Raw genomic sequence first — 57671 nt, 5'->3', positions numbered from 1 at the left:
GAGATCGACGTCCATCACACCGTCGAGGACACCGCGATCGTCATCGGGCAGGTCCTGCGGGAGGCCCTCGGCGACAAGGCGGGCATCCGTCGCTACGGCGATGCGCTCGTCCCGCTCGACGAGGCGCTCGCGCAGTGCGTCGTCGACGTCTCCGGTCGCCCCTACTTCGTCCACACCGGTGAGCCGGAGGGACAGCAGTACCACCTCATCGGCGGCCACTTCACCGGGTCCATGGTGTCCCACGCGCTCGAATCGCTCGCGATCAACGCCGGTTTCACCGTCCATCTCGCCCTCGTCGCCGGCCGCGACCCGCACCACATCGCAGAAGCCCAGTTCAAGGCCTTCGCGCGGGCGCTCCGCCAGGCGGTCGAGGCCGACCCGCGCGTCACCGGCATCCCGAGCACCAAGGGAGCACTGTGAGCCGCACCGTTATCGTCACGCCCTTCGGGCGCGCCGATCAGCTCGCTGCCGCTTGTGTCCTCTCCGACATCCCCGGCGAGGTCGTGCCGATCGGCGACTTCTCCGCGATCGTGCTCTCGGGCACCGACATCGCGGAGGGCAATGCCGCGGCCGCCCAGATCTCGAAGCTCGCCGGGCGTCACGAGGTGCTGCTCCTCGTGCGCAACGACGAGCAGATCGACGCCGCGCACTACCGCCGGGGCGAGCGCGAGGCCGACGTGCCCGCCGGCCTCGCCCTGACGAACCTCCCCGGCGAGCTCGAGCAGCTCCTGCTCGAGACCGTGGACCCCCGCGACATCGAGGGCTGGATCGACCCGTCCTCGATGACCAAGCTGCAGGCGAGCGCCGCGACGATGACACCGGCCCGGGCGGCGCTCGCCCGTATCGCCCTGCTGTGGGCCGTCGTCGCCCTGCTCGCCCTCGCCGCACTCGTCATCGGCGTCATCGCCGCGCTCGCGGGCGAGCCGATCGCCTGGGCCGGCGCGGGCCTCGGGCTCGTGGTCCTCGTCGTCGCCGCCGTGCGGGTGCGCGGCCTGCTCGCGGGGAACCGCGCATGAGCCCGACCGTCGTCGTCCTCGACTACGGCTCGGGGAACATCCGCTCCGCCGTCCGCGCCGTCGAGCGCACCGGTGCGACCGTCGAGCTCACCACGGACCTCCGGGCGGCGGAGTCCGCCGCCGGTCTCGTCGTCCCCGGCGTCGGCGCGTTCGCCTCGGTCATGGCCGGCCTGCGCGACACCGGCGCGGTCGATGTCATCCGGGCCCGCCACGCGGCCTCGCGTCCGGTGCTCGGGATCTGCGTCGGGCTCCAGGTGCTGTTCGCCCGGGGCTCCGAGCACGGCGTCACCACCGACGGCATCGGGCTGTGGCCCGGCGATGTCCGACGCCTCCACGCGCCGGTGATCCCGCACATGGGCTGGGACACCGTCGAGGCTCCCGCCGGGAGCGCGATGTTCGCGGGCATCGAGGACGAACGCTTCTACTTCGTCCACTCCTACGCCGCGCACACCCCGCCGGCCGGCACCCGCACCGCGATCACCACCCACGGCGAGCCGTTCGTCGCCGCCGTGGAGGACGGCACCACGTGGGCCACCCAGTTCCACCCGGAGAAGTCCGGCGATGCCGGAGCCCGGCTGCTCGCCAACTGGGTGACGACCCTCGACTGAGAGAAGATGGAGAACATGACCGAACTCGTGACGGAACCCGCGCTCACCCTGCTCCCGGCCGTCGACGTCGCCGACGGCAAGGCCGTCCGCCTGGTCCAGGGCGAGGCCGGTTCGGAGACCGACTACGGCTCGCCGGTCGAGGCCGCGCAGCAGTTCGAGGACGCCGGTGCGGAGTGGATCCACCTCGTCGACCTCGACGCCGCCTTCGGCCGCGGATCGAACTACGACCTCCTCACGCAGGTCACCAAGGCGCTCTCGATCAAGGTGGAGATCTCCGGCGGCATCCGCGACACCGAGAGCCTCGAGCGCGCGCTCGACACCGGTGCGGAGCGCGTGAACATCGGCACCGCGGCGCTCGAGAACCCCGCGTGGACCGCGGAGGTCATCCGCGACTACGGCGACCGGATCGCGATCGGCCTCGACGTGCGCGGCACGACGCTCGCCGCCCGCGGCTGGACCGAGGACGGGGGAGACCTGTTCGAGGTCCTCGCCCAGCTCGAATCCGCCGGGTGCGCGCGCTACGTCGTCACCGACGTGCGGAAGGACGGCACCCTGCAGGGGCCGAACCTCGAGCTGCTCCGCACCCTGTGCACCCGCACCGACCGTCCGATCGTCGCCTCCGGCGGCGTGTCGAGCCTCGACGACATCGCCGCGCTGCGCACCCTCGTGCCCGAGGGCGTCGACTCCGCGATCGTCGGCAAGGCCCTGTACGCCGGCCGCTTCACCCTCGCCGAGGCGCTCGACGTCGCGGGCCGCTGAGCCCGCTGTGCACGCCGACGTCCCCGCCGGACCCCCGCGCGTCCCGGAACCCTCCGAACCGCCGGCGCTGCCCGAGCACCTCGCGGGCATGACCGCCGGGCCCGCGTGCCCGGGTGGCACGCCGGCGGCCAACGGCGCGCAGAACCGGGCCGACTCCGCCGGCGTCCCGTGGGCCGGGCGCGATCTTAAGCCGAACCCCTTCGCCGGCGACACCGGACTCGCGGTGCCCGCGCTCACCGCCGCCCTCGACGCGGTCACGGCCGCCCCCCTCGACCCCGCCGCCCATCGCGGCGTGCTCGAGGCGCTGCGCGGCGCCCGGGTCTACGCTCCGATCCTGCCCACCGCGATCGAGCACACCACGGACGCGCGCGGACTCGTCCACGACAACTCCTCGGAGATGGCGATGGTGCGCCTCGCCGCCGACGACGGGCGCGAGTGCACGCCGTGCTTCTCCGACATCTCCGCCCTCACCGCCTGGGGGACGACGGCGCGCCCGGTGCCGATCGAATCCGAGCGGCTGTGCGTCGCCGCGATCGAGGAGGGCGCGCAGCTCGTCGTCGTCGATCCCGGCTCCGCGCACCCGTTCCTGCTCCGGCGCACCGCTCTGTGGGCCTTCGTCCAGGGCCTGCCGTGGACCCCGGCCTGGGCGGACGGCGCCGTCGCGGAGGCCGTCGGCCGGATCGTCGACGGCCTCGGGTGGATCGCCGCGATCGGGATCGCCCCAGGGAGCCGGGCGGTGCACGTCTCCGGTCCCGAGCTCGCCCTCGTCCTCACCGTCGAGCGCACGCCGACCCCCGAGGAGCTCGCGGATCTCCGCCGCCGCCTCGGCGCCGACGAGGACTTCGTCTCCCGCGTCGACTCCATGGTCATCACCGTCGACCGGGGCCGCGCAGGGGTCTGAGGCGCGCCGGATCGCGCGGGAGTCCCACGGACGCGAACGGGCCCGGACCTCGATGAGGTCCGGGCCCGTCGTCCCGCTCGAGCGCCGCGCACGGTGCTCAGCCGGAGCGGAGCATCATCAGCTCGGCTTGTTCTCCGTGGCCGCGGTGCCGGCACCCTGCTTCTGGGCGCCGCGCACGACGTTCTCGACGCGGGCGCCGAGATCGGCGTCGACGTTCTTCCAGTAGTCGAACGCCTTGACGAGGATCGGCTCGGACACGCCGTTGAGGAGGTGCCCGGAGATGTTGCCGACCATCCGGTCGCGGGCGGCGTCGTCGAGCACGTTGCGCACGAGGTCACCGGCCTGGTTGAAGTCGCCGTCGTGCTTGCGCAGGGTCGGTGCCGAGCGCAGCACGTCGCCCTCGACGGACACGAGGTTGCCCTCGGTCGTGCGCGCGGGGTTCGCGTGCGGTCCGCCGTAGCTGTTCGGCGCGTAGACCGGCTGGTCCTTCGGGTAGTTCTCGTAGGACATCGGGCCGGCGACCGAGTAGCTGTTCTTCACCGCGTTCTTCGGACGGTTGACCGGGAGCTGCGCGTAGTTCGGGCCGATCCGGTAGCGGTGGGTGTCGGCGTAGGAGAAGATGCGTCCCATGAGCATCTTGTCCGGCGACAGCCCGGTCCCGGGCACGAGGTTCGACGGGGCGAACGCCGCCTGCTCGATCTCGGAGTGGAAGTCCTCCGGGTTGCGGTTGAGCTCCATCACGCCGACCTCGTGGAGCGGGTAGTCGCCGTGCGGCCAGACCTTCGTCACGTCGAAGGGGTTGATGCGGTAGTCCTTGGCCTCCTCGTAGGGCATGATCTGCACCTTGAGGGTCCAGGACGGGAAGTTGCCCGCCTCGATCGAGTCGAACAGGTCGCGACGGTGGAAGTCCGCGTCGATGCCGGCCATCTCGTCGGCCTCGTCGGCGGAGAAGCCCTCGTGGCCGTGCTTCTCGATGAACTCCTGCTTCTGGTTCGAGATCCAGTGGTACTTGACCCAGTAGCGCTCACCGGCGGCGTTGACCCACTGGAAGGTGTGCGAGCCGTAGCCGTTCTGCTCGCGCCACGACCGCGGGATGCCGCGGTCACCCATGAGGTACGTGACCTGGTGGGCCGAGGCGGGGACCTGGGTCCAGAAGTCCCACTGCATGTTGTGGTCGCGCAGGCCGGAGTCGCTGCGGCGCTTCTGCGAGTGGATGAAGTCCGAGAACTGGATGGTGTCGCGGATGAAGAAGACCGGGGTGTTGTTGCCCACGATGTCGAGGTTGCCCTCGGTCGTGTACATCTTCACCGCGAAGCCGCGCGGATCGCGCCAGGTGTCGGGCGAGCCCTGCTCACCGGCGACGGTCGAGAACCGGGTGAGGACCTCGGTCTCGGTCTTGGGCTGGAAGACCGCGGCGCGGGTGTACTTCGACACGTCCTGCGTCACGCGGAAGGTGCCGAAGGCGCCGCCGCCCTTCGCGTGGACGACGCGCTCGGGGACGCGCTCGCGGTTGAAGTGCGCCATCTTCTCGATGAGGTAGTGGTCCTGGAGCAGGATCGGACCGTTCGGGCCGACGGTGAGCGAGTGCTCATCGCTGCCGACCGGGATGCCGAAGTCGTTCGTCGTGTAGTTCTCGGCCATAGTTCCTCCTTAAAGGGAGACCGTTGGGGATACGGGATCCTCGTGGCTGTCGCGACACCGGACGCACTGTCCCCAGTACACGACCTCCGCGAGCTCGACGGCGAAGCCGTGATCCTCGGGAGGGTGCATGCACGGCACATCGTCCCCGCTGCACGGCACATCGACGATCTCCCGGCAGGACCGGCAGATCAGATGATGGTGGTTGTCGTGCCGTTGGAACTCGTAGCGCACCGCTGCGGATCCGGTGGGGTCGATGCATCGGACAAGGTCGGCGCTCTCGAACGCGGCGAGCACGTCGTACACGGTCTGATGCGAGACCCGGCCGATCCGCAGGCGCACTACGGCGGTGATCTCCTCCACGTCGGGGTGCCCGGCGGAGGAGCGGAGCACGTCGAGCACGGCCCGCCGAGGTGCGGTCACCCGCAGGCCGGCGGCCCTGATCAGCTCTGGTGTGCTCGGTGTCGTCACGCTCCCCATCCTAGTGGCCTTTTTGGAACCGTTCAAGAAACGGGGCGGTCCCGGCCCCGGCCGATAGGCTGGTGGGCATGCGTGATCCCGCCCAGCCCACCCAGCCCAGCACGCGCTATCTCGAGGCGATGCGCGCCGACACCGAGGAGCGCGCGCGGCTCGCCGGTCCGCCGCACTCGGTGCACTCCGGCGCCCCCGATGCGGTGCTGCGCCGTCTGCGCGCGGCCGTCGAGGAGCGGCGCCCCCGGATCATCGAGCTGTCCCGCGCGATCCACGCGAGCGCCGAGCTCGCCTTCGAGGAGTACCGCTCCGCCGCGCTCGTCGCCGAGGTGCTCAACGGCGCGGGCATCGGTGCGCGGGTCGGCGCCTACGGCCTCGACACCGCGGTCGAGGCGAGCTGGGGGGATGCGGAGAGCGGCCGGACCGCGGCGGTCCTCGCCGAGTACGACGCGCTGCCCGGGATCGGGCACGCGTGCGGGCACAACGTCATCGCCGCCGCCGGCGTCGGGGCGTTCCTCGCGGCCGTCGACGTCATGCGCACCATCGATCCCGCGCGCCCGCTCCCGGGGCGGATCGTGCTCCTCGGCACCCCGGCCGAGGAGGGCCGGACGGGCAAGGAGATCATGGCCCGCAACGGCGCGTTCGACGGCGTCGACGCCGCCCTCATGCTCCATCCCTCCGGCGACGACGCCGCGGAGCAGCTGTGGCTCGGCCGCCGGACGCTCGACGTCGACTTCCGCGGCATCGCCGCCCACGCCTCGGCGCAGCCCTTCATGGGACGCAATGCGCTCGACGCCGCCTCGCTCATGTACCAGGGGATCGGCCTGCTGAGGCAGCAGATGCTCCCGGTCGATCGCGTGCACGCCTCGATCCCCGCCGGCGGGGACCGGCCCTCGATCATCACCGAATCGAGCCGCGTGAGCGTCTACGTCCGCTCCGCCTATCCGGAGACGCTCAAGGAGCTCTCGGCCCGGGTCGAGGACATCGCGCGCGGAGCCGCGCTCATGACCGGCTGCGGCGTCGAGGTCGCCTGGGACGCGAATCCTCCGAGCCTGCCGGTGCGCGCGAACCGGGAGCTCGCCGCCCGGTGGTCGGTGCACTCGCAGGCGCGCGGCCGCTCGCCGATGCCGGCCGGGGTCGTGTCGGACTCCCTCGCCGCCTCGACGGATTTCGGCAACGTCAGCTGGCGCCTGCCCGGCATCCATCCGACCATCGCGATCGCCGGCCCCGAGGTCGCCTGGCACACCCGCGAGTTCGCGGCCGCCGCGGAATCGCCCGCGGCCGACGACGCCGCGGTCGACGGTGCCTACGCTCTCGCCGCCACCGCGCTCGACTACCTGTGCGACGATGCCCTCGCCGCGGCCGTCGAGCAGGAGTTCACCGCGGGCGGGGGAGCGATCGACGTCCCCGCCTACTTCGACTGAGCGGTTCGCTCCGCGCAGGCGGATCGGTGTCAGCGGACGGGGCCGGTGTACTTCTCGCCGGGACCCTGACCGGGGGCGTCGGGGATCGAGGAGGCCTCGCGGAAGGCGAGCTGGAGGCTGCGGAGCCCGTCGCGCAGCGGCCGGGCGTGGTGGTCGCCGATCTCCGTGGCGCCGGCGGTGATGAGACCGGCGAGGGCGGTGATGAGCTTGCGGGCCTCGTCGAGATCGGTGAGGTCGGCCGCGCGCTCGGTGTCGGTGTCCTCGGCGAGGCCGCACTTGACCGCGGCGGCGCTCATGAGGTGGACGGCGGCGGAGGAGATGATCTCGACGGCGGGCACCTCGGCGATGTCGCGGACGGCCTGGGTCTCGGCGGACGCGGGTGCGGTCGGATCGGGGGTGGGGTTCGATGCGGAGTCGGTCATGCCCCCAGCATCCCATACGACTCGCCCCCGCCGGTGTCCGATCCGCCGGGCGGAGGATCGCGGATCGGGCCGCGTCGGCCGGTCGATTCGCAGTCGCCGCCGCACCGTAGTACGATGGTCGGGTGCAAAGAGGAGCCTGGCTCCCACCTGGATCGCCACAGGCGATCGGGTCATCGGAAACGGTCCCGCTGTCCACCGCGGATGAACGGGATCGTGCGGACGCGGCGCGTCCGCGTCTTCCGTACCGGGCTCCCTTCGCATGTGCCGAAGGGGGCCTTTCTCTTTCGGCTCACCTCATCGTCGAAGAAGGAGCGAGCACATCAGCGAGCCGCGCATCAATGATCGGATTCGGGTACCGGAAGTCCGCCTGGTCGGCCCCAACGGGGAGCAGGTCGGAATCGTCGCCATGCGCAAGGCACTCGACCTCGCCCGCGAAGCCGACCTCGACCTCGTCGAGGTGGCGCCGCAGGCCAAGCCGCCCGTCGCCAAGCTCATGGACTACGGCAAGTTCAAGTACGAATCCGCTCAGAAGGCCCGCGAAGCCCGGAAGAACCAGGCCAACATGGCCCTCAAGGAGATCCGGTTCCGGCTGAAGATCGACGAGCACGACTACGAGACCAAGAAGGGCCACGTCTCCCGGTTCCTCTCCGGCGGCGACAAGGTCAAGGTCATGATCATGTTCCGCGGTCGCGAGCAGTCCCGTCCCGAGATGGGGATCAAGCTGCTCAACCGGCTGGCCGAGGACGTGTCCGAGCTCGGGTCCGTCGAGTCCGCGCCCCGCGTGGACGGCCGCAACATGGTCATGGTCGTGGCGCCCTTCCGGTCCAAGGCCGACGCCAAGGCGGAGTCCCGCCGGGCGAGCCGTGATGCCAAGGGTGCGAGCGCCGAGGTCAAGTCCCGGCGCGAGCGGGCCGCGCAGGCCAAGGCGGACGGCTCGACCGCCGACGACGAGGCGTGATTTTCCGCGCCCGCGTCCCCCATCCGGGACGGACGCAGGCGCACTGAGTACGCACAACGACGACCGACCTCGCCGGATCGCTCCGGCGCGTCGGCACGAGAAGGAGAACGGCACCATGCCGAAGCAGAAGACCCACAGCGGCGCCAAGAAGCGCCTGCGCCTTTCCGGCAGCGGCAAGGTCATGCGCGAGCGCGTGAACAAGCGCCACCTCGCCGAGCACAAGTCCTCGCGCCGCAAGCGTCGGCTCTCGATGGACCAGACGCTGACCAAGGGTGACGCCGCCAAGGCCCTCAAGCTGCTGGGCAAGCGCTGATCACCTCATTCCCCGGGGCCGTGCAGGCCCGCGCCGCCGCTGGGCGGCACCCCGATTCTTTCTAAGGAGTACACGTGGCACGTGTGAAAAGGGCGCTCAACGCCAAGAAGAAGCGCCGGGTCATCCTCGACCGGGCGAGCGGCTACCGCGGACAGCGGTCGCGCCTCTACCGCAAGGCCAAAGAGCAGGTCATCCACTCGCTGGTCTACAGCTACCGCGACCGGCGCGCCCGGAAGGGTGACTTCCGCCGCCTCTGGATCCAGCGGATCAACGCCGGCGCCCGCGCCAACGGCATGACCTACAACCGCTTCATCCAGGGCCTCAAGGGCGCCGGGGTCGAGGTCGACCGCCGCATGCTCGCCGAGCTCGCAGTCAACGACGCCGCGACCTTCGCCGCGCTCGTCAAGATCGCCAAGGACGCCCTGCCGGCCGACGTCAACGCCGCCAAGTCCTCCGCAGCCTGATCCCGGCCGAGCGGCCCTCCCCGGGCCGCCGCCGCAGGTCGCATCCGGAATGCACCGCACCCGCGCACGGATCCGTGCGCAGGTGCGGTGCATTCCGGCGTTCGGCGGCCCACTGCGCCGGGTGCTCCCCGGCGGTCTAGGCTGGGGTCCATGAGCCCGGAACCGCAGACCGCGAACGACCGCATCACCTCCCCGCGCTCCGCCCGCATCCGGGCGGCGGCGAAGCTCACCCGCCGCAGCTGGAGGGCGAAGGAGGGCCGATTCCTCGCCGAGGGGCCGCAGTCCGTGCGCGAGGCCCTCGTCGCCGCCGCGGAGCGCGCCGGCCGCGTACGGGTCCGCGTGTTCGAGGTCTTCGTCACCGACGAGGCGCGCGAGCGCCATCCCGATCTGCTCGATCTCGCCGCTCGCGCGCGGGTCCGCGTGCACACGATCGCCGCCGAGCTCGTCCCCGAGATCTCCGACACCGTCGCCTCCCAGGGCGTCATCGCGGTGTGCGCGACCCTCGACGTCCCGCTCACCGAGGTCGTCACCGGCGACTCCCGGCTCGTCGTCGTGCTCTCGCAGGTGCGCGACCCCGGCAATGCGGGGACCGTTCTCCGGGTCGCCGACGCCGCCGGTGCCGATGCCGTCGTCCTCACGTCCTCGAGCGTCGACGCCTACAATCCCAAGACGGTGCGGTCGACCGCGGGTTCGCTCTTCCACGTGCCCGTCGTCACCGGGGTCGGCCTGTCGGAGGTCGCCGAGCTCGGCCGCGCCCGCGGGCTCCAGGTCCTCGCCGCCGACGCCCATCCGCCGGCGCACGACCTCCACCGGCCGCGGGACACCGGACTCGACCTGGCGCGCCCGACGATGTGGGCGTTCGGCAACGAGGCCTGGGGGCTGCCGGAGAAGGACCGCGCGGAGTGCGACGGGGCGGTCGCGATCCCGATCTACGGCCGCGCCGAGAGCCTCAACCTCGGGACCGCGGCCGCCGTCTGCATCTACGAGAGCGCGCGCACCGCGCAGCTCTGAGCATCCGCCGCCGGTCTGAGAACACCCGTCCCGAACCGCGTTCCCGGGGTATCGCCGCGTCGCCGGGCACCGTAGCCTGGACGTGCGGGACGAGTCCCTCCTCCCCGCCGCCCGCACACCGAGGTGCGGCCGGGCGACCCGTTCCCGCCGAGTGACAAGGAGCAGCAGATGACCGACATCCGAGAACTCGTCCTCACCGCGGACCGGGAACTCTTCACCGAGCACGACCTCTCCACGCTCGACCGGAACTTCGCCGCGGACTACGTCGAGCACTCGCCGCTCGTGGCGAACGGCAAGGACGGCCTCCGCGAACTCGTGACCGGGGCGGGGGACAGGCTGCGCCATGACGTCGCCCGCGTCCTCGTCGACGAGGAGAAGGGCCTCGTGGCGCTCCACGGCGCGTACCCCGGTCTCGACCCCGACACCGTCTACGTCGGCTTCGACATCTACCGGGTCGCCGACGGGAAGATCGTCGAGCACTGGGACGGGCTCGTCGAGCAGACGCCGCCGAACGCCTCGGGCCGCACCCAGCTCGACGGGCCCACCGATGTCGACGGGACCGTCGACTCCGAGGCGAGCCGCGCGTTCGTCGAGAAGGCGTGGAGCCGCTTCCTCCAGGGCCAGGACTACGCCGCCGCGGGGGAGTTCACCCGAGCCGACGACCGGTTCGCCCAGCACTCCGGCGACATCGCCGACGGAGTGCAGAACATGGTCGACTTCCTCGAGCAGCTCAAGGCCGACGGCTCGGCGCTGACCTACGACACGCTGCACCGGTCCGTCGCCGACGGGAACTTCGTCCTCACCTACTCCGAGGGCTCGATCGCCGGCGAGCGGCACTTCTTCTGCGAGCTGTGGCGGATCGAGGACGGCGCCTGGGTGGAGCTGTGGGATGCGATCGGCCCGGTCGCGCCCGATGACGAGCTCGCCCATCCGCACGGGGCGTTCGCCTCGACCGCGGACGCCTCCTGATCCGAGAGGCCGTCCGCCCCGCGCCCCGCGTCACCCGTCCGGTGCGCGGGGCGCGCGCGTGGCGAGCACGAGGACCCCGCCGACGAGGGTGGCCCCGGCCATCGCCGCGACGAGCGTCGACCACTCCGCGGGATCGAGCGCATCGCCGACGATGAGCGCCATGATCACCGTCGCGACGACCGCGCCGAAGTACCGGGCGAGCTGGAACAGCCCCGCGGCGACCCCGGCCGCACCGGCGCGGGCGGCTGCGAACATCGCCTGATTGAGCCCGAGCGGGATGAGGCCGTAGGGGAGTCCGAGGACGACGAGCACGAGCGTGCTCGCCCACCATGGCGCTGCGGTGCCGATCGGCCACAGCACGACGACCGCCCCGAGCAGGAGCACCGCTCCGACCCCGAGGAAGGTGCGCAGGCCCCACCGGCCGAGGAGCGGCATGCCCGGCCCGACGACCGCGGCGGACACCACCGCGAGAGCCGCCATGCACAGGCCGACCTGCGCCACCGGGAGCCCGATCACGACCTCGAGGAACGGCGGGAAGGCGAAGAGGACGAGGTAGAACACGACGTTGAACGTCGCGAACTGCACGAGCACGAGGAGGAGCGCGGGGTTCGCGGCGAGCGCGCGGAGGTCGAGGACCGGCACGGGTGCCCGCAGCTCCCAGACGGCGAACGCTGCTCCGGTGACGAGCGCGATGACGACGAGGAGCACGCGCATCCCCGGGACCGAGTCGAGGAGCGCGAGGATGAGCGCCGACATCGCCACGCTGAACCCGACGACGCCGGGGACGTCGGCGGTGAAGAAGATCCGGGCGAGACCGCGGCCGACCGACCGGTCCCGTCCCCGGGGAGCGGCCTCGGCGGGAACCGGCCGCTCCCGCCCCGCGATACCCGGTGCCGAGTCCGGGGGCGCGGTGAGCGCGACGATGATCCCGGCGGTGAGCGCGAGCGGGATGGTGAGCCAGAACTGGGCCGCCCAGCCGAAGGCGGCGAGCACGAGGCCGCCGAGCGCGGGCCCGAGCGCCATGCCGAGGAGATTGACGATCTGGATCCGCCCGAGCGCGCGCACCGAGTCCGGTCCGGGTTCGATCCAGCGGCCGAGCAGGGTGACCGCCGAGGGGTACGCGCACGCGGTGCCGAGCGCGAGCAGTCCGCGCGCCGCGCTGAGCTCGACGACCCCGCCGGCGAGCGATCCCCAGATCGCGGCGGCGAGGACGACGCCCATCCCGGCGACGAAGATCCGCTTGGGCCCGTAGCGGTCGGCGAACCGGCCGAGCACCGGCTGGGCGGTGCACGAGACGAGATAGAACACCGTGATCACCCAGCTCACCTCGACGAAGGAGGCATCGAACGCGGCAGCGATCGCGACGAGGGAGACGGTGATGATCGTCGAATTCAGCGGGTTGAGCATCGTGCCCAGCGACAGCCCGGTGACGACGAGGCGCGGGTGCGGCAGGGCGGACATGATCCCGAGCATAACGATGACCGGTGCTTCGTTAGACTGATGGACGGTCGATCACCCTGAGAGAAAGAAGGCCGATGACAGCGCACCTCGATCCGCGCGACGAGACCGCGGTCGCCGCAGCCGTCGACGCGGCGCTCGCCGCATTCGCCGCCGCCGACTCCCTCGACGCGCTCAAGACCGTCAAGATCGACCACATGGGCGATCGCTCCCCGCTCGCGCTGGCGAACCGGGAGATCGGGAAGCTCGACAAGTCCGAGAAGGCGCAGGCGGGCAAGCTCGTCGGCCAGTCCCGCGGCCGCATCAAGCAGGCGCACGACGCCCGGCTGGCCGAGCTCGAGGAGCAGCGCGAGGCCGAGGTCCTCGTCGCCGAGACCATCGACGTCACCCTGCCCTCGGCGCGCCGCGCCGCCGGCGCCCGCCACCCGCTCCAGCTCCTCCAGGAGCGCGTCGCCGACCACTTCGTCGCGCACGGCTGGGAGGTCGCCGAAGGCCCCGAGGTCGAGGCCGAGTGGCTCAACTTCGACTCCCTCAACTTCGGTCCCGACCACCCCGCGCGGCAGATGCAGGACACGTTCTTCGTCGACCCGGAGGCCGCCGCGCTCGTGCTGCGCACGCACACCTCGCCGGTCCAGTCGCGCTCGCTCCTCGAGCGCGGGGTGCCGCTCTACGTCGTGTGCCCGGGCAAGGTCTTCCGCACCGATGAGCTCGACGCGACCCACACCCCGGTCTTCCATCAGATCGAGGGCATCGCGATCGACCGCGGGCTCACCATGGCCCACCTCAAGGGCACGCTCGACGAGTTCGCCCGCGCGATGTTCGGCCCCGAGTCCCATACCCGGCTGCGCCCGAGCTTCTTCCCGTTCACCGAGCCGAGCGCGGAGATGGACTTCTGGTTCCCCAACAAGGTCGGGGGACCGGGCTGGATCGAGTGGGGCGGTTGCGGCATGGTGCACCCCAATGTGCTCCGCGCCGCCGGGATCGACCCCGACGAGTACCGGGGATTCGCGTTCGGCATGGGCATCGAGCGCACGCTCATGCTCCAGGAAGGGATCAACGACATGCACGACATGGTCGAGGGCGACCTCCGCTTCTCCGCACGGTTCGGGGTGAACGCCTGATGCGCGTCCCGCTCGAATGGCTCTCCGACTATGTCGACACCTCCGTCGTCGACGATCCGCACGTCCTCGCCGCGGACCTCGCCGGCATCGGGCTCGAGGAGGAGGACTTCTTCGGCCCCGCAGTGACCGGGCCGCTCGTCGTCGCCCGGGTGCTCGAGCTGACGAAGGAGGAGCACTCCAACGGCAAGACGATCAACTGGTGCCAGGTCGACACCGGTGAGGGCGAGCCCCGCGGAATCGTGTGCGGCGCCCACAACTTCGCTGCCGGCGACCTCGTCGTCGCGGCGCTGCCCGGGGCGGTGCTGCCCGGCGATTTCCGGATCGCCGCCCGGAAGACGTACGGCCACGTGTCCGACGGCATGATCTGCTCGCAGCGCGAGCTCGGCCTCGGCGACGACCACGACGGCATCATCGTGCTCACCGACCTCGGCCTCGACGGCGAACCGGGCGACGACGCGATCGCCCTGCTCGGACTCGACCGGGTGACCCTCGACGTCAACGTCACCCCCGACCGCGGCTACCAGCTCTCGATGCGCGGCATCGCCCGGGAGTACGCGATGCTCAAGGGCCAGACCTTCGAGGATCCGGCCCGGATCGCCACCGCGGCGCCCACCGCGGACGGCTTCGAGGTCGTGCTCGCCGACGACGGCCCGATCCACGGGATGCCGGGCTGCTCGCGCTTCACCGCGCTCATCGTCCGCGATCTCGACCCCACGCGGCCCACCCCGTTCTGGATGCGCCGCCGGCTCCTGGAGGCCGGGATGCGCCCGATCTCGCTCGCCGTCGACGTGACGAACTACGTCATGCTCGAGCTCGGGCAGCCGATCCATGCCTACGACCTCGACCTGCTCGGGCAGCGCATCGTCGTGCGCCGGGCACGGGCGGGGGAGACGCTCACGACGCTCGACGACGTCACCCGGAAGCTCGACGCCGAGGACCTCCTCATCACCGACGAGACCGACGGGACGAGCCGGATCATCGGCCTCGCCGGCGTCATGGGCGGTGCGGAGCTCGAGGTCACCGACGCGACCCGGGCCGTGCTCATCGAGGCCGCCCACTTCGATCAGGTGTCGATCGCGCGCACCGCGCGGCGCCACCGGCTCCCGAGCGAGGCCGCCCGCCGCTTCGAGCGCGGCGTCGACCCCGCCCTCGGCCCTGCGGCCGCCCGCCGCGTCGCCGACCTCCTCGTCGAGCTCGGCGGCGGTACCCTCGACCCGGCGACGACCGTCGTCGGCGAGGAGCCCGCACCCCGGGTCCTCGAGCTCCCTCTCGACCTCGCCGAGCGCACCGTCGGCGTCGCGTACTCCGCGGCGGAGACCGCCGGGCTGCTCGAGGCGATCGGCGCCGCGGTCGAGGTCTCCGGCGACACCGCCCGCGTCACCGTGCCGACGTGGCGCGGCGACCTCACGTCTCCCATCGACCTCGTCGAGGAGATCGCGCGGGCCGGCAGCTACGACCGCATCCCCTCGGTGCTGCCGCAGGCGCCCGGCGGGCGCGGCCTCAGCGCGGCGCAGCGCGCCCGGCGGCGGATCTCGAACCTGCTCGCCGGGCTCGGCTACACCGAGGTGCTCACCTATCCGTTCACCTCGGAGAAGCGCAGCGACGAGCTGCTCCTGCCGGAGGACGACGAGCGGCGCGGAGGCGTGCGGCTCGTCAACCCGATGGCCGACGACCAGCCGCTCATGCGCACCCATCTGCTCGCCACGCTCGTCGACGCGGTGTCGCGCAACCTCGGCCGCGGGTTCAAGGACGTCGCGGTGTTCGAGGCCGGCCTCGTCACCCTGCCGACCGGCGGATCCGCGACCGGTCTGCGGTTCGACCCCGGGTACCACCCGAGCGCCGACGAGCTCGCCGCGATCCGCGAGTCCGTCCCGCAGCAGCCGTACCACTACGCCGGGGTCGTCGCCGGTCGCGCCGAGCTCGCGGGCACGTGGGGTGCGGGGCGCCCGGTCGAAGCCGCCGACGTCATCGACACCGTGCGCCGGATCCTCGCCGCCCTCGGACTCGACGCCGCGGTGCGCGCCGCCCGCCGGGCGCCGTTCCATCCGGGACGGTGCGCGGAGTTCGTCCTCGCCGACGGATCCGTGCTCGGCCACGCCGGCGAGCTCCACCCCAAGGTCCTCGAGAACCTCGGGCTGCCGCGCCGCTCCGTCGCCTTCGAGATCGACCTCGACGCCCTGCTCCGCCAGGAGGACGAGCGCGCGTGGACCGGTGTGCTGTCCTCGTACCCGGTGTCCCGGCAGGACGTCGCGCTCGTCGTCGACGACGCGATCCCGGCCGCCGAGGTCGCCGCGGCCCTGCGCGCCGGCGCCGGCGCGGAGCTCGAGACACTCGAGGTGTTCGACGTCTACTCCGGCGACCAGGTGCCCGAGGGGCGGAAGTCGATCGCGTTCCGGATGACCTTCCGCGCCGCGGATCGCACGCTCACCGCGGACGAGGCCTCCGCCCTGCGCGAGGCGGCGACCGCCGTCGCGGCCGAGCGCACGGGCGCGGAGGTGAGGAGCTGAGATGACGGAGACCCCGCTCGTCCTCGTCACCGGCGGCAGCCGCGGCATCGGCCGGCACCTCGCGGAGGGCTTCGCCGCGGCGGGCCACCCGGTGCTCCTCACCGCGACCGACCGAGCGCGCGCGGAGTCCGCGGCCGCGGAGATCGCGGCCGGAACCGGCGGCCGGGTCGCCGGCGCGCCGCTCGACGTCGCCGACCCCGACTCCGTCGCCGCGCTGCTCGACCGGGTGACCGCGCTCGAGGCCGAGAGCGGCCGGCGCCTCAGGGTGCTCGTCAACAACGCCGGCGTCATCGAGTCGAGCGAGGGCCCCCTGTGGGAGGCCGATCCGGCCGACCTCGTGCGCGTGATCGAGACGAACACCATCGGTCCGCTGCTCGTCCTCCACCGCTTCGTCCCGCACCTGCTCGAGGTCGCCCGCGCAACCGGCGAGCCGGTGCGGATCATCGACCTCAACTCCGGGTCCGGCGCCGCCGGCACCCCGGCCTATGCCGCGTACTCCGCGTCGAAGGCCGCGCTGTTCCGGATCGCCGACTCCGTCGACCACTACGGGCGGGACGCAGGCCTGCGGATCTTCGAGATGTCGCCCGGCGTCATCGAGTCGGACATGACCCACGGCATGCCGATTCACGCGGCGCGGACCGGCGACGACTGGACCTCCCCGGCGGAGCTCGTCGACCTCGCCCTCGCGCTCGCCGCGGGCGGCCTCGACGCGTGGTCGGGCCGGTACGTGCGCGCCGGCGTCGACACCCCGGACGCGCTCGCCGCCCGCGCGGACGCGCTGGGGGAGCACACCCGCCGACTCCACCTCGACCCCCGCGACGCCTGAGGCGGACGGCTAAGCTGGGTCCGAACCGACCCGCCCGCCCGCGAACAGCCCGATTACGACAGGTGGTCCTGTGAACATCCTCTGGTCGATCCTGCTCGGTCTGCTCAACGCCGTCGTCGTCGGCGTGCTCGTCCGGCGCACGATCTCGGTGGGCACCGGGGCGCTCCGCAACACCGTCGTCTCCGTCGTCATCGGCATGTCCCTGTGGCCGATCACCCTCCAGGCCTACGAGATGTTCGGCATCTCGCAGGGCGGGGACATCCCGTGGATCGAGATGAGCTTCCCCGCCGTCATGGTGTTCCTCCTCGTGTTCGCCTGGCTCATCGTCGTCCAGATGGCGATCCTCCTCGCGATCGAGCTCGTCCTCCCCAGCGGCTCTTTCACCCACCTCCTCCGCTCCGCCACGCGCGTCCCGGTCTGGTACCGCCGGGTGAGCCGGCTTTCCCAGATCCAGCGGATCCTCCTCCGGTACGGGCTCGCACGGTACATGCGTCCGCGGATCCCGACGCTGCGCGTGTCCACCCGCGAGATCGCGAAGACCACCGCGGAGGCGTTCGCCGCCGCCGGGGTGACCTTCGTCAAGCTCGGGCAGTTCGTCGCCACCCGCGCCGACATGGTGCCGCCGGAGTTCGTCGAGGAGTTCTCGAAGCTCCAGTCCGACGTCCCCGCCGTGCCCTTCGAGGACATCCGCGTCGAGCTCGAATCCGCGTGGGGGCGCCCCGTCCACGAGGTGTTCGCCGAGTTCGACACCGTGCCGCTCGCCGCCGCCTCGGTCGCCCAGGTTTACCGCGCGGTCGCCTTCGACGGCACCGAGGTCGTCGTCAAAGTCCAGCGCCCCAAGCTGCGCCGGCAGGTGCGAGCGGACTCCGACATCGTCATGACGCTCGCCGAACGGCTCGAGCGCACCGCCGGCTGGGCGCGCTCGATCGGGGTCACCGCGATCGCCCGCGGCTTCCTCGAGACCCTGGCCGAGGAGCTCGACTACCGCGGCGAGCTGCGGCAGACCATCGCCCTGCGGAACGCGACGTCTCACCTCGAGGACTCGGTCGTGCGGATCCCGCAGGTCTATCCCGAGCTCAGCGGTGAGCGGGTCATCGTCCTCGAACGGATCCGCGGGGTCCCGCTGGCCAAGGCCGGCCCCGTGCTCGAGGGCCTGTCGGACATCGCGCGGGCAGACATCGCCCGCGACCTCTTCCTCATGGTCGCCCGCCAGGTGCTCATCAAGGGGATCTTCCACGCCGACCTGCACGCCGGCAACATCATGATCGACACCTCGGGCCGGGCCGGGCTCATCGACTTCGGCAGCGTCGGCCGGATCGATCGCCGCGACCGGCGCGACATCACCCTGCTCCTCCTCGCCTTCGAGCACCAGAACTCCGAGGCCGCGATGAACGCCGTGCTGGACATCTTCGGCACTCCCGTGGGCATCGACCTGCGGTCGATGCAGCGCGACATCGGCCAGATCATGCTCCAGTTCGAGGGCGGCATGCCCGCCGGCTCCTCGGCGCTGTTCGGGGAGCTCCTCGAGTTCGTCATGGCGCAGGGCTTCGAGATGCCGTCCGCCGTCGCGAACGCCTTCCGCGCCATCAGCACCCTCGAGGGCAGCCTGCGGATCCTCGACCCGTCCATCGATCTCCTCGACATGGTCCGCGAGCACGCGGACGAGCTCATGCGCGAATCCCGCGACCTCGCGGAGTCGGCGGAGAACCTCACCCTCTACGTCGGGTCGACGCTGCCGGTGCTCGCCAGCCTGCCGGTCGAGCTCAGCCGGGTGGTCAAGCACCTCCAGGACGGCACGCTCGACATCGGCACGAGCGGTCTCAACATCGACCTCATCAAGAACCTCGTGCGCTCGACGGTCGACCAGTTCATCCAGGTCATCATCGCCACCGCCTTCATCCTCGGCGGCGTGATGATGATGACGGCGGACTTCGGGCCGCCGCTCGCCCCGGACCTGCGCCTGTTCACGTACTTCGGCGCGTGGGTGCTCCTCGTCGGATTCGTGCTCTCCGCGGTCGTCCTCGCCCCGGCGCTGCGCGAGCGCAGATTCAGATAGCCGTCCCCTGCGGGCCCCGAGCGGCGAGGTCCTCCGCGTAGGCCCGGGCGACCCGGCCGATCTCCCGGCGGAGGAATACGACGTGGGGCAGGGCCGACATCGTCTGGCGGACGTGGAGAACGATCCGGCGCACGGGTGTGGGATCGAGGAGCGGGCGCACGACGAGCCCTGCGGGCAGGTCGAGCGTCGCGAGCAGCGGCAGCACGGTGACCCCCATTCCCGCCGCGACCATCGCGAGCACCCCGTGGTGGTCGTCGGCGCCGGCCGCATAGCGGAGGTCGAGCCCGGCCGCGCGGGCCGCCTCGTCGATGACCTCGCCGGACGGACTGCCCTGCACATGGAGGTCGACGAGCGCGTGCTCGGCGAGCTCGGCCATCCGCACCTCCGGGGCCTGCGCGAGCGGGTGGTCGGCCTCGGTGACGACGACGTACGCGTCGTCGAGGAGCTCGTCGCGATCGTGGCCGCGCATCCGCACCGGATCTGCGAGACCGGACTCCGCGCGCACCTCGATGTCGGCGAAGGCGCGCTCGCCGGGCGGTGCGGGCTCGTTGGCGAGGATCTCCATGTGGAGACCGGGGAAGCGGAGCTGGGCGGCGCGGAGGACATCGGGCAGCCACACCGTCGTCGCCGAGGAGAAGCTGCCGAGGGTGAGCCGCGTCGCCGGCCCCGCCGCGAGCCGGTCGACGAACGTCTGCAGGTCGGCCGCCCCGGCGAGGAGGGCCTCGGAGCGGGCGGCGAGCGCGTGCCCCGCCTCGGTGACGGCGATGCCGCGGCCGTCCCGGCGGTAGAGGGGGGCTGCGACCTCGCGCTGGAGCGCGATGATGTGCTGGCTCACCGTCGCGGGGGAGTTCCCGAGATTGCGCGCGGCCTGCTGCACGGAGCCGCTCGCGACGACCGCGCGCCACACCCGGAGGCGGTGGAGATTCTGCATGGAACGATCATAAGTCAGAACCGAACGATCATCAGGAACAGTCGGGTGGACGCGTATGGTCGCGGCGGTGCATCCTGGACCGGGCGCCCGCCGGACCGTGCGGGCGCTCTCCCATGACGAAAGGGCCCACAGCCATGCACGCAGGACGCACGGACGCATGACCGGCGCGGAGTTCATCGCCTTCCTCGGAGCGGCACTCATCCTCGCGGTGACGCCGGGGCCCGACACCTTCCTCACCATCCGCTACGGCGCGCAGTCGTTCCGCCGGGGGATCGTCTACGCCTCCGCGGCCGCGTGCGGCATCACCGTGTGGGCGATCCTCGCGCTGTCCGGGATCGCCGCCCTGCTCCAGAGCCATCCGACGGCGCGCACCGTCCTCGCGGTGTGCGGCGGCATCTACCTGACGTTCCTCGGCGTGCGCACCCTGTGGGGCGTCTGGACCGCGGAGCGCGCCCTCCGCTCCCGCACCGCCTCCGTCCGCGCGGTGCTCGTCGCAGCGGGCGGCGCCGGTGCCCAGGAGACCGCGGCGGCCTCGGGCGCCCCCGCTTCCGCTCCGGCCCTCGTGCCCGTGACGACGAGCGGTGAGGTCCATGCCGGGATCGCTGCTCCCGACGGCGAGGTCATCCTCGACCCCACCGACCCGTCCGTCGAGACCGCGACGAGCGGCCGCGGCGTCGACCGCCGCCGCTCGCCGTTCCCGGTCGGACTGCTCAGCAGCCTGACGAACCCGAAGACCGGGATGTTCTTCCTCGCGCTGTTCCCCGCGTTCCTCCCGAGCGAGCAGGGGGTCGGTCTCATCGCCGTCCTCGTCCTCACCATCGTCGCGGTGTTCGCGCTCTACTCCCTCCTCCTCGTCGCCACCGCCGCCGGGCTCGGCCGCCGGCTCGAGGGCAGGCGCGGCGCGCTCGCCATGGACCTCGTGTCCGGCGGGGTGCTCGTCCTCCTCGGACTCTCGATCCCGTTCCTCTGACGCGCCCGCGCGCGGAACGCGGAGAGGCCGGTCGGTGCACCTGCACCGATCGGCCTCTCGTCGCGTCCGCTCCCGGACCCCGGTGGATTCGGGACTGGCTCAGGGCAGGAGGACGACCTTGCCGGTGGTCTTGCGCCCCTCGAGTGCGCGGTGGGCCTCGGCGGCCTCGGCGAGCGGGAAGGTCGACCCGACCCGGAAGTCGAGCCAGCCGTTCTCCAGGCCGTCGAAGAGCATCGCCGAGCGCTCGGCGAGCTCCTCGGGGTTCGTGACGAACCACTGGAGCGACGGCCGGGACAGGAAGATCCCGCCGGAGGAGTTGAGCCGCTGGATGTCGAAGGGCGGCACGGCACCGGAGGCCGCACCGAACAGCACCATCGAGCCGCGCACTTTCAGGGAGGCGAGCGAGGCGTCGAAGGTGTCCTTCCCGACGCCGTCGTAGGCGACGTCGACGCCGGCGCCGTCGGTGAGCTCGCGGACCCGTGCGGCGATGTCGACGCCCTCGCCGTAGAGGAACACCTCGTCGGCCCCGGCGGCCCGGGCGAGCTCCGCCTTCTCCTCGGTGCCCACCGTGCCGATGACCCGACCGCCGAGGTGCCCGATGATCTGGGTGAGGAGCAGGCCCACCCCGCCGGCGGCGGCGTGGACGAGCGCGGTCTGGCCGGGCTCGATCCGGTGCGAGCCCGTCGCGAGGTACTGCGCGGTGAGTCCCTGGAGCGGGATCGCGGCCGCGGCCTCGGCGGACACTCCGTCCGGCACCCGCATGACCATGTCCGCGCGGACGGCGACCTTCTCCGCATAGGAGCCGGGCGCATCGTGCCAGGCGACCCGGTCGCCGGGGGAGAACCCGGGGACGCCCTCGCCGACGGCCTCGACCGTCCCGGCGCCCTCGACGCCGACGATGTGCGGGAACTCCATCGGGTACATCCCCGAGCGGCGGTAGGTGTCGATGAAGTTGATGCCGGCGGCCTCGACGGCGACGAGCAGCTCACCGGGACCCGCGGTGGGGTCCGGCAGCTCGACGTATTCGAGGACCTCGGGTCCGCCCTTGCGGGTGGCGTGGACAGCGTGCATGGGAGTGCCTCCTCTCCCGCGACCGCGGCGGCCGCAGGCAACGGCATGAATAAATACCGTATGCAATGTATCGTTATGCATATGTCGGGTTTCACTGTCGCCGTCTCAGGGGCCACCGGGTACGCCGGGGGCGAGGTCCTGCGCCTCCTGAGCGGGCATCCAGACCTTCACGTTACAACCGTGTGCGGCCATTCGACAGCGGGATCGCGGCTCGGCGAGCACCAGCCGCACCTCGTCGCCTATGCCGACATGACCGTGGAGGAATCGACCGCCGAGGTCCTCGCCGGACACGACGTCGTCGTCCTCGCCCTGCCGCACGGTGCCTCCGGCGCGATCGCCGCCGCGCTCGCCGAGTCCTCGCCGGACACCCTCATCGTCGATCTCGCCGCCGACCACCGCCTCGAATCCGCGGCCGCCTGGGAGCAGTTCTACGGCTCCGCGCACCCGGGCACGTGGACGTACGGGCTGCCCGAGCTCCTTCGCGCCGGCGGCGGGCGACAGCGCGAGCTCCTCCGCGACACCCGCCGCATCGCGGTCCCTGGCTGCAACGTCACCGCCGTGACGCTCGGCCTCCAGCCGCTGCTCGCCGCCGGCCTCATCGACCCCGGGCGGCTCACCGCAGTGCTCGCCAACGGGGTGTCCGGCGCGGGCAAGGCGCTCAAGCCCCACCTGCTCGCCGCCGAGGTGCTCGGCGACGCGTCCCCGTACGGCACCGCCGGCACCCACCGGCACGTCCCGGAGATCGAGCAGAACCTCGCCGGGGTGCTCGGCCAGCCGGCCGTCGGCTCCGACGTCCGGATCTCCTTCACCCCGACCCTCGTCCCGATGTCCCGCGGGATCCTCGCGACCCTGAGCGCGCCGCTCACCGCGGAGGCGAGCACCGAGGACGTCCGCGCGGTCATCGCGGAGACCTACGCCGCGGAGCGTTTCGTCCGCCTCCTCCCGGAGGGACAGTGGCCGCACACCGCGGCGACGACCGGGGCGAACACCGCGCACCTCCAGACGGCCGTCGACTCCCGCGCCGGCACCGTGCTCGTGTCCGTCGCGCTCGACAACCTCGTGCGCGGCACCGCCGGCCAGGCGCTCCAGTCCGCCCACCTCGCTCTCGGACTCGAGGAGTCCACCGCACTGCCCACCGAAGGAGTCGCCCCATGAGCGTGACGTACCCCCGCGGTTTCGCCGCCGCCGGTTCGACCGCCGGGCTCAAGCCCAGCGGCAAGCCCGACCTCTCCCTCGTCCACAACACCGGGGAGCACGACGCCGTCGCCGCCGTCTACACCTCCAACCGGTGCCGGGCGAACCCGGTCCTGTGGTCCCAGCAGGCCTCCGCCGACGGGCGCGCCCGCGCCGTCGTCCTCAACTCCGGGGGAGCGAACTGCTACACCGGCTCCTTCGGCTTCGAGACCACCCACGCCACCGCGGAGCGCACCGCCGAGCTCCTCGGCATCGACCCGCTCGACGTGCTCGTGTGCTCGACCGGTCTCATCGGCGTGGGCGGACAGGACTTCCGCGACCGGATCCTCACCGGCCTGCCCGCGCTCGCCGAGGCCGCGCAGGAGACTCCGGCCGGCGGCGCAGCCGCCGCCGAGGCGATCATGACCACCGACACCGTGCCGAAGACGACCGAGCGCGAGGGCACCGCCTACCGGATCGGCGGGATGGCCAAGGGCGCGGGCATGCTCGCTCCGGGGCTCGCGACGATGCTCGTCGTCATCACCACCGATGCGGTGCTCGACGCCGCTGAGCTCGACGAGGCGCTGCGCACCGCGACCGCGCGCACCTTCGACCGGCTCGACACCGACGGCTGCATGTCGACGAACGACACGGTGATCCTCATGAGCTCCGGAGCCTCCGGGCACCGTGCGGACCTCGGGGAGTTCACCGCGCTGCTCACCGACGCCTGCCAGGACCTCACCGAGCAGCTCCACGTCGACGCCGAGGGCGCTCACCATGACATCGTCATCACCACGCGCGGCGCCTTCTCCGAGGAGCAGGCGCTCGAGGTGTCGCGGGCGGTCGGCCGCTCGAACCTCTTCAAGGCCGCGGTCTTCGGGGAGGACCCCAACTGGGGCCGCGTCGTCGCGCAGGTCGGCACCACGGACGCGCAGTTCGAGCCCGATGCGATCGACGTGACGTTCAACGGCGTTCCGGTGTGCGTCGGTTCGGCCCCCGGCGCGGACCCGTCCCAGGTCCTGTTCGACCGCCGGGTCGTCGTCGAGATCGATCTCCACGCCGGCACCGCCGAGGGCACGATCCTCACCTCGGACCTCACCCACGACTACGTCGAAGAGAACAGCGCGTACTCGACATGACCCGCCATCACCCCACTCCCGCAGAGCGCCTCGTGCGCGCCCAGGCCAAGGCCGAGACCCTCACCGAGGCGCTGCCGTGGATCAAGACCTTCGCCGGTGCCACGATCGTCATCAAGTACGGCGGCAATGCGATGGTCTCGCACGAGCTCCAGCAGGCGTTCGCCGACGACATCGCGTTCCTCCGCTTCGCCGGGCTCCGGCCGATCGTCGTCCACGGCGGCGGTCCGCAGATCACCCGCATGCTCGAGCGCCTGCAGATCCCCAGCGAGTTCCGCGGGGGCCAGCGCGTCACCTCCCCGGAGGCCGCCGAGGTCATCCGCATGGTGCTCGCCGGGCAGGTGAACCGCGAGATCGTGTCGCGCATCAACATGAACGGCGACGCCGCGATCGGGCTCTCGGGGGAGGATGCCGACCTGCTGCTCGCGGTGCCGACGACCACGGTGGTCGACGGCGAGACCGTCGACCTCGGCCGGGTGGGCGACATCCGGAAGGTCAACACGCAGGTCCTCGACGAGCTCCTCGACGCCGGGCGGGTGCCGGTCATCTGCTCGATCGCCGCCGAGCTCGGGGGAGCGGCCGACACCCCGCTCAACGTCAACGCCGACCTCGCCGCCGCCGCGATCGCCCGGGAGATGCGCGCCGACAAGCTCCTCATGCTCACCGACGTGCCCGGCCTCTACCGCGACTGGCCGGACAAGGACAGCCTGATCTCGCAGATCACTCCCGACGAGCTGCGCGAGCTCCTGCCCCGCCTCGACGCCGGGATGATCCCCAAGATGACCGCGGCGCTCGACGCGGTCGACAGCGGGGTGCGCCAGGCGCACATCGTCGACGGCCGGATGGCGCACTCGATCCTCCTCGAGATCTTCACCACCCAGGGCATCGGCACGATGGTGCACGAGGCCGCCGGCAGCCCGCAGGCGACGATGCACGACGGCCACGACGGACCCGACACCCCCGAGGAGACCGCATGACGACCGGCTTCGATGCGGACTGGCGCACCCATCACTCGGCGGCGATCCTGCCCGCGCTCGGCCGCCCGCAGCGCCTCCTCGTGCGCGGCGAGGGTGTGCGCGTGTGGGACGAGTCCGGGAAGGAGTACCTCGATCTCCTCGGCGGGATCGCGGTGAACGCGCTCGGCCATGCCCATCCCGCCCTCGTCGAAGCGGTGTCCACCCAGGTCGCGACGCTCGGCCAGGTGTCGAACTACTTCGCCTCGCCGCCGCAGATCGCGCTCGCCGAGAAGCTCCTCTCCGTCGCCGGGGCCCCGGAGGGCTCCGCCGTCTACTTCTGCAACTCCGGCGCCGAGGCGAACGAGGCGGCGCTCAAGATGTCGCGGCGCGTGGCCGGCGGCGGCCGGTCGAAGATCGTCGCCGTCGACGGCGGCTTCCACGGCCGCACCATGGGGGCGCTCGCGATGACGAGCAAGGAGGCGTTCCGCGCTCCCTTCGCCCCGGGGGTGCCCGGTGTCGTCCACGTCCCCCACGGCGATGTCGGGGCGCTGCGCCGCGAGGTCGACGAGACCTGCGCGGCCGTCGTCGTCGAGCCGATCCAGGGCGAGGCCGGGGTGCGCCGCCATCCCGTCGGCTATCTCGCCGCCGCCCGCAAGGCGACCCGCGAGGCCGGCGCCCTCCTCGTGCTCGACGAGGTGCAGACCGGGATCGGGCGCTGCGGCTCCTGGTTCGCCTTCCAGGACCCCGAGCTCGGCGAGGGGATCGTCCCCGACGCCGTCACGTGCGCCAAGGGCCTCGGCGGCGGACTCCCGCTCGGCGCGGTCGTGACCTTCGGACGGGAGACCACCGGCCTGCTCGTGCCGGGCCAGCACGGCTCGACCTACAGCGGCAACCCGATCGCCACCGCCGCCGGGCTCGCGGTGCTCACCACGATCGAGTCCGCCGGGCTGCTCGCCCGGGTGCGCGAGCGCGGCGACCGGTTCGCCGCGCGGCTCGCCGCGCTCGACGGCGTGTCCGAGGTCTCCGGCGTCGGTCTGCTGCGCGCGGCCGAGCTCACGGCGGGGAACGCGAAGGCGGTCGCCGAGGCCGCGCTCGACGCCGGCTTCATCGTCAATCCGGTGACCGACACCCGGCTCCGCATCGCCCCGGCGCTCATCATCGACGACGCGGACCTCGACCGCTTCCTCGACGCCCTGCCCAGCATCCTCGACACCGCAGGAGGGACCGCATCATGACCCGCCACTTCCTCAAGGACAGCGACCTCAGCCCCGCCGAGCTCGGCGAGGTCCTCGATCTCGCCGACGCGCTCAAGGCCGACCCGTACTCCCGCCGCTCGCTCGCCGGCCCGCAGACCGTCGCCGTGATCTTCGACAAGACCTCGACGCGCACCCGGGTGTCCTTCTCCGCCGGCGTCGCCGCGCTCGGCGGCTCGCCGCTCATCATCAACCCCGGGGAGTCGCAGCTCGGGCACAAGGAGTCGATCGCCGACTCCGCCCGCGTCCTCGAGCGCATGGTCGCGGTGATCGTGTGGCGCACCTACGCGCAGTCCGGGCTCGAGGAGATGGCAGCCCACTCGCGGGTCCCGGTGGTCAACGCGCTGTCCGACGACTACCACCCGTGCCAGCTCCTCGCCGATCTCCAGACCATCCGCGAGCACCGGCACACCGGGTCCGGCAACGGGCTCTCGGGCCTCACGCTCGCCTACTTCGGCGACGGCGCGAACAACATGGCGCACTCCTATGCGCTCGCCGGGGCCAACGCCGGCATGCACGTGCGGATCGCCGCACCCTCCGGCTCCCACCCGGCGCCGGCCGTGCTCGCCGAGGCCGAGGCGCTCGCGGCGACCACCGGCGGCTCCGTCGTCGTGAAGACCGACCCGCGGGCCGCGGCGGCCGACGCCGATGTCCTCGTCACCGACACCTGGGTGTCGATGGGACAGGACGACGACGGGCGTTCGGGCGAGGATTCGCCGTTCGCCGCCTACCGGCTCGACGACGATCTCCACGCGCTGTCGAACGACGCCCTCGTCATGCACTGCCTGCCGGCCTACCGCGGGCAGGAGATCACCGCGGAGCTCCTCGACGGGCCGCACTCGGTGGTCTTCGACGAGGCGGAGAACCGGCTCCATGCCCAGAAGGCGCTCCTCACCTGGCTGCTGGAGCACTGAGATGGCCGCCGCCGCACCCTTCGACGAGGGCCACGCCGTCTCCCCGGCGACGAAGACCGCCCGCCAGCAGCTCATCGTCGATCTCATCCGGCGCGAGGCGATCACCTCGCAGTCCCAGCTCATGCAGCTGCTCGCGGCCCGCGGGATGTCCGTGACCCAGGCGACGCTCTCGCGCGACATGGCCGAGATCGGTGCGGTCAAGGTCCGCACCGCGGCCGGCTCGGCCTACGCCGTGCCCGGCGAGGGCGGGGACCGCAGCCTGCAGGCGGCCGCCGACGGCGAGGTCCTCGACGCCAAGCTCCCGCGGCTCCTCGAGGAGCTGCTCGTCAGCGTGACGAGCGCGGAGCAGCTCGTCGTGCTCCGCACCCCGCCGGGTGCGGCCCAGTACCTCGCCTCCGCGCTCGACCGCTCGGTGATCCCCGGAGTCCTCGGTACGATCGCAGGAGACGACACCGTGCTCGTGATCACCGGCGACGTGAGCCGGGGGGAGCAGCTCGCCGGGCTCCTCCTCACCCTGGCCGCCGACGGCGCCTGAGCCGATCCGCGGCACCCCCCGAACATCAGCACCGCAACGACACAAGGAGAACCCCATGACAGACCGCATCGTCCTCGCCTACTCCGGCGGGCTCGACACCTCCGTGGCCATCGGCTGGATCCACGAGGCCACCGGCGCCGAGGTCGTCGCGATGGCCGTCGACGTCGGACAGGGCGGCGAGGACCTCGAGACGATCCGCCAGCGCGCCCTCGACTGCGGCGCGGTCGAGGCCTACGTCGCCGACGCGCGCGACGAGTTCGCCGAGGAGTACTGCATGCCCGGCCTCAAGGCGAACACGCTCTACATGGACGCCTACCCCAACGTCTCGGCGCTCTCCCGCCCGGTCATCGTCAAGCACCTCGTCACCGCCGCCCGGAAGTTCGGCGCCACCACCGTGGCCCACGGCTGCACCGGCAAGGGCAACGACCAGGTGCGGTTCGAGGTCGGCATCACCTCGCTCGCCCCCGACATGAAATGCATCGCGCCCGTCCGCGACCTCGCGCTCACCCGCGAGAAGGCCATCGAGTACGCCGAGCGGAACAGCCTGCCGATCGTCACGACGAAGAACAACCCGTTCTCGATCGACCAGAACGTGTGGGGCCGCGCGGTGGAGACCGGGTTCCTCGAGGACATCTGGAACGGCCCGACGAAGGACGTCTACGACTACACCGACGACCCGGCCTTCCCGCCGCCGGTCGACGAGGTCACCATCACCTTCGAGAAGGGGATCCCGGTGAAGATCGACGGCCGGGCCGTCACCCCGCTCGAGGCGATCGAGCAGCTCAACCAGCGCGCCGGCGCCCAGGGCATCGGCCGGATCGACATCGTCGAGGACCGCCTCGTCGGCATCAAGAGCCGCGAGGTCTACGAGGCGCCGGGCGCGATGACCCTCATCGCCGCGCACCGCGAGCTCGAGAACGTCACCCTCGAGCGCGAGCAGGCCCGGTTCAAGAAGCTCGTCGACCAGCGGTGGACCGAGCTCGTGTACGACGGCCAGTGGTTCTCGCCGCTCAAGGACTCGCTCGACACGTTCATCGACGACACGCAGGAGTACGTGTCCGGCGACATCCGGATGGAGCTCCACGGCGGGCGCGCGACGGTCACCGGCCGGCGCTCGGAGTCGTCGCTCTACGACTTCAACCTCGCGACCTACGACGAGGGCGACACCTTCGACCAGTCCTCGGCCCGCGGGTTCATCGACATCTACGGGCTCGCCTCGAAGCAGGCTGCCGCGCGCGACCACCGCTTCGACAAGGGCATCCGCCTCTGACCCAGAGTGCAATTTCCGTAGGTTCCTGAGAGCGAAACCGCCGGAAATCGCAATCTCACCCGCAGGGCGCGGCCGCAGCATCGACCGCACCCTGCGCCACCCCCGGACCCGGCCGGGCCCCGTGCCCGGCCGGACCGCACCGACACCGACGAACGAGGGAACACCGTGTCCGATCGCATCAGCCTGTGGGGCGGCCGCTTCGCCGACGGCCCCGCCGAGGCCCTGGCCGCACTGAGCAAGTCCACCGACTTCGACTGGCGCCTCGCCGCCTACGACATCGCCGGGTCGCGGGCCCACGCCCGCGTCCTGCATCGTGCCGGACTCCTCGACGACGCTGAGCTCGACGGCATGCTCGCCGCTCTCGACACCCTCGAGGAGCGGGTCCTCGCGGGCGAGTTCGTCGCCGCCGAATCCGACGAGGACGTCCACTCCGCGCTCGAGCGGGGGCTCCTCGAGATCGCCGGCCCCGACCTCGGGGGCAAGCTGCGCGCCGGCCGCTCGCGCAACGACCAGATCGCCACCCTCGGCCGGATGTACCTCCGCGACAACGCCCGGATCATCGCCGGCTTCGTCCTCGACACCGTCGACGCGCTCATCGAGCAGGCGGCCGCCCACCGCGAGGTGCCGATGCCCGGCCGCACCCACCTCCAGCACGCCCAGCCGGTGCTCCTCGCCCACCACCTGCTCGCCCACGCGTGGCCGCTGCTGCGCGATGTCGAGCGGTTCGTCGACTTCGACCGCCGCGCCGCGGTGTCCCCGTACGGATCCGGCGCGCTCGCGGGGTCCTCGCTCGGCCTCGACCCGCAGGCCGTCGCCGCGGAGCTCGGCTTCGCCGACTCGGTGGAGAACTCGATCGACGGCACCGCGTCGCGCGACGTGTTCGCGGAGTTCGCGTTCGTCGCCGCGATGATCGGCGTCGATCTGTCCCGCCTGAGCGAGGAGATCATCCTCTGGGCGACGAAGGAGTTCTCGTTCATCACCCTCGACGACGCCTTCTCCACCGGCTCGTCGATCATGCCCCAGAAGAAGAATCCCGACGTCGCGGAGCTCACCCGCGGCAAGTCCGGGCGCCTCATCGGCGATCTCACCGGCCTGCTCGCCACCCTCAAGGCCATGCCGCTGGCGTACAACCGCGACCTGCAGGAGGACAAGGAGCCGGTCTTCGACGCCGCCGACACCCTGACCCTGCTGCTTCCGGCGTTCACCGGGATGGTCGCGACGCTGACCTTCAACACCGAGAAGATGGAGCACCTGGCGCCGCGCGGGTTCGCGCTCGCCACCGACATCGCCGAATGGCTCGTCCGCCAGGGCGTGCCCTTCCGCGTCGCCCACGAGCTGTCCGGTGCGGCGGTCAAGCTCGCCGAATCGCGCGACGTCGAGCTGTGGGACCTGAGCGACGAGGACTATGCGGGCATCTCGGAGCACCTCACCCCCGCCATGCGCGAGGTGCTCACCACCCACGGGTCGATCGACTCCCGGAACGCCAAGGGCGGCACCGCGCGCAGCGCCGTCGCCGAGCAGCTCGAGCGGGCGCGGGCGGAATCGGCCCGGCTCCGGGCCTTCGCGGACTCGACCGCCCGCTGAGGTCCGGCTCGCCCCGCACCCGTGCGCCCGCATCGCCGATCACGGCGGTGCGGGCGCATTGCGTTCCGCCCCGGACTCCTCGCCGTCCGCGGTGAAGCGCCGCGCGAACTCCGTCTCGGGCGCCGCGGCGATCTCCTCCCAGGCGCCGCTCTGCGCTACCCGCCCCGCCTCGAGGACGACGATGTGCGCGGCGAGCGCACGGACCTCGGCCGGATCGTGGGAGATCAGCAGTGCGGTGCGGCCGGCGAGCGCCTCGCCGAGGAGTGCGAGGACGCGCGCGGCTGAGGCGCCGTCGAGCTGGGCGAGCGGCTCGTCGAGGAGGAGCACGGCCGGGTCGGTGACGAGCGCCCGGGCGATCGCGGCGCGCTGCGCCTGACCTCCCGACAGCTCCGCTGGCCGGGCGCCGCCGAGGTCGCCGGCTCCCACGCGCTCGAGCATGTCCGCAGACCGGGCGCGCGCCCGGGCCCGCCCGACGCCGGCAGTCCGGAGTCCGAAGGCGACGTTGTCGAGCACGCTCATCGTGGGGAAGAGCAGCGGCTGCTGGACGAGCTGGACGATCCCGCGCTGATGCGGCGGCACCCATGTCCGCGACCCCGGATCGGTGTCGACGAGCACGCGCTCGCCCACCGCGACGCGGGCCGAGGCCGGCCGGAGGAACCCGGAGAGGACGGCGACGGTGCTCGACTTGCCGGCGCCGTTCGGACCGATGAGCGCCGTCGTCACCCCGGGCGGTGCGGCGAGGTCGACGTCGAGGCCGCGCTCGGGGAGCCGGGCGCGCAGGGAGATCGCGGGTGCCGCCTCCCGCGGTCCGGCTGCGCGGTGTGCGGTGCGCGTCATGTCCGCCTCCCCGGGCGGTACAGCAGGCCGACGACGAGCACCGCGATGACGACGAGGACGAGCGAGAGCGCGACGGCGGCATCCGGATCGGTCTCGCGCAGGAGGTAGATCTCGAGCGGCAGGGTCCGGGTGCGGCCCTGGAGCGAGCCGGCGAAGGTGATCGTCGCCCCGAACTCGCCGAGCGCCCGCGCGAAGCACAGCACGGTGCCCGACACGAGCGCGGGCCGGAGCAGGGGCAGGGTGACGCGGAGCAGTGCGAAACCGGGGGCGGCGCCGAGCCCCGCGGCGATGATCTCGTAGCGCTCGTCGTGGCTGCGGAGCGCGCCCTCGACGGTGAGGACGACGAACGGCAGCGCGACGAAGGCCTGCGCGAGGACGACCGCGACGGTGGAGAAGGCGATGGTGACCCCGAGCGTCTCGAGGCTGCGTCCGAGGAGCCCCATCCGCCCGAAGGTCGCGAGCAGTGCGATGCCCCCGACCACCGGGGGTAGGACGAGGGGGAGGAGCACCGCGGTGCGCACGGCGCGCCGGCCGGGGAACTCGGCGCGGGCGAGCACGAGCGCGAGCGGCACCCCGAGCACGAGGCACAGTGCGGTCGCCGCGGTCGAGGTGACGAGCGAGAGCCCGAGGGCGGCGAGCGCCGGCTCCGAGGTGACGAGCGCTGCGAAGCGGCCGAGGTCGGCGCGGAGGAGCAGCCCGATGAGGGGGAGGACGACGAGGACGGCCCCGATCCCCGCGGGGACGAGGAGCAGGCGCGGCAGCGCGATCCCGGAGCGCGTGCGCCGGCTCACGGCGGCCCGAATCCGGCCGCAGCGAATGCCCGGCGGCCCTGTTCCGAGGCGAGGAGGTCGACGAAGTCCTGCGCGGCCTCCGGCTCCGCGGCGTCGGCGACGACGGCTGCCGGGTAGCGGTTGACGGCCGCGGCGGACTCGGGGAATTCGACGATGTCGACGGCGTCCCCGGCCGCCCGGGCATCGGTGACGTAGACGAGGCCGGCGTCGGCCTCGCCCGAGGTGACCTTGCCGAGCACGTCGGTGACCTTCGACTCCTCGCTCACCGGCGCGAGCGCGACGCCCGCGATGTCGAGGACGGTGTGGCTCGCCGCGCCGCACGGCACCTGCGGCGCGCACACGACGACGGACAGCTCGGGTGCCGCGAGGTCGGCGAGCCCGGTGACCCCGGCGGCAGCGCCGGGTGCGGTGACGATCGTCAGGGTGTTCGTCGCGATGATCGGGGGATCGGCGGGGACGAGACCGGCGTCGACGAGCGGGGCGAGGGTCGGCTCATCGGCGAGCGCGACGACGTCCGCCGGAGCCCCCTCCGCGATCTGGGCGACGAGGTCGCTCGACCCGGCGAGGCCGAGGTCGACCGCGATCCCCGGGTGCGCGGCTTCGAACTCCCGGGCGAGGGCGGTCAGCGGATCGGTGAGCGAGGCGGCGGCGAACACCGTGAGAGTCCGGTCGGCCGCTCCCGGGCCCGTGCCGCACGCGGTGAGCACGAGGACGGCCGCCGCGGCGAGAAGGAACCGGAGCCGGAGCACGGGAGACCTCCTCGGACGGGATGACGGGCCGTCCGATCATCATATGCGGAAGGAGTGCGTCAGAACCACCGCAGATGCGGAGTGGGGAGCGGAGTTCAGGGTCGCGGCGTCTCGACGACGACGTGGGTGGCCTTGACGGAGGCGGTGGCGACATCGCCGGGCCGGAGGCCGAGCTCCTCGACCGACTCCCGCGACAGCAGGGAGACCACGCGGTGCGGCCCGGCCTGGATGTCGACCTGTGCCATGACCCCGTCGACCTCGACCCGGGTGACGAGTCCGACGAACCGGTTGCGCGCCGAGGAGCCGTGGGTCTCCGGCACCGGCGGGCGCGTCGCCTCCTCCCGCGCCACACGGGCGAGCTCGACGCCGGGGATCACCGATCGCCCGGCGTCGTCCTTCTCCGCCGGGAGGCGTCCGGCCGCGACCCACCGGCGGACCGTGTCGTCGCTCACCCCGAGGAAGGCCGCCGCCTGTGAGATCCGCAGCTGCGTCATCGTCGCTCTCCCATCCGCTGTCCGCCCGGGCCTGTGCACCGGAGTGGTCCTCAGCCTAGCTGTACTGACCGGATACGTTGATCGATCAGTGATTCCTCTCCGCGAGCCCCCGCTTCATCGACTCTAGACAGATGCAATCTAGATAGATACTGTCTAGGTATGGAACTGCCGAAGGGTGTGGAGTGGGCTGCGCATGCGCTGGTCGTGTTGGAAGTGGCCGCGGATCGAGCCGTGTCGAGCGTGGGCTTGGCTCGAGTGTTCGACCTGTCGCCGAGCTACTTGAACAAGCACCTGCAGAAGCTCGCCGCTGCAGGGATCGTCACCTCGACTGCCGGCGCCACGGGCGGATTCCGCCTCGCGCGACCCGCCGCGGATGTGAGCCTCGGTGACGTGGTTGCTGCCCTCGGTAGCGCGACGCCGTTGTTCCAGTGCAGCGAGATCCGCTGCCAAGGAGCGTTCGCGGACCAGAAGCAGCGGATCCTTGCCTCCGGGCTGTGCTCGATCAACCAAGCCATGTTGCGCGCCGAGGATGCGTGGCGCTCATCCCTCACGGAGACCTCTATCGCCGACCTGGCCGATGGCCTGGATGACAACACCCGTACCCGCATGCTCCGCGCCACCGGGCTGGAGCCAGACACCGACAAGGACCTCTCATGAAGATCGCCATCATCGGCGCCACCGGAACCGCCGGTCGCGCCACCACCCACGCCGCCCATCAGGCAGGCCACCAGGTCACCGAACTGTCCCGCGCCACGGGAGTCGACCTGCACACCGGCGCGGGGCTCGTCGAGGCGCTGCGAGGTGCTGATGCCGTGATCGACACCTCCAACCCATTCCCCACCAACCCCGACACCGACTTGGTCGACACCTTCCGACAGACCACCACCCGCGTCGTCGAGGCCTGCCGACAGGCTGGGGTGAGCCGGCTGGTGCATCTGTCGATCTGCAACATCGACAACCCCGCGTTCGATGAGTTCGACTACTACCTCGCCAAGCGCGCCCAGGAACAGGTCCTCGCGACCAGCGGTCTTGAACATGTAGTGGTTCGCTCGGCGCAGTGGATGGAGTTCGCCCTCAACCCTGGCGCCGTCACTCAGAACGAGAACGAGGTACAGGTCGAGGACTGGCTCGTGCAGCCAATCGCCGTCGATGAAGTTGCCCGCATCCTGGTCGAATCCGTCAGCGGGGCGGTACGCGACCGTCAGGTTGCCGGCCCCGAACAGATCCGCCTACCCGACCTGACCCGAGCACTCCTGGCCACCCGCAACGACCAGCGCCCAGTGATCGCCACCACCCCGAGCCTTCCGGCCCTGGCCGATGGCGTCTTACTTGCCCCTACCGGAGCGGAACTCGTGGGCCCCGACGTCACTGCCTGGACCCAGACCCAAGTCCCTATGGCCTGATTGGTCACCACACCACACCACTGCGAACAGGGGCCGGCCATTGCCGGCCCCTGTTCGCGTATCACGGGAGATCCCATGACTCACGCAAACGCCGCACTCACACCCCGTCACCGCTTGAAGGTGGCCCAGCTTGTCGTGGAGGATGGCTGGCCGATCAGCGAGGTTGCCGCCCGATTTCAGGTCTCTTGGCCCACCGTCAAGCGCTGGGTTGATCGCTACCGCGCCGGGGAGCCCATGCATGACCGTTCGTCCAAGCCGCGCCACTCCCCGAATAGAACTGCTCCGAAGGTCGTTAAGCGCTGTGTCAGCCTCCGCATGCGGCTCCGCGAGGGGCCCGTGCAGCTGGCCTGTCGTTTGGAAATTGCCCCGTCTACAGTCCATCGGATCTTGACTACGTGTCACCTCAACCGCTTGACGCATGTTGATCGGGCCACTGGAGAACCCATCCGGCGCTATGAACACGAGCGTCCCGGGTCCCTGGTCCACGTCGATGTGAAGAAGGTCGGCAACATCCCCGACGGCGGAGGCTGGCACTTCGTTGGCCGCCGTCAGGGCGACAAGAACCGCGCTGCGACGCCCGGCAAGCCCAAGAGCAAGTGGCATAACCCAAAGATGGGGCACGCGTTCATTCACTCCGTCATCGACGACTACTCTCGCGTCGTCTATTCCGAAATCCACGACGATGAGACCGCGCTCACCGCCGCAGCCGTCCTCATTCGGGCCACCGACTGGTTCAATCAACGAGGCGTGGCCGTCGAGCGTGTCCTGTCGGACAACGGGGCGGCCTACAAGTCTCGCTTGTGGCACCAGACCTGTGACCAGCTCGGCGTCACGGTGAAGAAGACCCGCCCCTACCGCCCCCAGACGAACGGAAAGATCGAGCGATTCCACCGCACTCTCGCCGACGGCTGGGCCTATGCCCGCTGCTACACATCCGAAGCTGAACGTCGCGATGCTCTCGAGGGCTGGCTGCACTACTACAACCACCACCGGCCGCACACGGCCTGCGGCAACCAGCCGCCGCTCTCACGATTGACCAACGTCCCCGGTCAGTACACCTAGCGCCGGAGGGCCGCACCGCCCCGGGAGTACAGTGGGATCCGTGTGATCAGCCGCCCCCGGACGGAGGAGGACCCCGCCATGACCCCGGACCGCACCGCTGCTCCCGACCGCGCGATCGACTCGCACGACGACGCCCGTCGCGACGGCGGGCTCACCCACGTCCGGGCCGACGGCTCGGCCCACATGGTCGACGTGTCGGACAAGGCGGTGACCCGCCGGCAGGCCACGGCCGAGGCCGTCCTGCTCAGCCGCCCGGAGGTCGTCGCCCGGATCCTCGACGGCGAGCTGCCCAAGGGCGACGCCCTCGCCGTCGCCCGGGTCGCCGGGATCATGGCCGCCAAGCGCACCCCCGATCTCGTGCCGCTGTGCCATCCGCTGCCGATCAGCGGCGTCACCGTCGACTTCATCGGGGTGCCCGGTGCGGAGGAGGCGACCGGCCGACACGCCGCGCCCGAACCCGGCGACCGGGCCGCCGGCATCCGCATCACCGCGACCGTGCGGACCACGGGCGTCACGGGCGTGGAGATGGAGGCGCTCACCGCGGCCTCGGTCGCGGCCCTCACCCTCTACGACATGATCAAGGCCCTCGACCGGGCGGCGGAGATCTCCGCGGTGCGGGTCGTCTCCAAGTCCGGGGGCGCGTCGGGGGAGTGGACGCGCCCGTGAGCGCGTCACGTCGACACCTCGGCGGCCGGTCCGGACAGGGGGAGCGGCCGTGGCGCGGGTGACCGTCCGCACGCGGGTCCACCGGTTCGACGCCGGAGGCGAGGTCTTCGCCCGGGCCGACAAGCTCGCGGGCGAGGAGCCGCTCGAGATCCGCCTCGACGGAGCGGAGTTCGCCGTCGCGATGCGGACTCCGGGCCACGACGTCGAGCTCGTCCACGGACTCCTCCTCGCCGAGGGGATCATCACCGGTCGCGAGGACGTCGTCGAGATCGATTTCGCCTCGGGTCTCGACCCCGACGGCAGCCGCAACTACAACGTCGCCCGGGTGCGCCTCGCCGATGCCGCGCGCGGGCGGCGGGCGCCGGTCGCGCGCCAGGTCTACACGTCCTCGGCGTGCGGGATCTGCGGCACCGCCTCGCTCGAGGCGGTCCGGAAGGTCTCCTCCCACCCCGTCGCGCACCCCGAGCACAGCCCTCTCATCGCGCCGGCCGCGCTCCTGCGCCTGCCCGACCGCCTGCGCGCCGAGCAGTCCCAGTTCGAGGCCACCGGAGGGGTCCACGCAGCCGCCCTGTTCCGCGTTCCCGAGGACGCGTCGGATCCGGAGCTCCTCGTCGTCCGGGAGGACGTCGGACGCCACAACGCGGTCGACAAGGTCATCGGCCGGGCGCTCGCCGAGGACCGCCTGCCGCTTCGCCGCACGATCCTCCAGGTGTCGGGCCGCGCCTCGTTCGAGCTCGTGCAGAAGGCCGCGATGGCCGGCATCCCCGTGCTGTCCGCGGTGAGCGCACCCTCGTCCCTCGCCGTCGACCTCGGCCGGGAGGAGCACATCACCGTCGTCGGGTTCAACCGGGGACGGACGTGCAACGTCTACTCCCATCCGGAGCGCATCGCCGGCGCGGCCGCCGAGCGCTGAGGAGCGGCGCCCGCGGTCGGCCGCTCGACCGGTCGAGCCGGCTCAGCCGGTGAAGAGCTGCGCTGCCCGGAGGAGTGTCTGGACGAGCCCGTACCCGAGCCCGAGGACGACGACGGCGGCGAGTCCGAGCGCGACCGCACGGTGGAACGCGTTCGAGCCGTGGCTCGCGACTTCGCCGGATTCGTCGGCGGCGGCGCTCGTGCCGGTCGCGGCCTCGACCTCCTCGGCGGAGGCGTGGTGCCGCTCGTGGACGGGGCGGACGAGGAGGTTCGCGATGAACCCGACGGCGAGCACGCCGACCATGATGAAGAGCGAGAGGGTGTAGAGGTCCGGTCCCTCCCGGCCGGCCGCGGCCTGCGATTCGATGACGGTGTTGACGATGAGCGGTCCCGCGATGCCGGCTGCCGACCAGGCGGTAAGCAGGCGGCCGTGGATCGCGCCGACCTGCATGACGCCGAACAGGTCCTTGAGGTAGGCCGGGATCGTCGCGAACCCGCCGCCGTAGAACGACAGGATGACGAGGGTCGCGAGGAGAAACACGATGAGCGAGTCCCCGGCGAGGGCAATGAGGAGATAGAGCAGCAGCCCGAGCCCGAGGTAGAGCATGTAGATGTTCTTGCGCCCGATGTAGTCCGAGACGCTCGACCACACGAAGCGCCCGGCCATGTTCGTCAGCGACAGCATGCCGACGAACCCGGCGGCCGCGGCGGCGGTGATCTCCGGGAAGAAGTCCCGGATCATCGGGGCGGCGTTCTCGAGGATGCCGATGTCGGCGGTGACGTTGGTGAAGAGGACGATCCAGAGGAACCAGAACTGCGGAGTCCGCATCGCCCGGCCGACGGCGACGTGGTTGTCGGTCTGCATCGGCTTCGCGGTGGCCTTCTCCGGATCCCAGCCCTGCGGCTTCCAGTCCGGGTGCGGCACGCGCACGACGAAGGCGCCGGCGGTGATGAGCACGGCGTAGACCACCGCGAGGGTGATGAACGTCGGGGTGAGGCCCGCGACGAGGTTCTCCGGCTCCGACCCGCCGCCGTAGAAGGCCATGAGCGCGTTCGACAGCGGACTCGCGATGAGCGCACCGCCGCCGAACCCCATGATCGCCAGCCCGGTCGCGAGCCCCGGCCGGTCGGGGAACCACTTCATGAGAGTCGAGACCGGGGAGATGTACCCGATGCCCAGTCCGACCCGCCGATGAGCCCGTAGCCGACGTAGACGAGTCACAGCTGGCCGGTGGAGATGCCGAGCACGGACACGAAGAAGCCGGCCACCCAGCAGGCGCCGGCGAGCAGCATCGAGGCGCGGGGGCCGTTCTTCTCCACCCACGTGCCGCCGAACGCGGCGGACAGCCCGAGGACGGCGATGGCGAGGGTGAAGATCCAGCCGACGGCGACCTCGCCGACCCCGTAGTGGTCCATGAGGGGGAGCTTGAACACGCTGAAGGCGTACACCTGGCCGATGCACAGATGGATGGCGAGGGCGGCCGCCGGGACGAGCCAGCGGTTGAACTCCGGGGTCGCGGTGATCGCGGCCTTGCCGAAGCGGGATCCGCGCCGGGTGCGTGCGGGCGGTGCCGAGGATGCGTCGTTCACGAGTTCGTCCTTCCGCGAGATCGCCGTCGATCTCGGATGCGACCGGGTCCGGCGGATCACAGGGGAACCTGCCGATGTGAGCCATGTTACACTCGCGGCATGTCGCGGTTGAGCTTCCTGGGATGGCCTGTCGTCAGGCAGTTCCGGTCCGGTGACATCACCGGACGGGGCAGCGCGGTGACCTCCCCGCGCACCCGCGCGACCTCCCCCCGGACTGCGGATGCCGACACCGTCGCCCAGAGCGTGTGCCCGTACTGCGCGGTCGGGTGCGGTCAGCTCATCTACGCGAAGAACAACCGGGTCATCCAGATCGAGGGCGATCCCGACTCCCCGATCTCGCGCGGTCGCCTGTGCCCCAAGGGGGCGGCGAGCGAGCAGCTCGTCAACCAGTCCGGGCGTGTCACCCGGGTCCTCTACCGGGCGCCGGGCGCCGCGGACTGGGACACCCTCGACCTCGACCGTGCGATCGACATGATCGCCGACCGCTTCCTCGAATCCCGCCGCCGGCACTGGCAGGACGTCGACGCCGACGGCCGGCCGCTGCGCCGCACGATGGGGATCGCCTCGCTGGGCGGAGCGACGCTCGACAACGAGGAGAACTACCTCATCAAGAAGCTCTTCACGGCGGCGGGGGCGATCCAGATCGAGAACCAGGCCCGCATTTGACACTCCGCCACGGTTCCCAGTCTGGGAGCCTCGTTCGGACGAGGGGGCGCCACGCAGTCCCTGCAGGACATGGCCAATGCCGACTGCATCGTCATCCAGGGCTCGAACATGGCCGAATGCCATCCCGTCGGGTTCCAGTGGGTCGCCGAGGCGAAGGCGCGCGGTGCGAAGATCATCCACGTCGACCCCCGCTTCACCCGCACCTCCGCGGTCGCGGACACCCACGTCCCGATCCGGGCGGGCACGGACATCGTGCTCCTCGGCGCGCTCATCAACCACGTGCTGAGCAACGACCTCCACTTCGACGAGTACGTCCGGACGTTCACCAATGCCGCGACGATCATCAACGAGGAGTACGGGGAGCCCGAGGACCTCGAAGGGCTGTTCTCCGGCTTCGACCCCGAGACCGGGGCCTACGACCTCGCGTCCTGGTCCTATGCCTCCGCCGACGGCAGCGGTCGGCCGGTGCCGCCCGGCGCCCCGGCCGCTGAGGACCCGAGCCTGCAGCACCCGCGGTGCGTGTTCCAGATCCTCAAGCGGCACTTCCAGCGGTACACCCCGGAGCTCGTCGCCGACGCCTGCGGCATCGCGCCCGCCGACTTCGCCCTCCTCGCCCGGACGATCACCGAGAACTCCGGCCGCGAGCGGACGACGTGCTTCGCGTACGCCGTCGGCTGGACCCAGCACACGCAGGGCGCCCAGTACATCCGCACCGCTGCGATCCTCCAGCTGCTCCTCGGCAACGTCGGCCGTCCGGGCAGCGGCATCATGGCGTTGCGCGGACACGCCACGATCCAGGGCTCGACGGACATCCCAACCCTGTTCAACCTGCTGCCGGGATACCTGCCGATGCCCAAGGCCGGCACCCACGACACGCTCGCCGACTACCTCGACACCGTGGGCACGAAGGAGCAGAAGAGCTATTGGGCGAACGCCGACGCCTACACGATCAGCCTCCTCAAGGCCTGGTGGGGCGATGCGGCGACGGCGGAGAACGACTACGCCTATGACTACCTGCCGCGGCTCACCGGTCCGCACGGGACGTACCAGACGGTGATGAGCATGCTCGAGGACGAGGTCGAGGGCTACTTCATCCTCGGCCAGAACCCGGCGGTGGGCTCCGCCAACGGCCGCATGCAGCGTCTCGGCATGTCCCACCTCAAGTGGCTCGTCGTGCGCGACTTCTCCCTCATCGAATCCGCCACCTGGTGGAAGGACGGCCCGGAGATCGAATCCGGGGAGCTCCGCACCGAGGACATCGACACCGAGGTGTTCGTCCTGCCGGCGGCCAACCACACGGAGAAGTCCGGCAGCTTCACCCAGACCCAGCGCCTCGTGCAGTGGCGGCATCAGGCGGTCACCCCGCCGGGCGACGCGCAGAGCGAGCTCCACTTCTTCCACGAGCTCGGTCGGCGGATCCGCAGCCGCCTCGCCGATTCCACCGACCCCCGCGACCGGCCGCTGCTCGACCTCACGTGGGACTACCCGGTCGACGAGCACGGGGAACCCGATCCCGAAGCCGTGCTCGCCGAGATCAACGGCTACCACCTCACCGGGGAGCGGGCCGGCGAGCCGCTCGACGGCATCGCGGAGCTGCGGGCCGACGGCTCGACCTCCAGCGGGTGCTGGATCTATTCGGGGATCTACGCCGGCCGGGAGAACATGGCGGCCCGCCGCGTGCCGGGCCGGAAGCAGGACGAGATCGCCTCCGCCTGGGCCTGGGCATGGCCGGCGAACCGGCGGATCCTCTACAACAGGGCCTCCGCCGACGCCGAGGGCAGGCCGTGGTCCGAGCGCAAGAAGCTCCTGTGGTGGGATGCCGAGGCCGGTCGGTGGACCGGGCCCGACGTCGCCGACTTCCCCGTCGACCGCGCTCCCGGCACCCCGCCCGACCCGGACGCCTCCGGCCCGGCGGCGCTCGGCGGCTCGGACGCCTTCATCATGCAGCCCGACGGGAGGGGCTGGCTGTTCGCCCCGACCGGGATGATCGACGGCCCGCTGCCCACCCACTACGAGGCGCAGGAGTCGCCGGTCGCCAATCCCGTGTACCCGCAGCAGCAGAACCCCGCCCGGATCGTCTTCCCGCGCGCGGACAACCTGTTCGCCCCGAGCGCGGGAGCGGCCGGGGCCGAGGTCTACCCGTACGTCTTTACGACCTACCGGCTCACCGAGCACCACACCGCCGGCGGGATGAGCCGCTGGCTGCCCTATCTCTCCGAGCTCCAGCCGGAGATGTTCTGCGAGGTGTCGCCCGAGCTCGCGGCCGAGCGCGGTCTCGAGCCCAACGGGTGGGCGACGGTGATCTCGCCGCGCGCCGCGATCGAGGTGCGGGTGCTCGTCACCCGCCGGATGACGCCGCTCACCGTCGGCGGGCGGACGGTCCACCAGATCGGACTGCCCTACCACTGGGGTGTGGGCGGCGGCGACGCCGTCGTCAGCGGCGACTCCGCCAATGACCTCATCGGCATCACGCTCGACCCCAACGTGCTGATCCAGGACTCGAAGACCGGGTCGTGCGACATCCGGCCCGGCCGCCGACCCCGCGGCCCCGCGCGCGAGGCGCTCGTCCGGGAGTACCTCGACCGCGCCGGGGCGACCACCGCCACCGACAGCGCCGCCGTCACCGCTCCGGCGGTGGCCGAGGGAACGCAGACCCCGGTCGATGCCGAGGCGCCCCAGAAGGGCGATCCGGCGGAGGCGGGAGAGTCCCACGCCCTCCGTGCCGAGGAGGAGGCCGGCGAGCACGCGCCCGGCGGCGCGGACTCCGTTGACCGCGAACCCGAGGAGGAGCGATGACGACCGAACACGCGCGCAAGGGATTCTTCACCGACACCTCGATCTGCATCGGGTGCAAGGCGTGCGAGGTCGCGTGCAAGGAGTGGAACCGGAACCCCACCGACGGGGACTTCGAGATCCTCGGCTCGTCGTACGACAACACCGGCGGGCTCGGCGCCAACACGTGGCGGCACGTCGCCTTCATCGAACAGGATCGCGAGCAGATCGACCGTGCACGCGAGTCCGGCCGCCGGCTCGTCCCGCTCGGGATGCCGCAGGTGGGTCCGCCCGCCGCACGCACTGCGCCGGGCGCTGCTCCGGGTGCTGCGGGACCGGGGGCTGCGGGCGACTCGGGTCCGGTCGATGTGCTCGGCGGGCTCGCCGACGGCACCGTGTCGACCGCCGACCCCACCGGTCCGGGCGCGGGAGCGGTCGGGTCCGCGACGGTCGACACCGCGCCGCCGGACACTCCGCAGTTCCGGTGGCTCATGTCCTCAGACGTGTGCAAGCACTGCACGCACGCGGGCTGCCTCGACGTGTGCCCCACCGGGGCGCTGTTCCGCACCGAGTTCGGCACCGTCGTCGTCCAGGCCGACATCTGCAACGGCTGCGGCACGTGCGTCGCCGGCTGCCCGTTCGGGGTCATCGAACGCCGCGACGACGGCACGGTGAGCCCGAAGACCGACCGCGAGGGCCGGGCGCGCCGCGCACAGGACGTCCCCCACGCCGGGACGGCGAACAAGTGCACGCTGTGCTACGACCGGCTCGTCGACGGGCTCACCCCCGCCTGCGCGAAGACCTGCCCGACCACCTCGATCAGGTTCGGGGACCGGACGGACATGGTCGATGCTGCCCAGGAGCGCGTGCGCGCCCTCCACGCGCAGGGGATGACCGAGGCCCGGCTCTACGGCGCGAACCCCGACGACGGCGTGGGCGGCACCGGGTCGGTGTTCCTCCTCCTCGACGAGCCCGAGGTCTACGGCCTGCCGCCGGACCCGCGGGCTCCCACGAAGGACCTGCCGCAGATGTTCGCGACCGCCGGGATCGCGGCGGCCGGGATGCTCGCCGCGACCGCCCTCGCCTTCCTCGGAGGACGCTCATGACCCTCTCCGAGTTCGACAGCTACCGCCCGCCGGAGACCCGCCGGCGGCGCCGCTCCGTTCTCCGCGCCGCCCGGGTCGGGATCGGCCGGGGTCGCCGTCGCGGCGGAGCGGGTGCGAACGACGGCTCGCGGGAGATGCCGGTCGTCGAGGACGTCGAGTTCACCTCGTACTACGGCCGGCCGATCGTCAAGCCGCCGCCGTGGGGGCACGAGATCGCCGCCTACCTGTTCCTCGGCGGGCTCGCCGGGGGATCGGCGCTGCTCGGCCTCGGCGCCCAGGTCACCGGCCGGGATTCCCTGCGGCGGAGCACCCGGCTCACCGCGCTCGGCGCAGCCGGCGTCGGGGTGGTGTTCCTCGTCGCCGACCTCGGCCGGCCCGAGCGCTTCCTCCACATGATGCGGACGGTGAAGATCACCTCGCCGATGAGCCTCGGCTCCTGGCTGCTCGGGGCCTTCAGCACCGGGGCCGGTCTCGCGGCCGCCGCGGAGGTCGACCGGCTCACCGGTCGGCGTCTGCCGCTCGGACCGCTCCGGGCCGCGCTGCGCGCCGTCGAGGCGCCCGCCGGCGCGGGCGCGGGACTGCTCGGCGCGCCGCTCGCCGTGTACACCGCGGTCCTCCTGTCCGACACCTCGGTGCCGACGTGGAACGCCGCCCGGCGGACCCTGCCCTTCGTGTTCGCCGGATCCGCCGGCCTCGCCGCCGGCGGGATGGCGATGGTGACGACTCCGACCGCGCAGACGCGGCCGGCCCGGGTGCTCGCCGTGCTCGGCGTCACCGGGGAGATCCTCGCGATGCGCGTCCTCGAGCGCACGGTCCACCCGGCTGAGGCGGAGCCGCTCGAGCACGGGCCCGCCGGGCGGAAGCTGCGCTGGGCGGAGCGCCTCGCGGTCGCCGGGGCATGCGGCACCGTGCTCGGGGGATCGAACCGGATCGCGGCGGCGGTGTCCGGGGCCGCGCTGCTCGGCGCCTCGGCGCTCACCCGGTTCGGGGTGCTCGAGGCGGGCATCGAGTCGACGAAGGACCCCCGTCACGTCATCGAGCCGCAGAAGGCCCGCCTCGCCGCCCGCCGCGCGGCCGGCATCACGCACGACTCGATCACGACGGCGGGCTGACCCGGACGGGCCGGGCCCGTGCGGCAGGTCAGCGGATCCGGACCCCGGTGCCGGCGACGATCTCGCCGATGACCGGGTGGCCCGGCACCTCGCCGACGACGAGCAGCCCGCCCGAGGTCTGCGCATCGGCGAGGAGGAGCAGGACGTCCTCCCCGATCCCGGGGTCCGCCGCGAGGTGGGGGCGCACCCAGTCGAGATTGCGACGGGTGCCGCCGGACACGAACCCGTCGGCCAGCGACTCCCGCGCCCCGTCGAGCACCGGCACCGCCGCGGAGTCGAGGACGGCGCCCACCCCGGAGGCCCGGCACATCTTGAACAGGTGGCCGAGCAGCCCGAAGCCGGTGACGTCGGTCGCCGCCCGGGCGCCCGCGGCGAGCGCGGCCCGGGAGGCGTCCCGGTTGAGCGCGGTCATCGTCGCGACCGCCTCGTCGAACACCTCACCGGTGGTTTTGTGGCGGTTGTTGAGGATCCCGAGGCCGATCGGCTTCGTCAGCGTGAGCGGCAGGCCGGCCGCGGCGGCGTCGTTGCGGAGCAGCCGGTCCGGGTGGGCGGTCCCTGTCACCGCCATCCCGTACTTCGGCTCCGGGTCGTCGACCGAGTGCCCGCCGATCACCGGGCAGCCCGCCTGCTCGCCGATCGCCAGTCCGCCGCGGAGCACCTCGGTGAGGAGCTCCATGGGCAGCACGTCGCGCGGCCAGCCGACGAGGTTGATCGCGACCGTCGGCTCGCCCCCCATCGCATAGATGTCCGAGAGCGCGTTCGCCGCGGCGATCCGGCCCCAGTCGTAGGCGTCGTCGACGACGGGGGTGAAGAAGTCCGCGGTGGACAGCACCGCGAGGTCCGGACGGACCCGGACCGCGGCGGCGTCGTCGCCGTCGTCGAGGCCGACGATGACCTCGTCGGACCGCTGCCCGGCGAGCGCGGCGACCGCGTCCTCGAGCTCGCCCGGGGGGATCTTGCACGCGCACCCCCCGCCGTGGGCCATGCCGGTGAGGCGGATGCCGGACGGCGCCGCGGAGCTCGGTTCGGGGACGGAAGCGGGTCGGGAGTCCATGCGGCCAGTCTTCCGCGCCGCCGGAGCCGCGTCCAGCCCCGGTCCGCGCTCCGGCCCCTCTCGCGTCGGGCACCCGCCCGCGGTCCGGTCCCGCTGCGTCCGGCTCCCGCCCGCGGTCCGGTGGTAGGTTGGCACCGGAGGCGTCCGGGTCCTGGTGGGCCCCCCGGTCTTCAAAACCGGTGAGACCGAGCATCTCGGTCTGGCGGGTTCGATTCCCGTCCGCCTCCGCCGGACCCGGAGATCCGCGGTCGGCTCCCGCCGGCCGGTGCGAGGAGGCGAGAGTGGACGATCCGCGCCGCGACATCCCGCGCACCGACCGCCTGCTCGCCCTGCCGGCCGTGCGCGCGGCGGCCGCATCGCTGAGCGCGCGAGTGGTCCGCGACCTCGTCCGCGCGGTCCAGGATCGGGCCCGGCGCGGGGAGATCGCACCGTCCGCGGTCGAATCCGAGGTCCTCGCCGCCGTCGCCGGCCGGAGCCGCTCGTCGCTGCGTCCGGTGCTCAACGCGACCGGCATCGTCGTCCACACCAACCTCGGCCGCGCTCCGCTGTCCGCGGCCGCGCGCGCCGCCCTCGCCGACGCCGCCGGGTACGTCGACGTCGAGCTCGACCTCGCGACCGGCGCCCGGTCCCGGCGCGGCGCCGCGGCCCGCGCCGCGCTGCTCGCCGCCTGCCCCGCCGCCGAGGACGTGCTCGTCGTCAACAACGGCGCCGCGGCCCTCGTCCTCGCCGCCACCGCTCTGTCCGCCGGGGCCGAGCTCGTCGTCGGCCGCGGGGAGCTCATCGAGATCGGCGCGGGCTTCCGACTGCCGGACCTCCTCACATCGACCGGCGCGCACCTGCGCGAGGTCGGCACGACCAATCGCACGCACCTCGCCGACTACACCGCGGCGATCGGACCCGGCACCGGATGCGTGCTCAAGATCCACCCGAGCAACTTCCGCATCACCGGATTCACCGCGGAGGCGACGCTCGGCGAGCTCAGCGGGCCGTGCCGGGAGGCCGGCATCCCGCTCCTCGCCGACCTCGGCAGCGGACTCCTCGCGCCCGATCCCGTGCTGCCCGACGAGCCCGACCTCGACTCCGCGCTGCGCGCCGGAGCCGACCTCGTCATCGCGAGCGGCGACAAGCTCCTCGGTGGACCGCAGGCCGGGATCATCGCCGGCCGCGCGGACCTTGTCGCCCGGCTCGCCCGCCACCCGCTCGCCCGAGCCGTGCGCGCCGACAAGCTCACCCTCGCCGCGCTCGAGGCGACCGTGACCGCCGGTCGACCACCCGTCACCGCTGCGATCCACGCCGACCCGGCAGCGCTGCGGGAGCGCGCCGAGCGCCTCGCGACGGCGCTCGACGCCGCGGTCGTCGCCCACGACGGCCGGGTGGGCGGCGGCGGAGGACCCGGCGTCCCGCTGCCCGGCTGGGCCGTCGCGCTGCCCGAGGCCGCGGCCGCACCGCTGCGCACCGGCGACCCGGCGGTGCTCTCGCGCGTCCACGACGGCCGGTGCCTCGTCGACCTCCGCTGCATCCCGCCCGCCGAGGACGACCGGGTGCTCGCAGCCGTTCGGACGGCGCTCGCCCGGATCGCCCGGCCGGAGGCCCCGTGAGCGAGTTCGTCGTCGCCACCGCCGGGCACGTCGACCACGGGAAGTCGGCGCTCGTGCGGGCCCTCACCGGCATCGAGACCGACCGCTGGGCGGAGGAGAAGCGGCGCGGCCTGACGATCGACCTCGGCTACGCCTGGACGACCCTGCCCTCGGGCGCGACGGTGTCGTTCGTCGACGTCCCCGGCCACGAGCGGTTCCTCGGCAACATGCTCGCCGGGATCGGACCCGCGCCGGTCGTGTGCTTCGTCGTCGCCGCCGACGAGGGCTGGAAGCCGCAGTCGAGCGATCACCGCGACGCGCTGGCGGCCCTCGGGATCGATCGCGGCGTCATCGTCGTCACGCGCAGCGACCTCGCTCCCGGGAACGTCCCCGAGGTCATCGCCGAGGCCCGCCGCGAGCTCGCCGGGACCGGCCTCGCCGAGGCCCCCGCGCTCGGGGTGTCCGCGCTCACCGGCTCCGGGCTGCCCGAGCTCCGCACCGCCCTCGACGCGGTGCTCGCCGGGACCCGTCCGCCTGCCGCAGACGCCCGGATCCGGCTCTGGATCGACCGCTCCTTCACCATGGACGGCGCCGGCACGGTCGTCACCGGCACCCTCGCCGCCGGGACGGTGAGCACCGGCGACCGCCTCGAGCTGTGCGGCCGGCTGCGCTCCGGGCCCGTCGACGTGCGGGGACTGCAGAGCCGGGGCAGAGCGGCCCCGGACGTGACCCCGACCGCGCGGACGGCGCTCAACCTCCGCGGCGTCTCCGCCGACGAGGTCCACCGCGGGGACGCGCTCCTCACCCCCGGCGCGTGGTGGACGTCGGCAGTGCTCGACATCCGCGCCCACGGCACCGACGCGCTCCCGCGACTGCCCGAGCGGGTCACCGTCCACCTCGGAACCGCTGCGGTGCCGGCCCGGTTGCGGCCCTTCGACGACCGGCACGGACGGCTCACACTCGAGCGCGCGCTCCCGGTGACCGTCGGCGACCGCATCATCCTCCGGGACCCGGGCTCCGCCGCGGCCCTCCTCGGCGCGCAGCTCCTCGACGTCGACCCGCCGGAGCTCGACCGCCGAGGCGCCGGAGCCCGCCGGGCCCGCGCCCTGTCCACGATGCCCCCGGAGGGGGACCTGCGCACCGAGGTCGAGCGGCGCGGGGCGCTGAGCATCGAGCGCGCGCGGCGCCTCGGCATCGCCGGCGCTGCGGATCTGGAGGCCGCACCCGGGACGGCGCGCGTCGGACCGCCCGCGGGGGTGGTCATCGAGGGCGGTCTGCTCGTCGCCGAATCCGCCCTCGAGCGCTGGGGCTCACGTCTGCGGAGCGCGCTCGACGCGGAGGCCGAGCGGGACCCGCTCTCGGCCGGGATGCCGTTCAAAGCGGCGGCGGACCTCCTCGACCTGCCCGCCGACCGCCTGCTCGGAGCCGTCGTCGCCGCGAGCGGCCTCTCCCGCTCCAGCGGCAGGGTGGTGCGCCCCGGCCCGGTCGGCCTGGGAGCTGCGGAACGACCCGTGGCCGAGCTCGAGGACCGCCTGCGCGCGGCGCCCTTCTCCGCCCCCGAGGCCGACGACCTCGCGCGCCTGGGCCTCGGGTCCCGCGAGCTCGCGGCCGCTGAGAACCGGGGCCGACTGCTCCGGCTCGCGGACGGCGTCGTGCTCCTGCCCGCGGCGCCGGCGCAGGCCATGCGCGTGCTCGCCGGCCTCGACCAGCCATTCACCGCGAGCGACGCACGGCAGGCGCTCGGGACGACCCGCCGGGTGGCGATCCCGCTCCTCGAGCACCTCGACGACCGGGGATGGACCCGGCGCATCGACTCCGGGCACCGCGTCGTCGTGCGGTGAGGCGGGCGCCGGCCGCATCGGCGCGGCGGTAGGATGACCCCTGTACCCGAGAACGGAGAGAGGCGAGTCGTGACCGATATCCTCAGCGAGTTGAAGTCCCGCGATCTGGTGGCGATGTCCACCGACGAGGAGGCGCTGGCCCGGGCGTTCGCCGCCGGGCCGATCAACTTCTATATCGGATTCGACCCCACGGCGCCCAGCCTCCACATGGGCAATCTCGTCCAGCTCCTCTTCGCCCGCCGCCTCCAGCTCGCAGGGAACAACCCCTTCGCCCTCGTCGGCGGGGCCACCGGTCTCATCGGCGATCCGCGGATGTCCGGCGAGCGCACCCTCAACGAGCGCGAGGTCGTCGAGGGCTGGGTGACGCGGATCCGGAGCCAGATCGAGCGGTTCCTCGACTTCGACGGTCCGCACGCGGCCCAGGTCGTCAACAATCTCGACTGGACCGGCGGGATGAGCGCGATCGACTTCCTCCGCGACATCGGCAAGCACTTCTCGGTCAACCGGATGCTCGCCAAGGAGACGGTCTCCGCCCGTCTCAACAGCGATCACGGCATCTCGTTCACCGAGTTCTCCTACCAGATCCTCCAGGCGCACGACTTCCTCCAGCTCCATCGGCGCCATGGCGTCGTGCTCCAGCACGGCGGCTCGGACCAGTGGGGCAACCTCACCGCCGGCACCGACCTCGTGCGGCGCGTCGAGCGGGTCTCCGCCCACGCGATGGCGACCCCGCTCATCACCAAGGCCGACGGCACGAAGTTCGGGAAGACCGAGTCCGGCACCGTGTGGCTCGACCCGGAGCTCACCAGCCCCTACGCGTTCTCGCAGTTCTGGCTCAACGCCGACGACCGCGACGTCGTCAAGTACCTCAAGGTGTTCTCGATGCGACCGCTGGCCGAGATCGAGGAGATCGCCGCGGACTTCGCCGAGGCCCCGCACCAGCGGCTCGCCCAGCGCGTCCTCGCCGAGGACGTCACCACGCTCGTCCACGGGGAGCAGCAGACCCGCCAGGCCTTCGCCGCCGCGCAGGCGCTGTTCGGGTCGGGTGCGCTCACCGATCTCGAGCCCGCGACCCTCGCCGCCGCGACCCGTGAGCTGCCCACGGCGGAGGTCCCCGCGGCCGAGGTGTCCTCCGGCATGCCGGTGATCGACGCCTTCGCCGCAGCCGGGATCGTCAAGTCGAAGGGCGAGGCGCGCCGGGCGGCCAAGGAGGGCGGCGCCTACGTCAACAACACCAAGGTCGGCGCCGAGGACCAGGTCCTCACCACCGCCGACGTCCTCGACGCCGGCGACTCCGGGGTCATCCTGCTGCGCCGCGGCAAGAAGACGCTCGGCGCGGTCCGCGTCCTCGGCTGATCGGCGTGCGGGCGGCGGACGGTCGACGATGACCGGGCACAGCGGTCATCATCCCTCGGGCCGGGCCGCGGCTGCCGCGCCCGCGGAGACGGGGACCCTGCGCGGTGTCGCGGTGTTCACCGGCATCGCCTTCGCACTGCCATGGCTGCTGTGCCTGCCGCTGTGGATCACCGGGATCGACCTCGCCCCGGATTCGACGCTCGGCGCCGCAGCGGCATCCGGCGGGGAGGCCCCGGCGGACCCGGGTGCGGTGCTCGCGATGCTCCTCCCGCAGATCCTCGTCGGGCTCATGATGTTCACCCCGGCCGTCGCCGCGCTCGTTGCCGGCCGCTGGGTCGACGGACTGCCTTGGCGCAGGCTCCTCATCGCGCTCGGACTCGGCCCCGTCCGCACCCAGCCCGGGTTCCCGCTCGCGCGGCGCGGCGCGGCGCGCCTCATCGGGCTCCTCGCCGTGGCGCTCCTCGGCACCTGGGCGATCGCCGGCGGTGCCCTCGGGGTCGCATTCCTCGTCTCCGACGCCCGGCCCCGGCTCGAGGGCTCGGTGTTCGCGGCGCTCGTGGGGGACGAATCCCTCACGGTGCTCCTCATCGCCCAGCTCGTCGGCATCGTCGTCGGGGCCTTCGTCAACACGGTGCCCGCCGCGGGCGAGGAGATCGGCTGGCGGGGCTATCTGCAGCCTGCGCTCACCGCTCGCCTCGGACTCGTCCCGGCACTCGTCCTCGGGGGAGTGCTGTGGGGAGCCTGGCACTCGCCGGTCCTCCTGCTCGGATACAACTTCGGGTTCTACGACCTGCGGGGCGTCGCGCTCATGTGCGTCGCCTGCATCCTCCTCGGGACGTGGATCGGCTGGCTGCGCGGAGTGTCCGGATCGGTGTGGCCGGCGGCCCTCGCGCACGGCGCCTTCAATGCGGCGGCCGGACTGTCGCTCCTCCTCCTGCCCGCGGGCACGGAGCCGGACGTCGTGCGCGCCGGTGCGCTCGGCCTCTCCGGGTGGATCGTCCTCGTTCCTCTCGCACTCGTCCTCGTCATCGCGACGCTCCGGTTGGGGCGCACGCCCCGGGACCCGGCGCGCGCTGTGCCGGCGGCCGGGACCGCCGACGCCGGGCGCGGTGCCGAACGCGTCTGAACCGCAGATGAACGGGGCGTGACCGAGGTCACGGGATCCCGAGTTGCGCCGGTCGGGCCGAGTGAGTAGGTTTGTACCTGTTGCTCGACGGAAACACCGAAGCGAGCGGGCCGGATCGGTCGGATACGAACGGATCACTGAGCCCCGCTTCCACTGGAACGGCAGAAGAGCAGCACCCGATCAAGCCCACGGCGGAGCGATCTGCCGGCTGGCACGATGTGGCTCAGGTCACAGCGGGAACGGTTTGCCAAGCAGACCGGATCGGGTCTAAAGTAGGAACTCGGCCGCGCTGCGGAGAACACAGCGGAAACGTTGCGCGAACTGCGGACTGCGTCTGTTCTTTGAGAACTCAATAGCGTGTTTGTTTGTTTTTGTGATGCCAGTTTTTTGTTTTACTGGTTGATTGAAAATTTGGTGGAGTAGCAGAATTTTGTTTTGTTTCTCTGTCTTTTTCTTTTGGCTGGGATTGTATTTTTCTTATGGAGAGTTTGATCCTGGCTCAGGACGAACGCTGGCGGCGTGCTTAACACATGCAAGTCGAACGCTGAAGCCTGCAGCTTGCTGTGGGTGGATGAGTGGCGAACGGGTGAGTAACACGTGAGTAACCTGCCCCTGACTCTGGGATAAGCCTGGGAAACTGGGTCTAATACCGGATATGACCATTCTCCGCATGGAGTGGTGGTGGAAAGTTTTTCGGTTGGGGATGGGCTCGCGGCCTATCAGCTTGTTGGTGGGGTGATGGCCTACCAAGGCGACGACGGGTAGCCGGCCTGAGAGGGCGACCGGCCACACTGGGACTGAGACACGGCCCAGACTCCTACGGGAGGCAGCAGTGGGGAATATTGCACAATGGGGGAAACCCTGATGCAGCGACGCCGCGTGGGGGATGACGGCCTTCGGGTTGTAAACCTCTTTCAGTAGGGAAGAAGCCTTCGGGTGACGGTACCTGCAGAAGAAGTACCGGCTAACTACGTGCCAGCAGCCGCGGTAATACGTAGGGTACAAGCGTTGTCCGGAATTATTGGGCGTAAAGAGCTCGTAGGTGGTTTGTCGCGTCTGCTGTGGAAACGCAAGGCTCAACCTTGCGCGTGCAGTGGGTACGGGCGAACTAGAGTGCAGTAGGGGAGTCTGGAATTCCTGGTGTAGCGGTGAAATGCGCAGATATCAGGAGGAACACCGGTGGCGAAGGCGGGACTCTGGGCTGTAACTGACGCTGAGGAGCGAAAGCATGGGGAGCGAACAGGATTAGATACCCTGGTAGTCCATGCCGTAAACGTTGGGCACTAGGTGTGGGGTCCATTCCACGGATTCCGCGCCGTAGCTAACGCATTAAGTGCCCCGCCTGGGAAGTACGGCCGCAAGGCTAAAACTCAAAGGAATTGACGGGGGCCCGCACAAGCGGCGGAGCATGCGGATTAATTCGATGCAACGCGAAGAACCTTACCAAGGCTTGACATACACCGGAATGTGCCAGAGATGGTTCAGCCCTTTGGGCTGGTGTACAGGTGGTGCATGGTTGTCGTCAGCTCGTGTCGTGAGATGTTGGGTTAAGTCCCGCAACGAGCGCAACCCTCGTTCTATGTTGCCAGCACGTGATGGTGGGAACTCATAGGAGACTGCCGGGGTCAACTCGGAGGAAGGTGGGGATGACGTCAAATCATCATGCCCTTTATGTCTTGGGCTTCACGCATGCTACAATGGTCGGTACAGAGGGTTGCGATGTCGTGAGGCGGAGCGAATCCCAGAAAGCCGGTCTCAGTTCGGATCGTAGTCTGCAACTCGACTACGTGAAGTCGGAGTCGCTAGTAATCGCAGATCAGCAACGCTGCGGTGAATACGTTCCCGGGCCTTGTACACACCGCCCGTCAAGTCACGAAAGTCGGTAACACCCGAAGCCGGTGGCCTAACCCTTGTGGGGGGAGCCGTCGAAGGTGGGACTGGTGATTGGGACTAAGTCGTAACAAGGTAGCCGTACCGGAAGGTGCGGCTGGATCACCTCCTTTCTAAGGAGCGAACACATTTCAGTGTTGCCATGCCCGTGCCATGTGTGTGCGGGGTGGTTGCTCATGGGTGGAACATCATAAGAACTGCTGCCTTCGGGGTCTTCGGGTCCTGGGGGTGGTGCCTGCCTGTCGGTGGCCTGTGTGCTGCTGGTGGGTGGGGGACGGACACGCTGTTGGGTCCTGGGAGAACAGGCCCCCACGTTTGTGGGTGGGTGTTTTTCTGTGGATGGCGGTCCTGCTGCCGTGCCGGCCTTCGGGTCGGTGTGCGGGGTGGGGTCTGCTGGTTGTTTGAGAATCGTATAGTGGACGCGAGTATCTGGACATCCTGCGCGCATATGTGTGTGGGGTGTTCTGTGTGATTTTGTTGTTGTGTTTCTTGTGTTATCCGACTCGGATGCGCCCGGTGCGTGGTTTCGGCTGCGTGGGGGTGTGTGTGAGTGTTCAAGAGCGCATGGTGGATGCCTTGGCATCAGGAGCCGATGAAGGACGTTGTAACCTGCGATAAGCCTCGGGGAGTTGGTAAACGAACGGTGATCCGAGGGTGTCCGAATGGGGGAACCCCGCGACATGTCATGTGTCGTGACCCGCATCTGAATATATAGGGTGTGTGGGGGGAACGTGGGGAAGTGAAACATCTCAGTACCCACAGGAAGAGAAAATAAGAATGATTCCGTGAGTAGTGGCGAGCGAAAGCGGAAGAGCCTAAACCGTGTGTGTGTCAAGCGTGCAGGCGTTGCATGTGCGGTGTTGTGGGGCTATCCGTCCGGGGTCTGCATTCCCTGGGCATGGTTGTGGTGTGTGTAGTCGAACAGGTTGGGAAGCCTGACCGGAGTGGGTGAGAGTCCCGTAGACGAAACGTGTGCCGGCTGTGTGTGATGGTTCCCGAGTAGGACGGGACTCGTGTAATCCCGTGTGAATCTGCCAGGACCACCTGGTAAGGCTAAATACTCCCTGATGACCGATAGCGGAGAGTACCGTGAGGGAATGGTGAAAAGTACCCCGGGAGGGGAGTGAAATAGTACCTGAAACCATGTGCTTACAAGCCGTCAGAGCCTTTCGGGGTGATGGCGTGCCTTTTGAAGAATGAGCCTGCGAGTTAGCGGTGCGTGGCGAGGTTAACCCTGGTGGGGAAGCCGTAGCGAAAGCGAGTCCGAATAGGGCGTCCCAGTCGCGTGTCCTAGACCCGAAGCGGAGTGATCTAGCCATGGGCAGGGTGAAGCACGTGTAAGAGCGTGTGGAGGCCCGCACCCACTTCAGTTGAAAATGGAGGGGATGACCTGTGGTTAGGGGTGAAAGGCCAATCAAACTCTGTGATAGCTGGTTCTCCCCGAAATGCATTTAGGTGCAGCGTTGCGTGTTGCTTGCCGGAGGTAGAGCTACTGGATGGCTGATGGGCCCCACCGGGTTACTGACGTCAGCCAAACTCCGAATGCCGGTAAGTGTAAGCGTGGCAGTGAGACTGCGGGGGATAAGCTTCGTAGTCGAGAGGGAAACAGCCCAGACCACCAACTAAGGCCCCTAAGCGTGTGCTCAGTGGGAAAGGATGTGGAGTTGCGAAGACAACCAGGAGGTTGGCTTAGAAGCAGCCACCCTTGAAAGAGTGCGTAATAGCTCACTGGTCAAGTGATTCCGCGCCGATAATGTAGCGGGGCTTAAGTACACCGCCGAAGTTGTGGCAATACCACGTGTGATGAGCCGCCGGCATGTCCGGTTGGTTGAGTTGTGGTATTGGGTAGGGGAGCGTCGTGTGGCCGGTGAAGCTGCGGAGTGATCCAGTGGTGGAGGCTATACGAGTGAGAATGCAGGCATGAGTAGCGAAAGACGGGTGAGAAACCCGTCCGCCGGATGACCAAGGGTTCCAGGGCTAGGCTAATCCGCCCTGGGTAAGTCGGGACCTAAGGCGAGGCCGACAGGCGTAGTCGATGGACAACGGGTTGATATTCCCGTACCGGCGAAGAACCGCCAATACCGAGGCATGTGATACTAACCGGCCGAGACTGTCTCCTGTCCTTCGGGACGGGTGCACGGTTGAGGGTGGGACCTGAATGTGTAGTAGGTAAGCGTGTTAACAGGTGTGACGCAGGAAGGTAGCCGGGCCGCGCGATGGTTGTCGTGGTCTAAGGTCGTAGGGCGACAGGTAGGTAAATCCGTCTGTCATGTGCCTGAGAGCTGATGGGCACCCACATCTGGTGGGTGATCCGGTGATCCTATGCTGCCGAGAAAAGCATCGACGTGAGGTTCTAGCCGCCCGTACCCTATTACCGACTCAGGTGGTCAGGTAGAGAATACTAAGGCGATCGAGAGAATCGTGGTTAAGGAACTCGGCAAAATGCCCCCGTAACTTCGGGAGAAGGGGGGCCATCCCGGTGATGAGAACATGCTTCTCGGAGCTGGTGGTGGCCGCAGAGACCAGGGAGAAGCGACTGTTTACTAAAAACACAGGTCCGTGCGAAGTTGTAAGACGATGTATACGGACTGACGCCTGCCCGGTGCTGGAAGGTTAAGAGGACCTGTTAGAACTTCGGTTCGAAGCGGAGAATTTAAGCCCCAGTAAACGGCGGTGGTAACTATAACCATCCTAAGGTAGCGAAATTCCTTGTCGGGTAAGTTCCGACCTGCACGAATGGCGTAACGACTTCTCCACTGTCTCAACCACGAACTCGGCGAAATTGCACTACGAGTAAAGATGCTCGTTACGCGCAGCAGGACGGAAAGACCCCGAGACCTTCACTACAGTTTGGTATTGGTGTTCGGTGTGGCTTGTGTAGGATAGGTGGGAGACTGTGAAGCATGCACGCCAGTGTGTGTGGAGTCATCGTTGAAATACCACTCTGGCCATAGTGGATTCCTTAACTTCGGACCCTGATCGGGTTCAGGGACAGTGCCTGATGGGTAGTTTAACTGGGGCGGTTGCCTCCCAAAGAGTAACGGAGGCGCCCAAAGGTTCCCTCAGCCTGGTTGGCAATCAGGTGTCGAGTGTAAGTGCACAAGGGAGCTTGACTGTGAGACGGACGTGTCGAGCAGGAGCGAAAGCTGGGACTAGTGACCCGGCCGTGGATTGTGGAATCGCGGTCGCTCAACGGATAAAAGGTACCTCGGGGATAACAGGCTGATCTTGCCCAAGAGTCCATATCGACGGCATGGTTTGGCACCTCGATGTCGGCTCGTCGCATCCTGGGGCTGTAGTCGGTCCCAAGGGTTGGGCTGTTCGCCCATTAAAGCGGTACGCGAGCTGGGTTTAGAACGTCGTGAGACAGTTCGGTCCCTATCCGCTGCGTGCGTAGGAAATTTGAGAAGGGCTGTCCTTAGTACGAGAGGACCGGGACGGACGAACCTCTGGTGTGCCAGTTGTACCGCCAGGTGCATGGCTGGTTGGCTACGTTCGGAAAGGATAACCGCTGAAAGCATCTAAGCGGGAAGCCTGCTTCAAGATGAGATTTCCATTGAGGCGCCCTACAGACTATGGGGTTGATAGGCCAGATGTGGAAACGCAGCAATGCGTGGAGCTGACTGGTACTAATACGCCGATCACTCACCCACCACCCTATTTCCGGGTGTGTTCGGGTCGGGTAACACAAGCACACACACCATCACTGTGCACACACCACCCCGCCGGTAAGCCGGCCGGGTGGAGACACGCTCGCGTCCACACATACGACACCCCCCACCACGTGTCGGGGGTTCCGCAGAACGAACACGCCCGCCGTGTTCCCCATAGTTTTGCGGTGGTCATAGCGGCAGGGAAACGCCCGGTCCCATTCCGAACCCGGAAGCTAAGCCTGCCAGCGCTGATGGTACTGCACTCGACAGGGTGTGGGAGAGTAAGACACCGCCGCAAT

48 protein-coding genes, 1 tRNA gene, 3 rRNA genes and 1 pseudogene (1 of these 53 running past the window's edge) are annotated in these 57671 nt (G+C 70.8%); 40 read left to right on the top strand and 13 right to left on the bottom strand.

The annotated features are described in order from the left end of the window. The 5 genes in view from hisB to C1A17_RS05595 are tightly spaced (at most 15 nt apart) and all read left to right on the top strand, a layout consistent with a single transcriptional unit that may run on beyond the window. Positions 1-420, top strand: partial view of an imidazoleglycerol-phosphate dehydratase HisB gene (gene hisB, locus C1A17_RS05615; RefSeq protein WP_101651676.1) — the 3' portion only. 183 nt of this gene lie to the left of the window's left edge; only the last 420 of its 603 coding nucleotides appear in the window; its start codon lies beyond the left edge, outside the window; the stop codon is at positions 418-420. Further along, positions 417-1016 (top strand): hypothetical protein, encoded by a 600-nt coding sequence (locus tag C1A17_RS05610; protein ID WP_101651674.1) that lies wholly within the window; start codon positions 417-419, stop codon positions 1014-1016. The genes hisB and C1A17_RS05610 overlap by 4 nt, the downstream gene beginning before the upstream one ends. After that, positions 1013-1624, top strand: coding sequence for an imidazole glycerol phosphate synthase subunit HisH (gene hisH, locus C1A17_RS05605; RefSeq protein WP_101651672.1), 612 nt, complete (start codon positions 1013-1015; stop codon positions 1622-1624). The genes C1A17_RS05610 and hisH overlap by 4 nt, the downstream gene beginning before the upstream one ends. A gap of 15 nt (positions 1625-1639) precedes the next feature. Continuing rightward, positions 1640-2383: a bifunctional 1-(5-phosphoribosyl)-5-((5-phosphoribosylamino)methylideneamino)imidazole-4-carboxamide isomerase/phosphoribosylanthranilate isomerase PriA gene (gene priA, locus C1A17_RS05600; protein WP_101653544.1), complete on the top strand. Its 744-nt coding sequence runs from the start codon at positions 1640-1642 to the stop codon at positions 2381-2383. A gap of 7 nt (positions 2384-2390) precedes the next feature. Further along, positions 2391-3284 carry an SseB family protein gene (locus C1A17_RS05595; protein ID WP_245873505.1) on the top strand — a complete coding sequence of 298 codons (894 nt, stop codon included), beginning with the start codon at positions 2391-2393 and terminating at the stop codon, positions 3282-3284. Between the two features lie 117 nt (positions 3285-3401). Here the strand turns inward: C1A17_RS05595 and C1A17_RS05590 are convergent, their stop codons facing one another. Together C1A17_RS05590 and C1A17_RS05585 are read right to left on the bottom strand one after the other, a co-directional pair. Beyond that, the gene (locus C1A17_RS05590) at positions 3402-4925 is read right to left on the bottom strand and encodes a catalase (protein WP_101651670.1); all 1524 of its coding nucleotides are present in this window, start codon (positions 4923-4925) and stop codon (positions 3402-3404) included. A 9-nt stretch (positions 4926-4934) separates the two neighbouring features. Beyond that, positions 4935-5393: a Fur family transcriptional regulator gene (locus tag C1A17_RS05585; protein WP_425427276.1), complete on the bottom strand. Its 459-nt coding sequence runs from the start codon at positions 5391-5393 to the stop codon at positions 4935-4937. Positions 5394-5470: 77 nt separating this feature from the next. Between C1A17_RS05585 and C1A17_RS05580 the strand changes: the two genes are divergently transcribed. Then, the gene (locus C1A17_RS05580; protein ID WP_101653542.1) at positions 5471-6817 is read left to right on the top strand and encodes a M20 family metallopeptidase; all 1347 of its coding nucleotides are present in this window, start codon (positions 5471-5473) and stop codon (positions 6815-6817) included. 29 nt (positions 6818-6846) lie between these two features. Here the strand turns inward: C1A17_RS05580 and C1A17_RS05575 are convergent, their stop codons facing one another. Beyond that, complete coding sequence (locus C1A17_RS05575) at positions 6847-7239, bottom strand: DUF1844 domain-containing protein (RefSeq protein WP_101651666.1); 393 nt, start codon at positions 7237-7239, stop codon at positions 6847-6849. Between the two features lie 259 nt (positions 7240-7498). Between C1A17_RS05575 and infC the strand changes: the two genes are divergently transcribed. The 5 genes from infC to C1A17_RS05550 all read left to right on the top strand — a co-directional run bounded on the left by infC (position 7499) and on the right by C1A17_RS05550 (position 10954). Continuing rightward, positions 7499-8197 carry a translation initiation factor IF-3 gene (infC, locus tag C1A17_RS05570; RefSeq protein WP_101651664.1) on the top strand — a complete coding sequence of 233 codons (699 nt, stop codon included), beginning with the start codon at positions 7499-7501 and terminating at the stop codon, positions 8195-8197. 115 nt (positions 8198-8312) lie between these two features. After that, the gene (gene rpmI / locus C1A17_RS05565) at positions 8313-8510 is read left to right on the top strand and encodes a 50S ribosomal protein L35 (RefSeq protein WP_101651662.1); all 198 of its coding nucleotides are present in this window, start codon (positions 8313-8315) and stop codon (positions 8508-8510) included. Between the two features lie 74 nt (positions 8511-8584). Then, entirely contained in the window at positions 8585-8974 is a 390-nt protein-coding gene (gene rplT / locus C1A17_RS05560; protein ID WP_101651660.1) for a 50S ribosomal protein L20, read from the top strand. A 150-nt stretch (positions 8975-9124) separates the two neighbouring features. Then, positions 9125-9985 (top strand): TrmH family RNA methyltransferase, encoded by an 861-nt coding sequence (locus C1A17_RS05555; RefSeq protein WP_101651658.1) that lies wholly within the window; start codon positions 9125-9127, stop codon positions 9983-9985. A gap of 168 nt (positions 9986-10153) precedes the next feature. Beyond that, on the top strand, positions 10154-10954 hold the full coding sequence (locus C1A17_RS05550; protein WP_101651656.1) for a nuclear transport factor 2 family protein: 801 nt from the start codon (positions 10154-10156) through the stop codon (positions 10952-10954). A 30-nt stretch (positions 10955-10984) separates the two neighbouring features. On the opposite strand, the gene C1A17_RS05545 is transcribed toward C1A17_RS05550, so the two are convergent. Further along, a complete protein-coding gene (locus C1A17_RS05545) occupies positions 10985-12415 on the bottom strand; it encodes an MFS transporter (RefSeq protein WP_180953232.1) in 1431 nt (476 codons plus the stop codon). 74 nt (positions 12416-12489) lie between these two features. Between C1A17_RS05545 and pheS the strand changes: the two genes are divergently transcribed. The 4 genes from pheS to C1A17_RS05525 all read left to right on the top strand — a co-directional run bounded on the left by pheS (position 12490) and on the right by C1A17_RS05525 (position 18922). Further along, positions 12490-13533 carry a phenylalanine--tRNA ligase subunit alpha gene (pheS, locus tag C1A17_RS05540; RefSeq protein ID WP_101651653.1) on the top strand — a complete coding sequence of 348 codons (1044 nt, stop codon included), beginning with the start codon at positions 12490-12492 and terminating at the stop codon, positions 13531-13533. After that, entirely contained in the window at positions 13533-16040 is a 2508-nt protein-coding gene (gene pheT / locus C1A17_RS05535; RefSeq protein WP_101651652.1) for a phenylalanine--tRNA ligase subunit beta, read from the top strand. The genes pheS and pheT overlap by 1 nt, the downstream gene beginning before the upstream one ends. A 1-nt stretch (position 16041) precedes the next feature. Continuing rightward, complete coding sequence (locus C1A17_RS05530) at positions 16042-16866, top strand: SDR family oxidoreductase (protein WP_101651650.1); 825 nt, start codon at positions 16042-16044, stop codon at positions 16864-16866. 70 nt (positions 16867-16936) lie between these two features. Continuing rightward, on the top strand, positions 16937-18922 hold the full coding sequence (locus C1A17_RS05525) for an ABC1 kinase family protein (RefSeq protein WP_101651646.1): 1986 nt from the start codon (positions 16937-16939) through the stop codon (positions 18920-18922). Here C1A17_RS05525 and C1A17_RS05520 read toward each other — a convergent pair. Then, positions 18915-19853, bottom strand: a complete 939-nt coding sequence (locus C1A17_RS05520; RefSeq protein ID WP_180953231.1) for a LysR family transcriptional regulator — start codon at positions 19851-19853, stop codon at positions 18915-18917. The genes C1A17_RS05525 and C1A17_RS05520 overlap by 8 nt on opposite strands. A gap of 157 nt (positions 19854-20010) precedes the next feature. On the opposite strand from C1A17_RS05520, the gene C1A17_RS05515 reads away from it, so the two are divergent. Beyond that, positions 20011-20823 carry a LysE family translocator gene (locus C1A17_RS05515; protein ID WP_180953230.1) on the top strand — a complete coding sequence of 271 codons (813 nt, stop codon included), beginning with the start codon at positions 20011-20013 and terminating at the stop codon, positions 20821-20823. A gap of 99 nt (positions 20824-20922) precedes the next feature. On the opposite strand, the gene C1A17_RS05510 is transcribed toward C1A17_RS05515, so the two are convergent. Next, positions 20923-21894, bottom strand: coding sequence for a quinone oxidoreductase family protein (locus tag C1A17_RS05510; protein WP_101651640.1), 972 nt, complete (start codon positions 21892-21894; stop codon positions 20923-20925). A gap of 81 nt (positions 21895-21975) precedes the next feature. Here C1A17_RS05510 and argC point away from each other — a divergent pair, with 81 nt between their 5' ends. From argC to argH, 8 genes are all read left to right on the top strand, one after another. After that, positions 21976-23049, top strand: coding sequence for an N-acetyl-gamma-glutamyl-phosphate reductase (gene argC / locus C1A17_RS05505; RefSeq protein ID WP_101651638.1), 1074 nt, complete (start codon positions 21976-21978; stop codon positions 23047-23049). Then, entirely contained in the window at positions 23046-24206 is a 1161-nt protein-coding gene (gene argJ / locus C1A17_RS05500) for a bifunctional glutamate N-acetyltransferase/amino-acid acetyltransferase ArgJ (protein WP_101651636.1), read from the top strand. The genes argC and argJ overlap by 4 nt, the downstream gene beginning before the upstream one ends. Then, positions 24203-25180, top strand: a complete 978-nt coding sequence (gene argB / locus C1A17_RS05495; protein ID WP_101651634.1) for an acetylglutamate kinase — start codon at positions 24203-24205, stop codon at positions 25178-25180. The genes argJ and argB overlap by 4 nt, the downstream gene beginning before the upstream one ends. Continuing rightward, the gene (locus C1A17_RS05490; protein WP_101651632.1) at positions 25177-26394 is read left to right on the top strand and encodes an acetylornithine transaminase; all 1218 of its coding nucleotides are present in this window, start codon (positions 25177-25179) and stop codon (positions 26392-26394) included. Before argB ends, C1A17_RS05490 begins: the two co-directional genes overlap by 4 nt. Beyond that, positions 26391-27326, top strand: coding sequence for an ornithine carbamoyltransferase (argF, locus tag C1A17_RS05485; RefSeq protein ID WP_101651630.1), 936 nt, complete (start codon positions 26391-26393; stop codon positions 27324-27326). Before C1A17_RS05490 ends, argF begins: the two co-directional genes overlap by 4 nt. Before the next feature lies 1 nt (position 27327). Next, a complete protein-coding gene (gene argR, locus C1A17_RS05480) occupies positions 27328-27861 on the top strand; it encodes an arginine repressor (protein ID WP_101651628.1) in 534 nt (177 codons plus the stop codon). 55 nt (positions 27862-27916) lie between these two features. After that, the gene (locus C1A17_RS05475) at positions 27917-29131 is read left to right on the top strand and encodes an argininosuccinate synthase (RefSeq protein ID WP_101651626.1); all 1215 of its coding nucleotides are present in this window, start codon (positions 27917-27919) and stop codon (positions 29129-29131) included. 165 nt (positions 29132-29296) lie between these two features. Further along, complete coding sequence (gene argH, locus C1A17_RS05470; RefSeq protein ID WP_101651624.1) at positions 29297-30715, top strand: argininosuccinate lyase; 1419 nt, start codon at positions 29297-29299, stop codon at positions 30713-30715. Between the two features lie 39 nt (positions 30716-30754). Here argH and C1A17_RS05465 read toward each other — a convergent pair whose 3' ends face one another. The 4 genes from C1A17_RS05465 to C1A17_RS05450 all read right to left on the bottom strand — a co-directional run bounded on the left by C1A17_RS05465 (position 30755) and on the right by C1A17_RS05450 (position 33586). Then, the gene (locus tag C1A17_RS05465) at positions 30755-31552 is read right to left on the bottom strand and encodes an ATP-binding cassette domain-containing protein (protein WP_101651622.1); all 798 of its coding nucleotides are present in this window, start codon (positions 31550-31552) and stop codon (positions 30755-30757) included. Beyond that, positions 31549-32343: an ABC transporter permease gene (locus tag C1A17_RS05460; RefSeq protein ID WP_101651620.1), complete on the bottom strand. Its 795-nt coding sequence runs from the start codon at positions 32341-32343 to the stop codon at positions 31549-31551. The genes C1A17_RS05465 and C1A17_RS05460 overlap by 4 nt, the downstream gene beginning before the upstream one ends. Continuing rightward, complete coding sequence (modA, locus tag C1A17_RS05455) at positions 32340-33092, bottom strand: molybdate ABC transporter substrate-binding protein (RefSeq protein WP_101651618.1); 753 nt, start codon at positions 33090-33092, stop codon at positions 32340-32342. The genes C1A17_RS05460 and modA overlap by 4 nt, the downstream gene beginning before the upstream one ends. Positions 33093-33187: 95 nt before the next feature. Then, on the bottom strand, positions 33188-33586 hold the full coding sequence (locus tag C1A17_RS05450) for a TOBE domain-containing protein (RefSeq protein WP_101651616.1): 399 nt from the start codon (positions 33584-33586) through the stop codon (positions 33188-33190). Between the two features lie 159 nt (positions 33587-33745). On the opposite strand from C1A17_RS05450, the gene C1A17_RS05445 reads away from it, so the two are divergent. The 5 genes from C1A17_RS05445 (at position 33746) to fdhD (ending at position 37630) form a co-directional block, all read left to right on the top strand. Continuing rightward, positions 33746-34243, top strand: a complete 498-nt coding sequence (locus C1A17_RS05445) for an RrF2 family transcriptional regulator (protein ID WP_101651614.1) — start codon at positions 33746-33748, stop codon at positions 34241-34243. Beyond that, on the top strand, positions 34240-34989 hold the full coding sequence (locus C1A17_RS05440) for an SDR family oxidoreductase (protein WP_101651612.1): 750 nt from the start codon (positions 34240-34242) through the stop codon (positions 34987-34989). The genes C1A17_RS05445 and C1A17_RS05440 overlap by 4 nt, the downstream gene beginning before the upstream one ends. A gap of 75 nt (positions 34990-35064) precedes the next feature. After that, the gene (locus C1A17_RS05435) at positions 35065-36051 is read left to right on the top strand and encodes an IS481 family transposase (RefSeq protein ID WP_101651610.1); all 987 of its coding nucleotides are present in this window, start codon (positions 35065-35067) and stop codon (positions 36049-36051) included. A gap of 78 nt (positions 36052-36129) precedes the next feature. After that, a complete protein-coding gene (gene moaC / locus C1A17_RS05430; protein ID WP_101651608.1) occupies positions 36130-36717 on the top strand; it encodes a cyclic pyranopterin monophosphate synthase MoaC in 588 nt (195 codons plus the stop codon). Positions 36718-36766: 49 nt separating this feature from the next. Next, entirely contained in the window at positions 36767-37630 is an 864-nt protein-coding gene (gene fdhD, locus C1A17_RS05425) for a formate dehydrogenase accessory sulfurtransferase FdhD (RefSeq protein WP_101651606.1), read from the top strand. 42 nt (positions 37631-37672) lie between these two features. Here fdhD and C1A17_RS05420 read toward each other — a convergent pair whose 3' ends face one another. Together C1A17_RS05420 and C1A17_RS14805 are read right to left on the bottom strand one after the other, a co-directional pair. Further along, positions 37673-38773 carry an MFS transporter gene (locus C1A17_RS05420; protein WP_425427275.1) on the bottom strand — a complete coding sequence of 367 codons (1101 nt, stop codon included), beginning with the start codon at positions 38771-38773 and terminating at the stop codon, positions 37673-37675. Between the two features lie 74 nt (positions 38774-38847). Next, the gene (locus tag C1A17_RS14805; RefSeq protein ID WP_425427274.1) at positions 38848-39219 is read right to left on the bottom strand and encodes an MFS transporter; all 372 of its coding nucleotides are present in this window, start codon (positions 39217-39219) and stop codon (positions 38848-38850) included. A 99-nt stretch (positions 39220-39318) separates the two neighbouring features. Here C1A17_RS14805 and fdnG point away from each other — a divergent pair. From fdnG to nrfD, 3 genes and pseudogenes are all read left to right on the top strand, one after another. Continuing rightward, positions 39319-42549, top strand: a pseudogene (gene fdnG / locus C1A17_RS05410) (formate dehydrogenase-N subunit alpha); the annotation flags it as partial. Between the two features lie 128 nt (positions 42550-42677). Continuing rightward, positions 42678-43763, top strand: a complete 1086-nt coding sequence (locus tag C1A17_RS05405; RefSeq protein WP_101651600.1) for a 4Fe-4S dicluster domain-containing protein — start codon at positions 42678-42680, stop codon at positions 43761-43763. After that, positions 43760-44875, top strand: a complete 1116-nt coding sequence (gene nrfD / locus C1A17_RS05400) for an NrfD/PsrC family molybdoenzyme membrane anchor subunit (protein ID WP_101651598.1) — start codon at positions 43760-43762, stop codon at positions 44873-44875. The genes C1A17_RS05405 and nrfD overlap by 4 nt, the downstream gene beginning before the upstream one ends. A 28-nt stretch (positions 44876-44903) precedes the next feature. Here nrfD and selD read toward each other — a convergent pair whose 3' ends face one another. Then, positions 44904-45929, bottom strand: a complete 1026-nt coding sequence (gene selD / locus C1A17_RS05395; protein WP_101651596.1) for a selenide, water dikinase SelD — start codon at positions 45927-45929, stop codon at positions 44904-44906. Positions 45930-46065: 136 nt separating this feature from the next. Here selD and C1A17_RS05390 point away from each other — a divergent pair. The 8 genes from C1A17_RS05390 (at position 46066) to rrf (ending at position 57670) form a co-directional block, all read left to right on the top strand. After that, positions 46066-46157 (top strand) — tRNA-Sec (locus C1A17_RS05390). A 53-nt stretch (positions 46158-46210) separates the two neighbouring features. Then, positions 46211-47527, top strand: coding sequence for an L-seryl-tRNA(Sec) selenium transferase (gene selA, locus C1A17_RS05385; RefSeq protein WP_101651594.1), 1317 nt, complete (start codon positions 46211-46213; stop codon positions 47525-47527). Then, a complete protein-coding gene (gene selB, locus C1A17_RS05380) occupies positions 47524-49347 on the top strand; it encodes a selenocysteine-specific translation elongation factor (RefSeq protein WP_101651591.1) in 1824 nt (607 codons plus the stop codon). Before selA ends, selB begins: the two co-directional genes overlap by 4 nt. A gap of 69 nt (positions 49348-49416) precedes the next feature. Then, complete coding sequence (gene tyrS / locus C1A17_RS05375) at positions 49417-50703, top strand: tyrosine--tRNA ligase (protein WP_101651589.1); 1287 nt, start codon at positions 49417-49419, stop codon at positions 50701-50703. A gap of 28 nt (positions 50704-50731) precedes the next feature. Then, positions 50732-51829: a CPBP family intramembrane glutamic endopeptidase gene (locus tag C1A17_RS05370; RefSeq protein WP_101651587.1), complete on the top strand. Its 1098-nt coding sequence runs from the start codon at positions 50732-50734 to the stop codon at positions 51827-51829. Positions 51830-52305: 476 nt separating this feature from the next. Next, a 16S ribosomal RNA gene (locus C1A17_RS05365) occupies positions 52306-53832 on the top strand. Between the two features lie 431 nt (positions 53833-54263). Continuing rightward, a 23S ribosomal RNA gene (locus tag C1A17_RS05360) occupies positions 54264-57372 on the top strand. 181 nt (positions 57373-57553) lie between these two features. Further along, a 5S ribosomal RNA gene (rrf, locus tag C1A17_RS05355) occupies positions 57554-57670 on the top strand. The 16S, 23S and 5S rRNA genes sit together here, the layout of an rRNA operon. Position 57671 lies beyond the last annotated feature (1 nt).

It is taken from the genome of Brevibacterium ihuae, from assembly GCF_900184225.1.
Lineage (GTDB): Bacteria > Actinomycetota > Actinomycetes > Actinomycetales > Brevibacteriaceae > Brevibacterium > Brevibacterium ihuae.
Note: the sequence above shows the minus strand (reverse complement) of the source record. Positions and strands in the feature narration are given on the sequence as shown.

What these genes read in the sequence shown, in the direction of transcription:
- C1A17_RS05545 (WP_180953232.1), bottom strand. Translation starts at nt 12,415, where the DNA reads ATGTCCGCCCTGCCGCACCCGCGCCTCGTCGTCACCGGGCTGTCGCTG.
- C1A17_RS05590 (WP_101651670.1), bottom strand. Translation starts at nt 4,925, where the DNA reads ATGGCCGAGAACTACACGACGAACGACTTCGGCATCCCGGTCGGCAGC.
- C1A17_RS05445 (WP_101651614.1), top strand. Translation starts at nt 33,746, where the DNA reads ATGGAACTGCCGAAGGGTGTGGAGTGGGCTGCGCATGCGCTGGTCGTG.
- argC (WP_101651638.1), top strand. Translation starts at nt 21,976, where the DNA reads ATGTCGGGTTTCACTGTCGCCGTCTCAGGGGCCACCGGGTACGCCGGG.
- C1A17_RS05420 (WP_425427275.1), bottom strand. Translation starts at nt 38,773, where the DNA reads ATGAAGTGGTTCCCCGACCGGCCGGGGCTCGCGACCGGGCTGGCGATC.
- C1A17_RS05475 (WP_101651626.1), top strand. Translation starts at nt 27,917, where the DNA reads ATGACAGACCGCATCGTCCTCGCCTACTCCGGCGGGCTCGACACCTCC.
- C1A17_RS05510 (WP_101651640.1), bottom strand. Translation starts at nt 21,894, where the DNA reads ATGCACGCTGTCCACGCCACCCGCAAGGGCGGACCCGAGGTCCTCGAA.
- moaC (WP_101651608.1), top strand. Translation starts at nt 36,130, where the DNA reads ATGACCCCGGACCGCACCGCTGCTCCCGACCGCGCGATCGACTCGCAC.
- priA (WP_101653544.1), top strand. Translation starts at nt 1,640, where the DNA reads ATGACCGAACTCGTGACGGAACCCGCGCTCACCCTGCTCCCGGCCGTC.
- C1A17_RS05450 (WP_101651616.1), bottom strand. Translation starts at nt 33,586, where the DNA reads ATGACGCAGCTGCGGATCTCACAGGCGGCGGCCTTCCTCGGGGTGAGC.
- argF (WP_101651630.1), top strand. Translation starts at nt 26,391, where the DNA reads ATGACCCGCCACTTCCTCAAGGACAGCGACCTCAGCCCCGCCGAGCTC.
- C1A17_RS05370 (WP_101651587.1), top strand. Translation starts at nt 50,732, where the DNA reads ATGACCGGGCACAGCGGTCATCATCCCTCGGGCCGGGCCGCGGCTGCC.
- C1A17_RS05435 (WP_101651610.1), top strand. Translation starts at nt 35,065, where the DNA reads ATGACTCACGCAAACGCCGCACTCACACCCCGTCACCGCTTGAAGGTG.
- C1A17_RS05555 (WP_101651658.1), top strand. Translation starts at nt 9,125, where the DNA reads ATGAGCCCGGAACCGCAGACCGCGAACGACCGCATCACCTCCCCGCGC.
- argR (WP_101651628.1), top strand. Translation starts at nt 27,328, where the DNA reads ATGGCCGCCGCCGCACCCTTCGACGAGGGCCACGCCGTCTCCCCGGCG.
- C1A17_RS05530 (WP_101651650.1), top strand. Translation starts at nt 16,042, where the DNA reads ATGACGGAGACCCCGCTCGTCCTCGTCACCGGCGGCAGCCGCGGCATC.
- C1A17_RS05440 (WP_101651612.1), top strand. Translation starts at nt 34,240, where the DNA reads ATGAAGATCGCCATCATCGGCGCCACCGGAACCGCCGGTCGCGCCACC.
- selD (WP_101651596.1), bottom strand. Translation starts at nt 45,929, where the DNA reads ATGGACTCCCGACCCGCTTCCGTCCCCGAACCGAGCTCCGCGGCGCCG.
- argJ (WP_101651636.1), top strand. Translation starts at nt 23,046, where the DNA reads ATGAGCGTGACGTACCCCCGCGGTTTCGCCGCCGCCGGTTCGACCGCC.
- rpmI (WP_101651662.1), top strand. Translation starts at nt 8,313, where the DNA reads ATGCCGAAGCAGAAGACCCACAGCGGCGCCAAGAAGCGCCTGCGCCTT.
- C1A17_RS05580 (WP_101653542.1), top strand. Translation starts at nt 5,471, where the DNA reads ATGCGTGATCCCGCCCAGCCCACCCAGCCCAGCACGCGCTATCTCGAG.
- C1A17_RS05490 (WP_101651632.1), top strand. Translation starts at nt 25,177, where the DNA reads ATGACGACCGGCTTCGATGCGGACTGGCGCACCCATCACTCGGCGGCG.
- C1A17_RS05520 (WP_180953231.1), bottom strand. Translation starts at nt 19,853, where the DNA reads ATGCAGAATCTCCACCGCCTCCGGGTGTGGCGCGCGGTCGTCGCGAGC.
- C1A17_RS05465 (WP_101651622.1), bottom strand. Translation starts at nt 31,552, where the DNA reads ATGACGCGCACCGCACACCGCGCAGCCGGACCGCGGGAGGCGGCACCC.
- argB (WP_101651634.1), top strand. Translation starts at nt 24,203, where the DNA reads ATGACCCGCCATCACCCCACTCCCGCAGAGCGCCTCGTGCGCGCCCAG.
- nrfD (WP_101651598.1), top strand. Translation starts at nt 43,760, where the DNA reads ATGACCCTCTCCGAGTTCGACAGCTACCGCCCGCCGGAGACCCGCCGG.
- C1A17_RS05550 (WP_101651656.1), top strand. Translation starts at nt 10,154, where the DNA reads ATGACCGACATCCGAGAACTCGTCCTCACCGCGGACCGGGAACTCTTC.
- C1A17_RS05515 (WP_180953230.1), top strand. Translation starts at nt 20,011, where the DNA reads ATGACCGGCGCGGAGTTCATCGCCTTCCTCGGAGCGGCACTCATCCTC.
- hisH (WP_101651672.1), top strand. Translation starts at nt 1,013, where the DNA reads ATGAGCCCGACCGTCGTCGTCCTCGACTACGGCTCGGGGAACATCCGC.
- C1A17_RS05405 (WP_101651600.1), top strand. Translation starts at nt 42,678, where the DNA reads ATGACGACCGAACACGCGCGCAAGGGATTCTTCACCGACACCTCGATC.
- pheT (WP_101651652.1), top strand. Translation starts at nt 13,533, where the DNA reads ATGCGCGTCCCGCTCGAATGGCTCTCCGACTATGTCGACACCTCCGTC.
- pheS (WP_101651653.1), top strand. Translation starts at nt 12,490, where the DNA reads ATGACAGCGCACCTCGATCCGCGCGACGAGACCGCGGTCGCCGCAGCC.
- C1A17_RS05575 (WP_101651666.1), bottom strand. Translation starts at nt 7,239, where the DNA reads ATGACCGACTCCGCATCGAACCCCACCCCCGATCCGACCGCACCCGCG.
- infC (WP_101651664.1), top strand. Translation starts at nt 7,499, where the DNA reads ATGTGCCGAAGGGGGCCTTTCTCTTTCGGCTCACCTCATCGTCGAAGA.